The organism is Streptomyces sp. CRN 30, assembly GCF_034105845.1.
Genome location: NZ_JAVRHI010000004.1, coordinates 1 through 57,380, shown reverse-complemented (window position 1 = coordinate 57,380; position 57,380 = coordinate 1). Strand labels below are relative to the sequence as shown.

Annotated in this window: 43 protein-coding genes, 1 pseudogene and 1 riboswitch; of the genes and pseudogenes, 13 read left to right on the top strand and 31 right to left on the bottom strand. The window is 72.4% G+C overall.

The features are described from left to right. The 6 genes from UW392_RS00675 to UW392_RS00650 form a co-directional block, all read right to left on the bottom strand. The coding region (locus tag UW392_RS00675) for a flavodoxin-dependent (E)-4-hydroxy-3-methylbut-2-enyl-diphosphate synthase (RefSeq protein ID WP_320772826.1) at window positions 1-525 on the bottom strand (525 nt) is incomplete at its 3' end. Window positions 526-743: 218 nt separating this feature from the next. Beyond that, window positions 744-2,048 (bottom strand): site-2 protease family protein, encoded by a 1,305-nt coding sequence (locus tag UW392_RS00670; protein WP_320772825.1) that lies wholly within the window; start codon window positions 2,046-2,048, stop codon window positions 744-746. Further along, the gene (dxr, locus tag UW392_RS00665) at window positions 2,045-3,316 is read right to left on the bottom strand and encodes a 1-deoxy-D-xylulose-5-phosphate reductoisomerase (RefSeq protein ID WP_320772824.1); all 1,272 of its coding nucleotides are present in this window, start codon (window positions 3,314-3,316) and stop codon (window positions 2,045-2,047) included. The genes UW392_RS00670 and dxr overlap by 4 nt, the downstream gene beginning before the upstream one ends. Before the next feature lie 96 nt (window positions 3,317-3,412). Further along, window positions 3,413-6,118: a preprotein translocase subunit SecA gene (secA, locus tag UW392_RS00660; protein WP_320772823.1), complete on the bottom strand. Its 2,706-nt coding sequence runs from the start codon at window positions 6,116-6,118 to the stop codon at window positions 3,413-3,415. An 83-nt stretch (window positions 6,119-6,201) separates the two neighbouring features. Further along, window positions 6,202-6,702: a hypothetical protein gene (locus UW392_RS00655; protein ID WP_320772822.1), complete on the bottom strand. Its 501-nt coding sequence runs from the start codon at window positions 6,700-6,702 to the stop codon at window positions 6,202-6,204. Window positions 6,703-6,827: 125 nt separating this feature from the next. Beyond that, entirely contained in the window at window positions 6,828-8,765 is a 1,938-nt protein-coding gene (locus tag UW392_RS00650) for an acyl-CoA dehydrogenase family protein (protein WP_320772821.1), read from the bottom strand. Between the two features lie 331 nt (window positions 8,766-9,096). Between UW392_RS00650 and UW392_RS00645 the strand changes: the two genes are divergently transcribed. Further along, window positions 9,097-10,110 (top strand): LacI family DNA-binding transcriptional regulator, encoded by a 1,014-nt coding sequence (locus UW392_RS00645; RefSeq protein WP_320772820.1) that lies wholly within the window; start codon window positions 9,097-9,099, stop codon window positions 10,108-10,110. A gap of 26 nt (window positions 10,111-10,136) precedes the next feature. Here the strand turns inward: UW392_RS00645 and UW392_RS00640 are convergent, their stop codons facing one another. The 7 genes and pseudogenes from UW392_RS00640 to UW392_RS00610 all read right to left on the bottom strand — a co-directional run bounded on the left by UW392_RS00640 (window position 10,137) and on the right by UW392_RS00610 (window position 19,987). Further along, on the bottom strand, window positions 10,137-10,850 hold the full coding sequence (locus UW392_RS00640; protein ID WP_320772819.1) for a GH12 family glycosyl hydrolase domain-containing protein: 714 nt from the start codon (window positions 10,848-10,850) through the stop codon (window positions 10,137-10,139). Between the two features lie 46 nt (window positions 10,851-10,896). Beyond that, window positions 10,897-13,203, bottom strand: a complete 2,307-nt coding sequence (locus tag UW392_RS00635) for a glycosyl hydrolase family 95 catalytic domain-containing protein (RefSeq protein WP_320772818.1) — start codon at window positions 13,201-13,203, stop codon at window positions 10,897-10,899. Continuing rightward, window positions 13,200-15,200, bottom strand: coding sequence for a beta-galactosidase (locus UW392_RS00630; RefSeq protein ID WP_320772817.1), 2,001 nt, complete (start codon window positions 15,198-15,200; stop codon window positions 13,200-13,202). Before UW392_RS00630 ends, UW392_RS00635 begins: the two co-directional genes overlap by 4 nt. A 277-nt stretch (window positions 15,201-15,477) precedes the next feature. After that, window positions 15,478-16,084, bottom strand: a pseudogene (locus UW392_RS00625) (1,4-beta-glucanase); the annotation flags it as partial. Between the two features lie 176 nt (window positions 16,085-16,260). Further along, on the bottom strand, window positions 16,261-17,223 hold the full coding sequence (locus UW392_RS00620; RefSeq protein WP_414495342.1) for a carbohydrate ABC transporter permease: 963 nt from the start codon (window positions 17,221-17,223) through the stop codon (window positions 16,261-16,263). Continuing rightward, a complete protein-coding gene (locus tag UW392_RS00615; RefSeq protein ID WP_320772816.1) occupies window positions 17,220-18,266 on the bottom strand; it encodes an ABC transporter permease in 1,047 nt (348 codons plus the stop codon). The genes UW392_RS00620 and UW392_RS00615 overlap by 4 nt, the downstream gene beginning before the upstream one ends. Window positions 18,267-18,295: 29 nt before the next feature. Then, window positions 18,296-19,987: an extracellular solute-binding protein gene (locus tag UW392_RS00610; RefSeq protein ID WP_320772815.1), complete on the bottom strand. Its 1,692-nt coding sequence runs from the start codon at window positions 19,985-19,987 to the stop codon at window positions 18,296-18,298. Between the two features lie 399 nt (window positions 19,988-20,386). Between UW392_RS00610 and UW392_RS00605 the strand changes: the two genes are divergently transcribed. After that, the gene (locus UW392_RS00605) at window positions 20,387-23,251 is read left to right on the top strand and encodes a glycoside hydrolase family 3 C-terminal domain-containing protein (protein WP_320772814.1); all 2,865 of its coding nucleotides are present in this window, start codon (window positions 20,387-20,389) and stop codon (window positions 23,249-23,251) included. A gap of 77 nt (window positions 23,252-23,328) precedes the next feature. Here UW392_RS00605 and UW392_RS00600 read toward each other — a convergent pair whose 3' ends face one another. From UW392_RS00600 to UW392_RS00590, 3 genes are all read right to left on the bottom strand, one after another. Then, complete coding sequence (locus tag UW392_RS00600) at window positions 23,329-24,774, bottom strand: aldehyde dehydrogenase family protein (protein ID WP_320772813.1); 1,446 nt, start codon at window positions 24,772-24,774, stop codon at window positions 23,329-23,331. 129 nt (window positions 24,775-24,903) lie between these two features. Further along, window positions 24,904-26,517, bottom strand: coding sequence for a PucR family transcriptional regulator (locus tag UW392_RS00595; RefSeq protein WP_320772812.1), 1,614 nt, complete (start codon window positions 26,515-26,517; stop codon window positions 24,904-24,906). Window positions 26,518-26,617: 100 nt separating this feature from the next. Beyond that, window positions 26,618-29,026, bottom strand: a complete 2,409-nt coding sequence (locus tag UW392_RS00590) for an ATP/GTP-binding protein (protein ID WP_320772811.1) — start codon at window positions 29,024-29,026, stop codon at window positions 26,618-26,620. A 371-nt stretch (window positions 29,027-29,397) separates the two neighbouring features. Between UW392_RS00590 and gabT the strand changes: the two genes are divergently transcribed. Together gabT and UW392_RS00580 are read left to right on the top strand one after the other, a co-directional pair. Next, a complete protein-coding gene (gene gabT / locus UW392_RS00585; RefSeq protein ID WP_320772810.1) occupies window positions 29,398-30,732 on the top strand; it encodes a 4-aminobutyrate--2-oxoglutarate transaminase in 1,335 nt (444 codons plus the stop codon). Between the two features lie 419 nt (window positions 30,733-31,151). Further along, on the top strand, window positions 31,152-31,709 hold the full coding sequence (locus tag UW392_RS00580; protein ID WP_320772809.1) for a phosphatase PAP2 family protein: 558 nt from the start codon (window positions 31,152-31,154) through the stop codon (window positions 31,707-31,709). 5 nt (window positions 31,710-31,714) lie between these two features. Here UW392_RS00580 and UW392_RS00575 read toward each other — a convergent pair whose 3' ends face one another. The 6 genes from UW392_RS00575 to UW392_RS00550 form a co-directional block, all read right to left on the bottom strand. Next, window positions 31,715-32,170: a hypothetical protein gene (locus tag UW392_RS00575; RefSeq protein ID WP_320772808.1), complete on the bottom strand. Its 456-nt coding sequence runs from the start codon at window positions 32,168-32,170 to the stop codon at window positions 31,715-31,717. 186 nt (window positions 32,171-32,356) lie between these two features. Next, window positions 32,357-33,775 (bottom strand): FAD-dependent oxidoreductase, encoded by a 1,419-nt coding sequence (locus tag UW392_RS00570; RefSeq protein WP_320772807.1) that lies wholly within the window; start codon window positions 33,773-33,775, stop codon window positions 32,357-32,359. Between the two features lie 12 nt (window positions 33,776-33,787). After that, on the bottom strand, window positions 33,788-34,591 hold the full coding sequence (locus UW392_RS00565) for an ABC transporter permease (protein WP_320772806.1): 804 nt from the start codon (window positions 34,589-34,591) through the stop codon (window positions 33,788-33,790). Next, the gene (locus tag UW392_RS00560; RefSeq protein ID WP_320772805.1) at window positions 34,592-35,548 is read right to left on the bottom strand and encodes an ABC transporter permease; all 957 of its coding nucleotides are present in this window, start codon (window positions 35,546-35,548) and stop codon (window positions 34,592-34,594) included. Then, window positions 35,545-36,702: an ABC transporter ATP-binding protein gene (locus UW392_RS00555; RefSeq protein ID WP_320772804.1), complete on the bottom strand. Its 1,158-nt coding sequence runs from the start codon at window positions 36,700-36,702 to the stop codon at window positions 35,545-35,547. Before UW392_RS00555 ends, UW392_RS00560 begins: the two co-directional genes overlap by 4 nt. A 2-nt stretch (window positions 36,703-36,704) precedes the next feature. Further along, a complete protein-coding gene (locus UW392_RS00550) occupies window positions 36,705-37,952 on the bottom strand; it encodes a spermidine/putrescine ABC transporter substrate-binding protein (RefSeq protein ID WP_320772803.1) in 1,248 nt (415 codons plus the stop codon). Window positions 37,953-38,283: 331 nt separating this feature from the next. On the opposite strand from UW392_RS00550, the gene UW392_RS00545 reads away from it, so the two are divergent. Next, window positions 38,284-38,859 carry an NADAR family protein gene (locus UW392_RS00545; RefSeq protein ID WP_320772802.1) on the top strand — a complete coding sequence of 192 codons (576 nt, stop codon included), beginning with the start codon at window positions 38,284-38,286 and terminating at the stop codon, window positions 38,857-38,859. Window positions 38,860-38,886: 27 nt separating this feature from the next. Here UW392_RS00545 and UW392_RS00540 read toward each other — a convergent pair whose 3' ends face one another. Further along, on the bottom strand, window positions 38,887-39,825 hold the full coding sequence (locus UW392_RS00540; RefSeq protein WP_320772801.1) for a DUF4190 domain-containing protein: 939 nt from the start codon (window positions 39,823-39,825) through the stop codon (window positions 38,887-38,889). Window positions 39,826-39,975: 150 nt separating this feature from the next. On the opposite strand from UW392_RS00540, the gene UW392_RS00535 reads away from it, so the two are divergent. Together UW392_RS00535 and UW392_RS00530 are read left to right on the top strand one after the other, a co-directional pair. Further along, complete coding sequence (locus UW392_RS00535) at window positions 39,976-41,109, top strand: adenosine deaminase (protein ID WP_320772800.1); 1,134 nt, start codon at window positions 39,976-39,978, stop codon at window positions 41,107-41,109. Further along, window positions 41,094-41,801, top strand: a complete 708-nt coding sequence (locus tag UW392_RS00530) for a glycerophosphodiester phosphodiesterase (RefSeq protein ID WP_320772799.1) — start codon at window positions 41,094-41,096, stop codon at window positions 41,799-41,801. The genes UW392_RS00535 and UW392_RS00530 overlap by 16 nt, the downstream gene beginning before the upstream one ends. 210 nt (window positions 41,802-42,011) lie before the next feature. Here UW392_RS00530 and UW392_RS00525 read toward each other — a convergent pair whose 3' ends face one another. Beyond that, window positions 42,012-43,451 carry a gamma-aminobutyraldehyde dehydrogenase gene (locus tag UW392_RS00525; RefSeq protein ID WP_320772798.1) on the bottom strand — a complete coding sequence of 480 codons (1,440 nt, stop codon included), beginning with the start codon at window positions 43,449-43,451 and terminating at the stop codon, window positions 42,012-42,014. Window positions 43,452-43,641: 190 nt separating this feature from the next. Between UW392_RS00525 and UW392_RS00520 the strand changes: the two genes are divergently transcribed. The 6 genes from UW392_RS00520 (at window position 43,642) to UW392_RS00495 (ending at window position 49,382) form a co-directional block, all read left to right on the top strand. Continuing rightward, on the top strand, window positions 43,642-44,139 hold the full coding sequence (locus UW392_RS00520; RefSeq protein WP_320772827.1) for an Lrp/AsnC family transcriptional regulator: 498 nt from the start codon (window positions 43,642-43,644) through the stop codon (window positions 44,137-44,139). Between the two features lie 2 nt (window positions 44,140-44,141). After that, window positions 44,142-45,524 carry an aspartate aminotransferase family protein gene (locus UW392_RS00515; RefSeq protein ID WP_320772797.1) on the top strand — a complete coding sequence of 461 codons (1,383 nt, stop codon included), beginning with the start codon at window positions 44,142-44,144 and terminating at the stop codon, window positions 45,522-45,524. A gap of 228 nt (window positions 45,525-45,752) precedes the next feature. Continuing rightward, on the top strand, window positions 45,753-46,496 hold the full coding sequence (locus UW392_RS00510) for an ABC transporter ATP-binding protein (RefSeq protein WP_320772796.1): 744 nt from the start codon (window positions 45,753-45,755) through the stop codon (window positions 46,494-46,496). Beyond that, a complete protein-coding gene (locus tag UW392_RS00505) occupies window positions 46,478-47,911 on the top strand; it encodes a hypothetical protein (protein WP_320772795.1) in 1,434 nt (477 codons plus the stop codon). The genes UW392_RS00510 and UW392_RS00505 overlap by 19 nt, the downstream gene beginning before the upstream one ends. A 97-nt stretch (window positions 47,912-48,008) precedes the next feature. Then, window positions 48,009-48,416 carry a VOC family protein gene (locus UW392_RS00500; protein ID WP_320772794.1) on the top strand — a complete coding sequence of 136 codons (408 nt, stop codon included), beginning with the start codon at window positions 48,009-48,011 and terminating at the stop codon, window positions 48,414-48,416. Between the two features lie 276 nt (window positions 48,417-48,692). Beyond that, window positions 48,693-49,382 carry an LAETG motif-containing sortase-dependent surface protein gene (locus tag UW392_RS00495; RefSeq protein WP_320772793.1) on the top strand — a complete coding sequence of 230 codons (690 nt, stop codon included), beginning with the start codon at window positions 48,693-48,695 and terminating at the stop codon, window positions 49,380-49,382. 116 nt (window positions 49,383-49,498) lie between these two features. Here the strand turns inward: UW392_RS00495 and UW392_RS00490 are convergent, their stop codons facing one another. The 7 genes from UW392_RS00490 to frr all read right to left on the bottom strand — a co-directional run. Next, entirely contained in the window at window positions 49,499-50,299 is an 801-nt protein-coding gene (locus UW392_RS00490) for a maleylpyruvate isomerase family mycothiol-dependent enzyme (protein WP_414495336.1), read from the bottom strand. Between the two features lie 25 nt (window positions 50,300-50,324). Then, entirely contained in the window at window positions 50,325-51,350 is a 1,026-nt protein-coding gene (locus UW392_RS00485) for an ABC transporter ATP-binding protein (protein WP_320772791.1), read from the bottom strand. Then, a complete protein-coding gene (locus UW392_RS00480; RefSeq protein WP_414495334.1) occupies window positions 51,351-52,964 on the bottom strand; it encodes an ABC transporter permease in 1,614 nt (537 codons plus the stop codon). It lies immediately after the preceding gene. A 59-nt stretch (window positions 52,965-53,023) separates the two neighbouring features. Further along, window positions 53,024-54,127, bottom strand: a complete 1,104-nt coding sequence (locus UW392_RS00475; RefSeq protein ID WP_320772789.1) for a thiamine ABC transporter substrate-binding protein — start codon at window positions 54,125-54,127, stop codon at window positions 53,024-53,026. A gap of 79 nt (window positions 54,128-54,206) precedes the next feature. Next, a riboswitch (TPP riboswitch) is annotated at window positions 54,207-54,312 on the bottom strand. A 54-nt stretch (window positions 54,313-54,366) separates the two neighbouring features. Continuing rightward, window positions 54,367-55,473, bottom strand: a complete 1,107-nt coding sequence (gene rlmN / locus UW392_RS00470; protein WP_320772788.1) for a 23S rRNA (adenine(2503)-C(2))-methyltransferase RlmN — start codon at window positions 55,471-55,473, stop codon at window positions 54,367-54,369. Between the two features lie 263 nt (window positions 55,474-55,736). Continuing rightward, window positions 55,737-56,855: a phosphatidate cytidylyltransferase gene (locus UW392_RS00465; protein ID WP_320772787.1), complete on the bottom strand. Its 1,119-nt coding sequence runs from the start codon at window positions 56,853-56,855 to the stop codon at window positions 55,737-55,739. After that, on the bottom strand, window positions 56,855-57,380 hold a 526-nt coding region (gene frr, locus UW392_RS00460; protein ID WP_320772786.1), incomplete at its 5' end, for a ribosome recycling factor. The genes frr and UW392_RS00465, both read right to left, overlap by 1 nt.

Genomic DNA, 57,380 nt, shown 5'->3' with positions numbered 1-57,380 from the left:
CGCCTCCCACAGCGCGGACTCCACCAGCGCCTCGGGAGTGGCCTTGCCGTACTTCTGCAGCAGCCGCCGGTCCAGCGAGCCCGCGTTCACGCCGATGCGGATCGGCGTGCCGTGCTCCTTCGCCGCCTTCGCGATCTCCTTTACCTTGTCGTCGAACTGCTTGATGTTGCCCGGGTTCACCCGGACCGCCGCGCAACCCGCCTCGATCGCCGCGAACACGTACTTCGGCTGGAAGTGGATGTCCGCGATCACCGGGATCTGCGACTTCCGCGCGATGATCGGCAACGCGTCCGCGTCGTCCTGCGTCGGGCACGCCACCCGCACGATCTGGCAGCCCGAAGCCGTCAGCTCCGCGATCTGCTGCAGCGTCGCCCCGATGTCCGAGGTACGGGTCGTGGTCATCGACTGCACCGAGACGGGCGCGTCCCCGCCCACCGCCACGGAGCCGACCATGATCTGCCGGCTCTTCCGGCGCTCGGCGAGCTTGGTCGGAACGGACGGAATGCCGAGAGAAATCGCAGTCATCTGCTGTGCAACCCCAAGTTGTCAGGTCGGTCCCGGAGAACAGCGGGCTCCGGGCTCCGAGATTACGTCACCGGCCCGAACCCGAGCACATCCCGCCCGTTAAACCCACTCATGGGGCGACCGGAACGGGAGCCCGTGCCGTGTCCCCGGCCGGTCCCACGACGACGGCCGGGCACCCAGGGTGCCCGGCCGTCGTGAACCCGCGGTGACCGCGGTGACTACGAGATGCGTACGGGATTCACCACGTCCGCGATCAGCACCAGGACCGTGAAGCAGACGAAGACCCCGGCCACGACGTACGCGACGGGCATCAGCTTCGCCACGTCGAAGGGGCCCGGGTCCGGCCGGCGCAGCACCTTGGCCGCGTTGCGGCGGACCGACTCCCACAGCGCGCCCGCGATGTGCCCGCCGTCCAGCGGGAGCAGCGGGAGCATGTTGAACAGGAAGAGCGAGAGGTTGAAGCCCGCGACCAGCATCAGGAACGAGGCGAGCCGCTGGGTGGGCGGGATGTCCATGCTGGCGATCTCGCCGCCGACGCGGGCCGCGCCGACCACGCCCATGGGCGAGTCGGCCTCGCGCGGGCCGTCACCGAAGGCCGCGTCCCACAGGGCGGGGACCTTGCTGGGCAGGGCGACCAGCGACTCCACGCCGTTCTCGATCATGTCTCCCATGCGGTCCACGGACTGCGGGAGGGTCTGCGGGACGACGGCGCTGGCGGGACTGAAGCCGAGGAAGCCCGCGGTCACGTACTCGCCCTCGACGTAACCGCCGTCGCCGTCGGTCTTGGCCACCTGGTTCTCGATGAGGGTGGCGGTGAGGTCGAGCTCCTTGCCGTCGCGCTCGACGGTGAGACCGACCGTCTCGCCGCCGTGGGCGCGGATGTCGGCCTGGAGGGAGGACCAGTCCTTCACCGGGGCGCCGTCGAAGGCGACGATTCGGTCCTCGACCTTGAGGCCGGCGGCCTTGGCGGGGGCCGCCTGGTCGCCCTCCTCGCAGGTGGAGCGGTTCTCGCTGGCCTGGATGACGCAGTCGGAGATCGTGGCGACCTGGGTGGTCTGCGTGTTCGCGCCGAAGGTCATCATCACGCCGACGAAGACCACGACGGCCAGGACGAGGTTGGCGAAGGGGCCCGCGAACATCACGATCACGCGCTTCCACGGCTTGCGCGTGTAGAAGAGCCGCTTCTCGTCGCCGGGCTGCAGCTCCTCGAACGCGGCCGCGCGGGCGTCCTCGATCATGCCGCGGAAGGGGGAGGTCGAACGGGCCTCTATGCGGCCGTCGGGACCGGGCGGGAACATGCCGATCATGCGGATGTAGCCGCCGAGCGGGACCGCCTTGATCCCGTACTCGGTCTCGCCCTTCTTGCGCGACCAGATGGTGGGCCCGAAGCCCACCATGTACTGGGGCACGCGCACACCGAAGAGCTTGGCGAACGACAGGTGGCCGAGTTCGTGCCAGGCGATCGAGATCAGCAGCCCGAGTACGAAGACGACTATGCCGAGGATCGTCATCAGGGTCGTCATGCGCGCGCCTCCGCGGTGCTCCGCTCGGTCGGCTCGGCCGGCCTGGTCAGTTCCCGGGCCCGGGCGCGGGCCCAGGTCTCCGCTTCGAGGACGTCCGCCACGGTCAGGGAGGTTCCCGTGACGGGTGTGCCGTGCTCCTCGACGACCCGGGTCACGGTCTCCATGATCGAGTTGAACGGCAGGGCGCCGTTCAGGAACGCCTCCACACATTCCTCGTTGGCCGCATTGAACACCGCCGGGGCCGTGCCCGCGAGCCGTCCCACATGTCGGGCGAGTCCGACGGACGGGAACGCGTCGTCGTCCAGCGGGAAGAACTCCCAGGTGGACGCCTTGCTCCAGTCGAAGGCGGGGGCGGCGTCCGGGACCCGCTCCGGCCAGCCGAGGCCGATGGCGATGGGCCCGCGCATGTCCGGGGGCGTCGCCTGGGCCAGTGTCGATCCGTCCGTGAACTCAATCATCGAGTGGACATACGACTGCGGGTGCACGACGACCTCAATGCGGTCGAAGGAGATGTCGTACAGCAGGTGGGCCTCGATGACCTCCAGGCCCTTGTTGACGAGCGTGGCGGAGTTCACGGTGATCACCGGGCCCATGGCCCAGGTGGGGTGGGCGAGGGCGTCGGCGGGGGTGACGTCCGCCAGCTGCTCCTTCGTACGGCCCCGGAACGGGCCCCCGGAGGCGGTCACGACCAGCTTGCGCACATCGGCGCGGGTGCCGGCGGCGAGGGCCTGGAAGAGGGCGGCGTGCTCGGAGTCGACCGGGATGATCTGGCCGGGCTTGGCCACCGCCTTCACCAGCGGGCCGCCCACGATGAGCGACTCCTTGTTGGCGAGCGCGAGGGTGCGGCCCGCCTCCAGGGCGGCCAGGGTGGGGGCGAGTCCGATGGAGCCGGTGATGCCGTTGAGCACGGTGTGGCCCGGGGAGGCGGCGAGCTCCGTGGCGGCGTCCGGTCCGGCGAGTATCTCGGGGAGGGGCTCGCCCGGGCCGTACGCGGTACTCAGGGCCTCACGCAGCGCGGGAACGACGTCCTCGCGGGCGACGGCGACCGTCCTCACGCGCAGCCGGTGCGCCTGCTCGGCCAGCAGTCCCACCCTCCCCCCGGCGGCGGAGAGCCCGGTGACCCGGAAGCGGTCCGGGTGGCGCAGCACGAGGTCGATGGCCTGGGTGCCGATCGATCCGGTCGATCCGAGGATCACTACATCGCGGACCCCGGTGACGGGGTCGAACACGAGATGCGGATCTGCGAGGGGGGCAGGACTGTCGCTCATCCCCCCATTGTGTCCGTACGGCGGGCCCGGCAGGACAGGGACCCGGCAGGACGGTGACCCGGCCGGACAGGTCGGGCACAGGGTGCGCGCCCGCTCCTACCGCTTGCGGCGGCGCTTCGGCCGCGGCCGGCCGGGCGCGGGACCGGCCGCGGGGAAGTCGCCCTCGACGACGCCCTCCGCGGTGTCCATGGTCGGGGCGCTGAAGTGGAGGGGCTCGTCCTGGGGGGTGCTCGGGGCGAGGTCCTCGGACGTGAGGTCGAGGTTGAGGACGTAGCCCACGGTCTCCTCCTTGACGGCCTCCTCCATGGCGCGGAACATCGCGTGGCCCTCACGCTCGTACTCGATGATCGGTTCGCGGCCCAGGGTGAACCGCAGTCCGATGCCGTCGCGCAGGTAGTCCATCTCGTAGAGGTGTTCGCGCCACTTGCGGTCCATGACGGCTAGCACCACCCGGCGCTCCAGCGCGCGCAGGGTTTCCGCACCGAGTTCCGCCTCGCGTTCCGCGTAGCGGGCGTGGATGTCCTCGATCAGCGCTTCGGTCAGGTGTCCGGCGGTGAGGTCCGGTCGGCCGCCGGCCTCCTCGTCGAGGTCCTCGGGGTGGATGCGGACCGGGTAGAGCTGTTCCAGCGCGTGCCACAGGCGGTCCAGGTCCCATTCCTCGGGGAAGCCCTCGGCGGTCTCCTTGTCGACGTACGCCCCGACCGTGTCCTCCATGAAGTGCAGGACGCGCGGGCGCAGGTCCTCGCCCGCGAGGACGCGGCGGCGCTCGGCGTAGACGATGGTGCGCTGCCGGTTGAGGACCTCGTCGAACTTCAGCACGTCCTTGCGGGACTCGAAGTGCGTCCGCTCGATCTGGGCCTGGGCGGAGGCGACGGCGCGGGTGACGACCTTGTTCTCGATGGGGACGTCCTCGGGAAGGCTCGCCGCCGTCATCACGCGGTCCACCAGCTGGGCCTGGAAGAGCCGCATGAGGTCGTCCTGGAGCGAGAGGTAGAAACGGGACTCGCCGGGGTCGCCCTGGCGGCCGGAGCGGCCGCGCAGCTGGTTGTCGATGCGGCGGGCGTCGTGCCGTTCGGTGCCGAGGACGTAGAGGCCGCCGAGGGCGGTGACCTCCGCGCGTTCGGCCGTGACCCGCGCGGTGATCCGGTCCAGGAGCGCCCGGCGCTCCTCGTCGCCGGCGTCCTCGGGGAGGGCGGCCAGTGCGTCGCGGGCGAGGGCCTCGGGGTTGCCGCCGAGCATGATGTCGGTGCCGCGCCCGGCCATGTTGGTGGCCACGGTGACGGCGCCCCGGCGGCCGGCCTGGGCGACGACGATCGCCTCCCGCCCGTGGTTCTTGGCGTTGAGCACCTCGTGCCGGACGCGCCGCTCGCGCAGCAGCCCGGACAGGGCCTCGGACACCTCGACGGTGGTGGTGCCGACCAGGACGGGCTGGCCCTTGGCGTGCCGTTCCACGATGTCGTCGACGACGGCCGCGAACTTGGCGCCCCGGGTGCGGTAGATCAGGTCGGGCCGGTCGTCCCGGACCATCGGCCGGTTGGTCGGGATGGGCACGACACCGAGCCGGTAGATCTGGTGGAACTCGGCGGCCTCGGTCATCGCCGTGCCGGTCATGCCGGAGAGCCGTTGGTAGAGGCGGAAGAAGTTCTGCAGGGTGATGGTGGCGAGGGTCTGGTTCTCCGCCTGGACCCGGACGCCTTCCTTCGCCTCGATCGCCTGGTGCAGGCCCTCGTTGTAGCGGCGGCCCGGGAGGATGCGGCCGGTGTGCTCGTCGACGATCACGACCTCGCCGTCCACGACGACGTACTCCTGGTCCCGGTGGAACAGCTCCTTCGCCTTGAGGGCGTTGTTGAGGTGGCCGATCAGCGGGGTGTGGTCGGACTCGTAGAGGCTGTCGATGCCGAGCTGGTCCTGGACGTGCTCCACGCCGCGGTCGAGGACGGCCACCGTGCGCTTGCGCGGGTCGTACTCGTAGTCGTACCGCTCGCGCAGCGCCCACAGCCGTTCCTTCTCCAGCGGCCGGGTGAAGCGCTCCTCCTGGAGGAGCACGCCCTTCATGGGGCGCACCAGCCGGGCGAACGCCTCGTACCAGTGGGTGGCCCGGTCGGCGGGGCCGGAGATGATGAGCGGGGTGCGGGCCTCGTCGATGAGGATGGAGTCGGCCTCGTCGACGATCGCGAAGTGGTGGCCGCGCTGGACCAGTTCCTCCTTCGACCAGGCCATGTTGTCGCGCAGGTAGTCGAAACCGAACTCGGTGTTGGTGCCGTAGGTGATGTCGCAGGCGTACGCGGCGCGGCGCTCCTCTGCGGAGGCGCCGGTACGGACGACGCCGACGGTGAGGCCGAGGAACGTGTACGCCCGGCCCATCCACTCGGCGTCGCGGCCGGCGAGGTAGTCGTTGACCGTGACGAGGTGGACGCCCTTGCCGGTGAGGGCGTTGAGGTAGACGGGCAGGGTGGCGACCAGGGTCTTGCCCTCGCCGGTCTGCATCTCGGCGATGTTGCCGAGGTGGAGGGCGGCGCCGCCCATGACCTGGACGTCGAAGTGGCGCATGCCGAGGGTGCGGCGGGCGGCCTCGCGCATGGTGGCGAAGGCCTCCGGCAGCAGGTCGTCGAGGGTCTCCCCGCCGGCGTACCGCTGCCTGTACTCGTCGGTGAGGGCGCGGAGTCCGTCGTCGGTCAGGTCGCGGAACTCCTCCTCCAGGGACGCGACCTGCTCGGCGATGCGCTTCAGGCGGCGCAGGGTACGGCCCTCTCCGGCGCGCATGATTTTTCCGGTGACGGAGGTGAGACCGAGAGCGGGCATTTCGCGTACCCCCATGAGCCACGAGACGGGAACTGCACGACGTAGCACGACGAAATACGGAAGGGGAATGGGTATGCGCACTTCTAGGACGCCTCCTCCTCCGTATCCGTGAGATCCGTGAGAAGGCCGATCCATTTGTTGGCCCGCTGCAGAATGCGGACGCCCTGCTGATTGGCCAGGATCACTTCGCGCAGTACGGGGTCCGCGGCCGCGTCGAGCGCGCCGCGGAACAGCTGGTGGATCACCGGCCGCTCCCCCGGGCGTCCGGCGTCCAGCAGCGCGTCCACGTCGCGTGCGTCGAGCCTGCGCGCCCGGAGGGCGTCGAAGCCTCCCACGGACGGTCTGGGCTCCTCGTCGACCACGGCCAGCGCGCAGTCGTTGAGCAGGACGGCGAGGGGGTCGCGGTGCGGGTGGAAAAGGCCCGGGGAAATGAGGTGCAGTTCTCCGGCGAGCGGCAGCACTTCGTCGCGCACCGTCCGCAGCGCTTTCACCCGCTCCGCCCGCCGGAGATGGCGCCATGCCTTTCGGCGGGCGTGCGTGAGCCGCTCGGAAATGATGCGGCCGTCCCCGTTCTCCTGGCGCATTCGTCGCCCCCGTTCGCCTTCCGCTCATTGTTGACGCGCGACTTTCGGGCGGCAACCGGCAGGACGGTAACGGGGGCGACAGTGAAGGGCGGAGACGAAAAGGGAGAACTGAGGCGCCCGGAGTCTCAGCGAACGCGGCGGTGGACGTCCTCCCGCCTGCTCGGACCGGGCGTCGCGTCGGCGATCCAGGGCCCGTCGCCGGACGGGTCGATCACGCCGTCCTCCAGCCACTCGTACGTGCCGGACAGGACGCCCCTGACGACCTTGCCGTCGAGGTCGTCGGTGTTGGTCCACAGCCTGGCGAACAGCTCGTCGACGCGGATGCGGGCCTGCCGGCAGAAGACGTCGGCGAGCTGGTACGCCTCACGGCCGTGTTCCCCGCGGCCGCGCAGGTGCTCGGCGCGCACGCAGGCAGCGCTCATCGCGAACAGTTCGGCGCCGATGTCGACGATCCGGCCGAGGAAGCCCTGCTTGGTCTCCATCCGGCCCTGCCAGCGGGACATGGCGTAGAAGGTGGAGCGGGCGAGCCTGCGGGCGCTGCGCTCCACGTGACGCAGGTGACCGGAGAGGTCGACGTGGCCCTCCGGGTGGAAGTCGCCGTACGCGCGCGGGAGTTGTCCCGGGCCCGCGACCAGCTTGGGCAGCCACTTGGCGTAGAAGACACCGGCGTTCGCGCCCGCCTTCGCCTTGTCGGCCAGGCTCTTGTCCGGGTCGATGAGGTCCCCGGCCACGGAGAGGTGGGCGTCGACGGCCTCGCGGGCGATCAGCAGGTGCATGATCTCCGTGGAACCCTCGAAGATGCGGTTGATGCGCATGTCGCGCAGCATCTGCTCGGTGGGGACCGCGCGTTCGCCGCGGGCCGCCAGCGACTCGGCGGTCTCGTAGCCGCGGCCGCCGCGGATCTGGACCAGTTCGTCGGTCATCAGCCAGGCCATCTCGGAGCCGTACAGCTTGGCGAGGGCGGCCTCGATCCGGATGTCGTTGCGGTCCTCGTCGGCCATCTGCGAGGACAGGTCCACGACCGCCTCCAGTGCGAAGGTGGTGGCCGCGATGAAGGAGATCTTCGCGCCGACCGCCTCGTGCAGCCCGACCGGCCTGCCCCACTGCTCGCGCGCCCCCGACCACTCGCGGGCGATCTTCAGGCACCACTTGCCCGCGCCCGCGCACATGGCGGGCAGCGAGAGGCGGCCGGTGTTGAGCGTCGTCAGGGCGATCTTCAGGCCGGCTCCCTCCGGGCCGATGCGGTTCGCCGCCGGAACACGGACCCGGTGGAGGCGGGTCACGCCGTTCTCGATGCCGCGCAGGCCCATGAAGGCGTTGCGGTTCTCCACGGTGATGCCCTCGGCGGACGCCTCGACGACGAAGGCGGTGATGCCGCCCCGGTGGCCCTCGGACTTCGGCACCCGCGCCATGACCACGAGCAGGTCGGCGACGACGCCATTGGTGGTCCACAGCTTCACCCCGTCGAGGACGTAGTCGTCCCCGTCGGGCACGGCGGTGGTGGCCAGCCGTGCCGGGTCGGAGCCCACGTCCGGCTCGGTGAGCAGGAAGGCGGTGATGTCGGTGCGGGCGCAGCGCGGCAGGAAGGCGTCCTTCTGCTCCTGGGTGCCGAACATCTTGAGCGGCTGCGGTACGCCGATCGACTGGTGCGCGGAGAGCAGGGCGCCGATCGCGGGGCTGGCGGAGCCGGCCAGGGCGAGGGCCTTGTTGTAGTACACCTGGGTGAGGCCGAGGCCGCCGTACTTGAGGTCGATCTTCATGCCGAGGGCGCCGAGCTCCTTGAGCCCGTCGATCACCTCGTCGGGGATGCGCGCCTCGCGCTCGATGCGGGCCGAGTCGACCTTCGTCTCACAGAAGTCGCGCAGCTTGGCGAGGAACTGCTCGCCGCGCTGGGCGTCCTCGGCGGCGGGCATCGGGTGCGGGTGGATCAGATCGAGCCGGAAACGGCCGAGGAAGAGCTCCTTGGCGAAGCTCGGCCTGCGCCAGTCCTGCTCCCGGGCGGCCTCCGCCACCTGTCGTGCCTCGCGTTCGGTGACACGAGGCTGGGTTGGGCTTGCGGACATGAGGCTCACCTCGCCGCGAATAGGGATCTTGGGACCGTACGTTACTCACCGGTGCTACCCGATCGTATTTACCCGATTCCGGGCACGCCCACCAGTCCTCGCGCAGCGATCGGACCGGCAGAGGCCGGTGGTGCGGCACCTGTCGCCCTCTGATAGGCATGGGACCCCTCGGCCGGACCGGGCAGCCGCGCCACCACGAAAACTGCCGTCGAAGCGCTTCGACAATCTATGGACACCCCTCTACCATCGAGCTACTGTCGATCCACCCTCATATGCCCCCGCACACGAGGCGCGTCCGTCGAAGCGCTTCACCTACCGCTTGGAGAGCCGGATGGTCACTCTCGCCGAGGTCGCCCAGCACGCAGGAGTCTCGGCGAGCACGGTGAGCTACGTCCTCAGCGGCAAGCGGTCCATCTCCACCGGCACCCGGCAGCGGGTCGAACGGAGCATCCAGGAGCTCGGCTACCACCCGAACGCGGGGGCCCGGGCCCTGGCCAGCAGCAGGTCCAACATCATCGCGCTGATGGTCCCGCTCCGCACCGACATGTACGTGCCCGTGATGATGGAGATCGCCATCGCGGTGGCCACCACGGCCCGCGCCCACGGATACGACGTCCTGCTGCTCACCGGCGAGGAGGGCCCCGACGCGGTGCGCCGCATCACGGGCAGCGGCCTCGCCGACGCGATGATCGTGATGGACATCGAGCTCGACGACGAGCGGCTGCCGCTGCTCCGGAGCACCGACCGGCCCTCGGTACTCATCGGCCTGCCCGCCGACACCACCGGGCTGACCTGCGTCGATCTCGACTTCGCCGCGACGGGCGCGCTGTGCGTCGAGCACCTGGCGGCGCTCGGGCACCGCGACGTCGCCGTCATCGGCGAGGCACCCGCCGTCTACGAGCGGCACACCGGGTTCGCCGAGCGCACGCTGGAGGGGCTGCGGGCGCGCTCCCGGGAGCTGGGGCTGCGCGTGCTGCACCGGCCCTGCGAGGGCGGGTACGACGCGATGGCCCTCACCCTCGCCCGGATCTTCGACGAACGCCCCGGCACCACGGGCTTCGTGGTGCAGAACGAGAACGCGGTGGAGCCGCTGCTCGCCCTGCTGCGCCAGCAGGGGCGCGCCGTGCCCGAGGACGTCTCCGTGATCGCCGTCTGCCCGGACCAGGTCGCGACCCAGGCCTCGGTGCGGCTCACCGCGGTCACCATCCCCGCGCAGGAGATGGGCCGGCGCGCGGTGGAGCACCTGGTGGCCAAGCTGGACGGGCGCGCCGAGGACGAGGTCGTCCTGCTGGCGCCTGAGTTGACGGTGCGGGCGAGCACGGGGCCGGCACCGGGCGGTGCCTGACCCCGTTCCCGCCGCCGCGTCGGCGGTCAGCTGGAGGACACCGTCAGGTTGTTGGTGGAGAAGTCCAGACCGCCGTTGGACGAGGTGATCTCGTAGCCGAACTGCACGTCGCCGATGGTCTCGTTGCCGATCCAGCCCTTGGTGTCCTTGATCCACTTCAGGATCGGCAGGATGTTGACGGTGCCGGAGCTGGAGTCGGACGTCCGCAGGAACGAGTAGACCTGGTTGGCGCCGTTGTCGCCCTTGTAGACGTTCCAGGTGTGGCCGCCGAGGGTGACGGTGCCCTGCGAGGTGCCGAGCGGGCCGACGGCGCCGTTGTGGTTGACCCAGAGCATGATCTCGTGGTCGTAGTCGGTGTCCCAGATGTCGTACGAGGTGTTGTACGCGCCGGACGACGGGACGGTGACGTTGTAGCTGCTGGTGAGCGACGAGATCGAGGTGATCGGCTTGTTGATCACCTTCTTGGAGTTGGGGTACGACTTGATGCCGCCGGTGTTGGGGTGGTTCGCCCAGACGCCCCAGTTGGTACCGGAGTTGGCCCAGGTGCACTGGCTGCCGGCGCCGGAGCCCCAGATGTTGTTGTAGAGGATGTAGCCGTTCAGCGTGGTGTTGCCCCACTGGTCGCAGGTGTTCCAGACGGCGGCCTGCGCGGGCGCGGAGGCGAGGCCGACGGTGGCGCCGAGTGCGAGTGCGGGGGCGAGCAGGGCCTTGGTGACCTTGCCGAGGGTGCGGGTTGCCATGGTGTTCCTTCCATGGGTGGGGGGATCGCGGGGGCGTGGTGCGGGTTCACTGCGGCCCCGGATCGAGGACGCAGTCCTCCCCGGCACGCAGGTCGAGCGGGCGCGCGCCGGAGGGAGTCCGGAGTTCGATGCGGCAGGTGCGGGTGGGACGGAGGGTGACCCGGAGGCCGCGGTCCGGCCCCCAAGCCAGGTCGGCCACGGCGCCGAACCGCGTCCGTACGCCGCTCAGCCGGCCCTCGGGATACGCGTCGGGCAGTGCGGGCAGCAGCACCAGCCGGCCGGGGGTGGAGTGGATCAGCATCTCGATGAGTACGGCGGGCAGGGCGTGGGCGGCGTCCGCGTTGTAGACGTCGCGGTGCGGGTAGTGCGCGCTCATCAGCGAGGCGTGGAAGTAGTCGCCGGTCAGGACGTGGGCGAGGGCGGCACCGACCCGTGCCCCGTCGCCGAGCCGGGCGGCGACCAGGGCGTGGTGCAGATGGCCGTGCGCGGAGTCGTTCTCGGCACCGCGCAGTTCGAGCGCCCGGTGCGCGGCCGCGGCGAGCTCGGGTGTGTCGTACGGGGTGATCTCGTCCAGCGGCCAGACGCCGTAGAGGTGGCTCAGGTGCCGGTGGTCGTAGGTGTCTTCGAGGCCGGGCCAGGCCCATTCGGCGAGGGCGCCGTCGGCGTTGACCCGGTGGGGCGGGAGCCGGTCGGCCAGGGCGCGCCAGCGGTCGGCGTCGTCGGTGCCCGGGTGGTAGTCGGCCGCGGTGCGCAGGGCGTGGCGGGCTGCGGAGAGGTCCATGGCGGCGTTGACGGCGCCCCAGCTCCCGCCCGCGGGCCGGTTCTCCGGGGAGTAGGAGGGGACGACGACGGGCCGGCCGTCCGCGTCGGTGCGGGTGAGGAAGTCCTCGTAGAACACGGCGACCTCGGCGAGGACCGCGCCCGTCCGCGGATCACGTGCGCCGCGTGTCTCGTCGTGGTCGACGAGCGGCTTGAGCAGCCAGTCGGCGCCCGCGGTCCACAGGTGGAGCGGGTACTCGCGGCTGAAGTGGTAGGTGTGTCCGCTCTCGCCGTCGGTGTGGGAGGGGGCGACGACACCCCGGGCGCCGAAGATCTCGCGGGCGTTGTCGCGCCAGTCGGGCAGCTGCCCGTGGACGAGCCGCGCGTGCGCCTGAGTGACCTCGGGGAGCGCCGCCGCTGCCGCCGACGCGGTCTGCAGGTTGAGGTTGGCGTTGGTGGTGAAGGCGCCGGACCAGGCCGTGTTCCAGTCGCCGGTCCACAGGCCCGTCAGCCGGGGCGGCAGCAGCCCTGAGGAGGAGAGCAGGTGGTAGCGGCCGGCCGCGTGCAGCCGTTCCGGCAGGGCGCGGCTGTCCGGCCGCGCGAGCAACACGCTGCCGGGGAGCGCGCGTTCGGCGGGGTCGGCGGCCAGGTCCAGGGTGACGCGCTCGTACGCGGTGCGGTGGAGGGCGGTGTGGCGGGCGAGGAGACGGGCGTACGGGTGCGGATCCGGGTACGGATGCGGGTCCGGCTCCGTACCCGGGTGCGCCGCGCCCGTGTCCGGCAGCAGCTCGCGCAGGGCCCGGCCGTGGGCCGTCACGTCCAGCTCGCCGGTGTGCCGGACGACGCGGGTGAGCAGCAGCACCGACCGGGCGCCCTCGATCCGTACGCCCGGCGGGGTGAGGGTGGTGCGCCCGCCGGTGACGGCGACGAGGGTCACCCCCGTGTACGCGCGGTCGCTGTCCGGGTAGCGGGCGCGCAGGCTGAGCAGCGCGCTCTCGGGGGTGAGGACGGCGCCGTGGCCCACGGCCAGCCCCGGCGGGCTGCCCGGCAGCCGGTGGTCCAGGGCGATGTCGAGGTCCGGGGCCGTGATGTGCTGGACGATCGCGTCGTCGGCCCGGGACACGAAGACCTCGCTGCTCCAGCCCTCGCAGACCGCCGCCGCGACGCCCGTGGCGAAGTCGACGGAGCGGCGGTAGTGACGGTGGGGGCGCGCGTCGGTGGACTGCGGACGGCGCAGCCGTACCTGGAAGGCGGGGTGGAACGGCTGCACCCACTGCAGTCCGCGCCCGTCCGTGAAGCCCTCGGCGGCGGCCCGCTCCCCGGCGAGCAGCCGGTCCTGGAGGTCGGGGAGCCGGTCCGCGAGCCGCGGCGGCCCGGCGGTCCCGCCGCCACCCGGCCGGACCAGCGTGTGATGCGTGACGACGACCCGGTCGTCGTCCGGGTCACCGAACACCAGGGCACCGTGGCGGCCGTTGCCGCTCAGGAAGGCGTCCTCCCAGCACTCCGCGGGGCGCGGCTCCCATGTGCCGTGGACCGGTGAGGCGGTGCCGGGGTGGCCGCTCCGGGACGCGCTCGACGCGCTCGACGCGCTCATGACGTCAGCACCGCGACGCCGTACCGGCCGAGGACGAGCGAGCCGCTGACCGGAGTGTCGGTCAGCAGGTCGCGGTGGTCGCCCGGCATCTCGACGGTCACCGGCTCGCGTCCGTGGTTGAGCAGGAACAGCAGGTCACCGCGGCGTACCGCCTCCACGCCCGCCGGCACCCGGTCGAGCACCGGACGCACCCCCGCGTCGGCGGCGATGCCCGCGAGCAGGCCGCGCAGGGCCTCGGGTTCCGGGAGCGTGGAGACGTACCAGGCGCGGCCCTTGCCGAGCACCGCGGGCAGCCCGTCGAGTTCGCCGCCCTTGTACAGGACGGTCTCGTCGGCGGTGCCGTCGGCCTCCAGCTCCTCCGACCACAGGGTGCCGCGGAAGCCGTCGCACTCGACGGTCCCCCCCGTCGGCAGCGGCCACCACTCGTGCAGGGTACGGATGCCGAACAGCTCGCGCAGCCGGGCGTCCATGCCGCCGGGCCGCACCCGGTCGTCCTCGTCGGCGGTGCCGGTGAGGAAGCCGCAGACCAGGGTGCCGCCCCCGCGGACGTAGGCCAGGAGGTTGTCGATCGCGGCGTCGGTGAGCAGGTAGAGCTGCGGGACGACCACCAGCCGGTAGCGGGAGAGGTCGTGCCCGGGGTGGGCGAAGTCGGTGGTGAGGTGCGCCTGCCAGAGGGCGCGGTGCCAGGCGCGCAGGACGACGGGCAGGTCCGCTTGGGCGAAGGGGCGGGCCTCCTGGGTGCCGGCCCACCAGGAGTGCCAGTCGTGCAGGACGGCGACGTGGGCCTCGTTCCGGGTGCCGGACACGTGGGGGGCGAGTGTGGCCAGGTCGGCGCCGAGCCGCTTGACCTCCTGGAAGGCACGGCCGTGCTCGCCCGCGTGGCCGACCATCGCGGAGTGGAACTTCTCCGCGCCCTGCCGGGACTGGCGCCACTGGAAGTAACAGACGGCGTCGGCGCCGCGGGCGACGGCCTGCAGCGACCACAGGCGGTTGAGGCCGCGCGGTTTCGGCTGGTCCACGTCCCGCCAGCCGACCGCGCCCGTCGCCTGCTCCATGACCATCCACGGGCCGCCGCGCGCCTGCGACCGGGTCAGGTCCTGGATCAGGGCGCCCTCCTGCCCGCCGTACGGGTCCCGCGGGTCCGGGTAGAGGTCGACCGAGACGACGTCCTCCTCCTCCGCCCAGCGCCATGCGTCCTGCCCGAACCACAGCGGCATGAAGTTGGTGGTGACCGGGGTGTGCGGGGTGTGCCGGCGGACGATGTCGCGCTCGGCGGTGTAGCACTCCAGCAGCATGTCGGAGGTGAAGCGCCGGAAGTCCAGCACCTGGGCGGGGTTCTTGAGGTAGTGGGTGCGGCGGGGCGGCAGCACCTCCTCCCAGTCTCCGTAACCCTGGCTCCAGAAGGCTGTCCCCCACGCGGTGTTGAGGGCGTCGAGCGTGCCGTAGCGGTTCCGCAGCCAGTCGCGGAAGCGGGCGGCGGCCTCGTCGCCGTGGTCGTAGGTGCAGTACTCGTTGTTGATGTGCCAGAGGGTGAGGGCGGGGTGGCCGCCGTAGCGGGCGGCCAGGGCCTCGGTGATGGCGGCGGCGTGGCGGCGGTAGACGGCGCTGGAGTGCGAGAAGTGCTGGCGGCCGCCCCACCACTCGGTCCGGCCGTCCTCGTCGACGGGCAGGGTCTCCGGGTGGAGCCGACCCAGCCACGGCGGGGGCGACGCGGTGGGCGTGGCGAGGACGACGCCGATGCCGTGCTCGTGCAGCAGGTCCATCACCCGGTCCAGCCAGCCGAAGTCCCGTTCCCCCGGACGGGGTTCGAGCCGGGCCCAGGAGAAGACGCCGACGGTGGCGGAGTTGACGCCCGCGGCCTTCATCAGGCGGACGTCCTCCTGCCAGGTCTCCTCGGGCCACTGCTCGGGGTTGTAGTCACCGCCGAGGAGGAGACGGCCGCGGGTGACGTCGGCGAGGGCGGGCCCGCGGTTCTCGTGCTCGTGCGTCGGGTCCATCAGACCGGCTCCCCGTACTGGATGCCGCGCCCGTTGGTGGCGAGGTACACCCGGCCGTACACGCGCGGGTCACCGACGATGACCTCGCCGGTCCAGCCCCACTGGTGGGCGTCGTCGTTGATCCGCACCCAGGTCCGCGCCTCGTCGTCGGAGCGGTGGACGGCGGTGATGGACCCGGTGGAACCCACCCGGTAGATCGCCGGGTAGCCGGCACCGCGGGCGGCTCTGCCGAAGCCCACGGTGTACGAGGCCCAGCAGCTGTCGACCTTCGTGAAGCTCACGCCGCCGTCGTGGCGGGTGCCCAGCCACAGGGTGTCGCTGTCGCGCGGGTCGACGAGCAGCCGCTCGCCCGTGCCCCGGCCGTCCTCGTTGGCGCCGAGCTTCACGTCCAGGTCGCTGCGGGTCCAGGTGGCGCCGCGGTCCTCGGAGCGCAGGACCGCGCCGTTGCTCGCGTAGGGCTGGGTGTAGGTGCCGAGGGCCAGGTACAGCCGGTTCGGGTGGGCGGGGTCGACCGCCATGGCCTCCACGCCGAGGAGGTTCCAGTCGTCCCAGCCGATGTGGTCGGTCAGCGGGGTCCAGCGGGCGGCGCGGTCGTCCCAGCGGTAGGCGCCGCCGATGTCGGTCCTGACGTAGGCGAGGCCGCGCACGGACGGGTGGAACAGCACGCCGGTGATGAAGCCGGTGCCGCCGATGACGACGTTCCGCCAGCGGTAGGCCGTGCCCCGGGCCGCGCTCCCGGCCCCTGCCTCCGCCCGGCCCTCGACCGTGGCACCGGCGGCGTGGGCCCGGGCGCCGAGCGCGGGGACCGCGGTGAGAACGGCGGCCGCCGCGCTCACCGCGGTCCCGGCGAGAACGGCGCGTCTGCCTGGCTGGGGCGTGGGCATGGCTTACCTCGTTCTGGGAGGGAGGGAGGTGGCGGGAGGGGAAAGGAGGTGGGGAGGGAGGGGGCGAGGAGGGAAAGGGGCGGGGAGGGTATGTCCGGCGGGAAGCTGGTCCCGCCGTGGCCGGCCGGGGACAGGCACGGCCGGCCACGGCGGAGCGCGTGGGGCGCGGCGGGGCGTCAGCCCTTGACCGCGCCGGTGAGCATGCCCTTCTTGAAGTGCTTCTGGACGAAGGGCGACAGGACGGCCACCGGCAGCAGCGCCATGACCATCACGGCCATCTGCACCGCGAGGCCGGAGAGTTCGCCGGTCTTGATGGCCTGGCCGAGGCCGACCGGGGCCTCCTGCTTCTGCACGAGCTGGATCATGACGTTCTGCAGCGGCATCATGTCCTGGTCGTTGAGGTACAGGGAGGCGTTGAACCAGGCGCTCCAGTAGCCGACGGCGTAGAACAGGGTGATCACCGCGAGGACCGCGCGGGACAGCGGCATGATGATCTGCCACAGGATGCGGAAGTCCCCGGCGCCGTCGATGCGGGCACTGTCGACGAGCTCCTGCGAGATGCCCATGAAGAAGCCGCGCAGCACCAGGATGTTGAAGACGCTGATCGCGCTCGGCAGGATCAGCGCGAGGTAGGTGTCCGTCAGGCCGATCGACTGCACCAGCAGGTACGTCGGGATGAGGCCGGCGCTGAAGAACATGGTGGCCAGCAGGGTCATCAGGATCCAGCGGTGGCCCAGCGAGTCGGGGCGGGACAGGCCGTACGCGCAGCCCACCGACACCATCATCGAGAACACCGTGCCGACCAGGGTGATCACGACACTGATGACCGCGGCGCGGGTGACCTGGCCGCCGCTGAGCAGTTCCTGGTAGGCGATGAAGGTGATGTCCTGGGGGATCATCACCAGGCCGCCGGCCTCGTCGATGGTCTTGCGCGAGGACAGGCTGGTGACGATCACTATCCACAGCGGGAAGAGGATCGCCAGGCAGGCCAGGGCGAGGACGAGGCCCTTGCCCGCGATCCCGGCCGTGCTGGGTCTCTCCTCCCACACCGGCCGGGGCGGTGCCGCCCAGCGGCTCGGCCTGCGCACGGGCGGCTGCCGGTCGGCCTGCCGGACGTCCTCGTCGATCACGGCGCTCACTTCTTGTACACCCCCTGCTCGCCCATCAGATGGGCCACCTTGTTCGCGGCGAGGACCAGGCCCAGGCTGACGACGCCCTTGACGAGTCCGGCGGCGGCCGCGTAGCCGAAGTCCTGGTTGCGCACGCCGTTCCACCACACGAAGGTGTCGAGGACCTCCGCCGCGCCGGGTCCGACGGCGTCCCGTTGCAGCAGGATCTGTTCGAATCCGACGGTGAGCGCGTCACCGACCCGGAGGACCAGCAGCAGGGCGATCACCGGGCGCAGCGCGGGCAGGGTGACGTGCCACATCCGGCGCCAGCGGCCCGCGCCGTCCATCGCGGCGGCCTCGTACAGGTCGGGGTTGACCGAGGCCAGCGCGGCGAGGAAGACGATGATCCCCCAGCCGGCGTCCTTCCACACGCTCTGCGCGGTGATCAGGAAGGCGAAGGTGTCCGGGTCGGTCATGATGTTGAGGCCGTCGTAGCCGTTCTCCCGCAGCAGCTGGGAGAGGAGGCCGGCGCCGCCGAAGAGCTGCTGGAAGACGGCGATGACCAGCACCCACGAGAAGAAGTGCGGCAGGTACAGGACGGCCTGCGAGATCGCCCGCACCCGGGGCCGGATCACGCTGTTGATGAGCAGCGCGAGCAGGATCGGGATGGGGAAGTAGAGGACGAGCTGGAGGAAGAAGAGGACCAGCGTATTGCGGACGGCGTTCCAGAACGCGGAGTCCTCGAAGATCCGCTGGAAGTTCTCCAGCCCGACCCAGGGGCTGTTCAGGATGGAGACGATCCCGTTGTCGCTGATGTAGGGGTCGTACTCCTGGAAGGCGACGACGTTGCCGAGGATCGGCACGTAGTTGAAGAGCAGGACCAGCAACACGGCCGGCAGCGTCATCAGCAGCAGGACGCGGTCGCGTCTGAGGCGCAGCCGGAGGCTGAGCTTTCCGGTGGGAGGTCTCCGCCCCGTTCTCCTCCGGGGACCGGTGGCGCCGCCGGACGCCACCGGGGTCTTTTCCTTCGTATCGGCCTCGGCCCTGCTCCGAGGCACCGTGCTGTGGGACACGGCCGTTCTCCTCGCCTCGCCCGGGCCGGTCAGCTCGCCGCCGTGCCGTTCTCGTCGAGCAGCTTCCTGTACCAGTCGCGCAGCTCGTCGCCGCCCTTGCTGCGCCAGTCGGAGACGGCCTGCTGCACGTCGCCGATCTTCTTGCGGCCGCGGATGAAGTCGTCCTCGAGCTGCTCGAAGTCGTTGGAGAGGTTGGTCCAGCGGGCGGGCTCGGTGATCTGCATACCGTAGAAGGAGGACTTCTTCGTGAAGGCGCCCATCCGCTGCTGCCACTCGACCTGGCCCTTGGCGACCTCGGGGAAGTCGGGGTGGGCGATGGTCGCGCCGGGGCTCGCGATCATCTCGAAGGTGTTCATCACGTCGATGTTGCCCTGGTCGGTCTTGGTGGGGACGCCGTCCTCGACCGTGTAGTGGGTGCCCTCGACCCCGTATCTCGTGGCCATGTACTCACTGGTGCCGTACGGCGCGGCGGTGACGTTGGCGACGGCCAGCACGTCACGGATGACGGACTCCTTCGCCTTCTTGTTGATGAAGGCGAAGATGCTCGCCGGGTTCTTGGCCCACAGGGTGGGGTCGCCGCCGTCGTGGCCGAAGATGTCCATGCCCCAGATCTTGAAGTCGGGGTTCTGCACGGCCTGTTCGGCGGTGCGGCTCCACCACTGCGACATGTCCTGGTTGTAGATGAGGAACTCGCCCGCGGCGAACTTGGGCCCGGGGTCGGTGGCGTTGGACTTGCCCAGTTCGGCGTCCGGGTGGACGACGCCGGCGGCGAACAGCTTGCGCGTCCACTCCAGCGCCTCGAGGTATTCGTCGGTCTCGATGCGGTAGACCAGCTTGCCGTCGACCTCGTTCCAGCCGAGCGACTTCTCGTCGCCGGGGAGCACGCCGAAGGCGTTGAACGCGGTCCACTTCATGTCCAGGCACCCCCACCGCTTGGCCCTGGCGTTGGTGGCGTCCTTGGCCAGCGCCAGGAACTCCTCGCAGGAGGTGGGGACTTCGTAGCCCTCGGCCTCGAAGATGTCCTGCCGGTACAGGGGGACGATGTTGGCGACGTACGAGGACGGCATCGGCAGGCCGCGCAGCTTGCCGCCGAAGATGGAGCGCTGCCAGGCGTCGGTGGGGATGGCCGCGAGGTTGGGGTAGTCCTTGACCGCGTCCCCGGAGAGGTAGGGGCCGAGGTCGGCGAACTTGCCGATGATGGCGCTGGGGATCTTGCCGGTCATGTTCCAGCCGGGGACGACCACCACGTCGGGGACGTCGCTCGAGGCGAGGACCGCGCCGAGCTTCTGGTCGTAGGTGTTGCCGTCCTGGTTCTGCCAGACCACGTCGACGCCGATGAGCTCGTTCATCGCCCGGTAGTAGGCGTTGCCGTCCTTGGGCGGGGAGCCCCAGAACGGCGACATGACGGTGACCTTGCCGCCCTTGCCCAGCTTCTTCGGCACGGAGGTCTTCAGGCCCGCCAGGTCGAGCTCGCTGGTGAAACCGACCGCGGACCCGTGTCTGCTCGGGATGTCGGGGTTGACGACGTTGCTGGCCACGTACGCCGGCAGCAGCTTCTTGGCGTCCTTGCCCGAGGTGGTGCCGTCGCGCGAGCCGCCGCTGTCCGATCCACCGCAGGCGGTGAGCAGGGGCATCCCGCCCGCCACCGCTGCGGCGGCGAGAGCCGAGGAGGCGAGGAAGCTTCTCCGGCTGGGAGCGGAGGTGGCGGAGTTCGGCGTCATTGCGTCAACCCTTCATGCCTTCATGGCGCACACCAGGACACCCGGCGGAAGAGCCGTCGGCTGCGGTGTCTTGAGAGGAACTGGCTGTGCTGAAGCCGCGGACATCGGAGGGCTGTGAGCACGCGGAGCATGCCCTACCGAGTCGAAGCGCTTCGATGTTGCTGCGAGGTTAAGTGAACCGCTGGGGGTGCACAAGAGTCGATCCCACAATTCCTCGGAGGTGTGCGGGGGGTGTCCGGGAGCGGGACGAACCCTTCCCGCAACGCCCTGCGTCACCTGATATGACGAGGGGGATACGAATTCGTTGCACCTTGGTCTCTTGACACCCACCCTGCGGCCGAATGAGCATCGAAGCGCTTCGAAAGAGCCTCGCCGCTCCACCGCTAGGGGATCTCCACAGTGACCGCACAGACGCCACCCATCCCGCCTTTCCGTGACCCGCGGCTGCCGCTCGCGCGGCGCGTCGACGATCTCCTGGGGCGGCTGACGCTCGACGAACGCATCGCGCTGCTGCACCAGTTCGCCCCCGCCGTCGAGCGCCTCGGTGTCGGCGCGTTCCGCACCGGCCAGGAGGCCCTGCACGGAGTGGCGTGGATGGGCCCGGCCACGGTCTTCCCGCAGGCGGTCGGCCTGGGCGCGACCTGGAACGAGGACCTGGTCCGGCGGGTCGGCGAGGCGGTGTCCACCGAGGTCCGCGCCATGCGCGCCCGCGACGACCGCGTGGGCCTCAACGTCTGGGCCCCCACGGTGAACCTGCTGCGCCACCCCCTGTGGGGCCGCAACGAGGAGGGCTACTCCGAGGACCCGAAACTGACGTCCGCCATCGCGACCGCGTACACCCGCGGCCTGCGCGGCAGTCATCCGACGTACTGGCGCACGGCCCCGGTCCTCAAGCACTGGCTGGCCCACAACAACGAGACCGAGCGTGACCTGACCTCGTCCTCGGTCCGCCCGCGCGTCCTGCACGAGTACGACCTGCGCGCCTTCCGCGAGACGGTCGAGGCGGGCGCGGTGGCGGGTGTGATGCCCGCGTACAGCCTGGTCAACGGCCGCCCGAACCACGTCTCCCCCTATCTGGAGGAGCACCTGCGCACCTGGACCGACGAGGAGCTCCTCGTCTGCTCGGACGCGGGCGCGCCCTCCAACCTCGTCGACTCCGAGCACTACTTCGACACCCACGAGGAGGCCACGGCGGCCGCGCTGCGGGCCGGCGTCGACAGTTTCACCGACCACGGCACGGACGGCTCGAAGATCGTCGGCCGGGTGCGGGGTGCCCTCGCCGAGGGCCTGCTGGGCGAGGACGACATCGACCGGGCCGTCCGCCGCCAGCTCTCGGTCCGCTTCCGCCTCGGCGAGTTCGACCCCGGCGCGGACCCGTACGCGGACGCCCGGGACTTCGACACCCCCGCCCACCGGGCGCTCGCCCGGGAAGCGGCCGAACAGGCGGTCGTCCTGCTGAAGAACGACCCGCTCGACGACGGCACCGGCCTGCTGCCCCTCGCCGCGGGCACCCGCGTCGCCGTCGTCGGACTCCTCGCCGACGAGTGCAAGCTCGACTGGTACAGCGGCACCCTGATCCATCGCTCGACCCCGCTGGAGGGCCTGTACGAGCGGTTCGGCGCCGACCACGTCACCTTCGCGGAGGGCGTGGACCGGGTCCGGCTGCGGACCTCCGCGGGCAGGTTCCTCTCCGTCCCGGTGGCCACCGGCGCCGGGGACGAGGCGCGCGGTGCGGAGGGCGCCCTCGACCCGGCGCTGCTCGCCGGCCGCACCGACCTGCCCCCGCTGACCGCCGACACGGAGGGCACCGAGCTGGCGATGGCCGACTGGGGTGACGGTGTCCTCACCTTCCGCGCGCCGGACGGCCGCTACCTCTCGGTCGCCGAGGACGGCCGGGTGCGCGCCTCCGCGGACCAGCCGGGCGGCTGGGTCATCCAGGAGACGTTCCGCCTGGAACCACATGACAACGGTCACCTCCTCAAGCACATGGGAACGGGCCGGTACGTCTCTGTCGCCGCCGACGAGGTGAAGGTTGCCGCCGAGGGCGAGGGAGATCCGGAGATCTTCGAACTCGTCGTCACCGAGCGCGGGGAGACGGCCGTCACCCGGGCCGCGGCCGGAGCCGACGCCGTCGTGGTCGTCGCGGGCAACGACCCGCACATCAACGGACGTGAGACCGAGGACCGCACCACCCTGCGCCTGCCGGAGCACCAGGAGCGCCTGCTGCGCGCCGCGCGCGCCGCGAACCCGCGCACGGCCCTGGTGCTGACCTCGGCGTACCCGTACGCGGTGGACCACGCGGGGCTGCCCGCGGTGGTGTGGACCGCGCACGGCGGCCAGGCCGCGGGCACCGCCCTGGCGCGCGTCCTGGCCGGCGACGTCTCCCCCGCGGGCCGCCTCCCGCAGACCTGGTACGCCGCCGACGCGGACCTGCCCGGCCTGCTCGACTACGACGTGATCGGCAGCCGTCAGACGTACCTGTACTTCGAGGGCACACCACTGTTCCCGTTCGGGCACGGGCTGTCGTACGCCGGCTTCCACTACGACGGCCTGAGCTGCCGTACGGGTGACGACGGGGTCACGGTGACGTTCACCGTCACCAACACCGGTGACCGGACGGCCGACGAGGTGGCCCAGCTGTACGTCCGGGCCGTGGACCCGTCCGTGCCGCGCCCGCGCCGCGAGCTGGCCGCCCACCGCCGCGTCACCCTGGCGCCCGGCGCCGCCACCGAGCTGGCCTTCCGCCTCCCCGAAGCGGCCTTCGCCTTCTGGGACGTGGCGCAGGGCAGGCACCGCGTGGAACCGGGCGCGCACGACATCCTCGTCGGCGCGTCCAGCGCGGACGTGCGCCTGACCGCCACGGTCGACCTGAAGGGCGAGCCCGCCACGCCCCGCCCCGTGCGGGTGCGCGGCCTGGGCGCCGCCGACTTCGACGACCAGCGCGGCACGGAGATCGTCGACCGCGCGAGGACCTCGGGCGACGCGGTCGCCCCCGTCGGGTCCGGCACGGGCGAACTGCTCTTCCACGACTGCGACTTCGGCGACGGCGTCGCGCGGGTCACGGTGCAGGCGGCGGGCGAGGGCGAGATCGAGTTCTCCCTCAACGGCGGCCCGGTCCTCGCGGTGCTGCCCCTCACCCCCGGCACCTCGGGCCCGTACGACTACACCGCGCTGAGCGCCGCCGTCGAGGCCACCGGTGTGCACGACGTCCACCTCAGGCTGCGCGGCCCACTGCGGCTCGCGCACGTCGGCTTCTCCGGTTGACGGCCGTGTCATGACAGGAGGCCCGGCACCGCTGGTGGTTCAGCGGTGCCGGGCCCCTGGGCCCGTCGGGGGGTGGCTCAGAGGTCGACGCCCGTGAGCACCAGCACCCGCTCGTAGGTGTAGTCCTCCATCGCGAACCGCACGCCCTCGCGCCCGACGCCGGACTGCTTGACCCCGCCGTACGGCATCTGGTCGGCCCGGTAGGAGGGGACGTCGCCGATGACGACACCGCCGACCTCCAGCGCGCGGTGCGCCCGGAAGGCGGTCCGCAGGTCGTGGGTGAAGACGCCGGCCTGGAGGCCGTACTTGGAGTCGTTGACGGCGGCGAACGCCTCCGCCTCCCCGTCCACCTTCCGCACGCTGAGCACCGGCCCGAAGACCTCCTCGCTCGCGAGCGTCACCCCGTCGGGCAGGTCGGCGAGCACCGTCGGGGCGTAGGCGGCGCCGTCCCGCTCGCCGCCGGTCAGCAGCTTCGCGCCCGCGGCGACGGCCTCGTCCACCCAGGACGCCACCCGCTTCGCGGCGTCCTCGCCGACCAGCGGCCCGACGTCGGTGGCGTCGTCCGCCGGGTCGCCGGTGACCTGCGCCTCGACGGCGGCGACGATACGGGGCAGCAGCCGGTCGTACACCGCGGCGTCGGCGATCACCCGCTGCACGGAGATGCAGGACTGGCCGCCCTGGTAGTTGGAGAAGGTGGCGATGCGCGCGGCGGCCAGGTCGAGGTCGGCGTCGCTCGCCCAGTCGGCGAGGACGACGGCCGCGCCGTTGCCGCCGAGCTCCAGGGTGCAGTGCTTGCGCGGCACCGAGTCCATGATCGCGTAGCCGACCTGCTCGGAGCCGGTGAAGGAGATGACCGGCAGCCGCTCGTCCTGCACCAGGGCGGGCATGCGGTCGTTGGAGACCGGCAGGACGCTCCAGGAGCCGGCGGGCAGCTCGGTCTCGGCGAGCAGTTCGCCGATGACCAGCGCGGACAGCGGGGTGGCCGGGGCGGGCTTGAGGATGATCGGCGCACCGGCCGCGATCGCCGGGGCGACCTTGTGGGCGCACAGGTTGAGCGGGAAGTTGAAGGGCGCGATGCCCAGCACGACGCCCTTGGGGAAGCGGCGGGTGAGCGCGAGCCGGCCCTGGCCGCCCGCGTCGGTGTCGAGCCGCTGGGCCTCGCCGCCGTTGAACCGCCGCGCCTCCTCGGCCGCGAACCGGAACACCGACACCGCGCGCCCGACCTCGCCGCGGGCCCACTTGACCGGCTTGCCGTTCTCGGCGGAGATCAGCTTCGTTATCTCCTCGGTCCGCTCCGCGAGGCGCCGTGAGACGTGGTCGAGGGCGGCGGCGCGCACGTGCGCGGGGGTGGCCGCGAACGCGTCCCGTACGGCGTACGCGGCGGCCACCGCCTCCTCGACCTGCGCCTCGGTGGGCACGGCGACCGTGCCGACGAGTCGCCCGTCCCACGGGGAGGTGACATCGAAGCTGGTCTCACCGGTGGCCTGCCGGCCGGCGAGCCAGAAGGCGTGGGTGACAGTCATGGTCCCGGCCCTTCCGCGCTTGGTTCCGTTGCGTTCCGTACTTCCGGGCACCACGGTAGGACGCCCGGCGGCGGGGGTCGTTTGTCCACGGTGTAGCACTCCCGGGTGCGGACGCGCCGATCCGGCGTCCTACTCCCCCGCCCCCGGTGTGGCCTTCAGCGCCAGCCACAGCTCCATCCGTACGTCCGGATCGTCCAGCGACCGCCCGAGGATCTCCTCGACCCGCCGCATCCGGTAGCGCAGCGTGTGCCGGTGCACCCCGAGGTCGGCCGCCGCCGCGTCCCACTGCCCGTGCCGCGACAGCCAGGCCCGCAGCGAGGCCACCAGGTTGCCGCGCCCGGTCGCGTCGTGCTCGCGCAGCGCCCGCAGCAGCCCCTCCGCGAAGGCCCGCACCGCGTCGTCGGCGAGCAGCGGCAGCACCGAGCCGGCCGCCACCTCCTCGTGCTCCACCAGCGCCCGGCCCCGCCGCCGGGCCACCGACAGGGCCTGCTCGGCCTGCCGGTACGCGGTCGCCACGCCGGCCGGTCCGGTGGGCGCGGACAGCCCGAGGACCAGTTCGTCCCGCTCCGGCGGCGCCCCGTTGCGGTGCGCTCCCGCTCCCGGGCCGGTCCGCGCCGGCTGTGCCTGCAGCGCGTACTCGGTGCAGGCCGCCGCCGCCACGCCTCCGTCCGCGGCCAGTATCAGCAGCCGCTCGCCCTCGGGCACGGCCAGCACCGGCTCCCCCGCCCGGGCCGCCGCGGACTCCACCGCCTCCGTCAGCCGGCCCAGCGGCTCCGCGGCCGGCCCGGCGGTCACCGTCTCGGCGGCGACCAGCCGGAGCGGCGCGTCCAGCAGGCCCCCGTACAGGTCGCCCGCCACGGCGCGTGCGTGGTCCGGCTGCCCGGCGAGCAGCATGCGCAGCACCGCCGTCCCGATCCGCTGCTCGGCCGCGTGCAGCGAGCGCGACCGCTCCGTGGTCAGCGTCAGCAGGGCGACGGCCGAGTGGACGGCGTACCGTTCGGCGGTGCCGGGCGCCGTGGCCGTGCCCACCGCCAGCGCGGCCCGGGCGCGCCGCCCGGTGCCCAGGGAGTGCAGCTCGATCCGGTCGTCGCCGCCGTCCGGGCCCCCGCCGCCGACCACCGCGCTGGCCGGCGCCGGTCTCTCCCGCAGCCGTTCGACGTGCCCGGTGAGGCGCCCGGCCCGCCGCGCCGCCCACTCGGGGGCCGCCGCCACCACCGCGCCGGAGGCGTCGTACAGCGCGGCCCACCCGTCCACCTGCGCCGCGAGCGCGGTGAGCAGCCCCTCGGGTCCGTCGCCGAGGGCCTGCCGGGTGAGCTCGCGCTGCGCCGCGAACCCCGCGGTCACGGCGCGGTACTGCTCGGCGGCGATGGCGGCGGAGACGGCCTTGCTGATGGCGAGGAACGGGGTGCGCCGGGGCACCTCCAGCAGCGGCAGCCCCTCGGCGGCCGCGGCGTCGACCAGTGCCCGCGGTACCGCCTCGTAGTTCACCCCGACGGCGAACCCGAGCCCGACGACCCCGGCGCCGGCCAGCCGCTTCACGTACCGCCGCATCGCCTCCGGATCCTCCGCGTCCAGCTGGAGCGCGGTGATCAGCAGCAGTTCCCCGCCTTCCATGTACGGCACGGGGTCGGCGAGTTCGCTCACGTGCGCCCAGCGGACGGGGACGTCCAGCCGGTCGGCGCCGGCGCGGACGGTCAGCTTGAGCGCGGAGTGGTGGACGAGGGAGGCGAGCGTGGGCGGCATGGGACTTCGCGATCTCTGGGCCGGAACGTGCCGACAGCCTATGCCGGGTCCGCCCGCCCGCACCGCCGCCCCGGCCCCACGGCCGCCGCCCGGCTGCCGCTCAGCCCCGCAGGTCCACCAGCAGCGGGGGCGCGTGCTCGCCCCGCACGCTGGTGAGCGACAGCACCGCGTGGCCCGGGGGCAGGTCGTGGGCCAGCTCGGACGCGGACCACCGCTCCCGCTCGACCTGGCGCACGGTGACCGCCTTCGTGGTGACCTCCTTGCCGGTGACCATCTTGCGCAGGGCGTGCAGGGCCCGGGTCATCGGCTGGTCGGCGAAGACGGTGTGCTGGGCCACGTCCTCGGTCTCCACCCACTCCGTGCCCCAGGCGTCGGCGAACCGGCCGCCGTCCCAGGTGGTGACGCCGGAGCAGGCCATGCGGCAGCCGACCGCCCCGTAGAGCGGGCCGTGCAGTGCCTCCGGCACCTCCGCGATCGAGCGGAGCGCGAGCACGACGCCCGCGTCGCGGGTGCGCAGCCGCTGGATCCGCCGGACGGAGTCCTCGGTGACCGCGCCCGCGGCGTCGTCGAGGAGGAGGCAGGCGAAGTGCGCCCGGCCGTCCCCGGCCTGCGCCACCGCGGTGAACTGGGCCAGGACGAGCCGTGTGATCAGCCGGGCGGCCTCCTCGTGCCCCTGTCCTGGCAGGTCGATGCGGACGCGCAGGGGGTGGTGGGCCACGGCGCGCAGGGAGAACGGCCGGGTGGTGCCGTCGCCCGCGCCGAAGAAGTCGGCGAAGACCGGCCGGTCCAGCGAGGCGAGCCGGTCGGCGAGCTCCGGGCCCGGGTCGCCCGGGGTGTCCGCCTGACGGAGGCGGGCGTCCAGCTCACGGCGCATCACGGCGCCCCGTTCGTCCGCCAGCGCCTCGCGCAGGGCCGTCAGCACCGGGGGTTCCCCCAGCAGCAGCTCACGCAGGACGGGCAGCGTGGGGAAGGTCCCGTACGCGGCCCGGTAGGGGCCGAGCAGCTGGGCGAGCGCGGTGACGGCCCGTCGCCGGGTGCCGGCCGCGTCGAGGTCGCCGACCAGGGCCTCGGCGAGGAACGCGGCCGCCTCGTCGGGGTCGTCGGCCTCGGCGTAAGGGTCCAGGTCGTGGACGGAGGACGGGTCGCCGACGCGGATCACGACGTCGAAGGCGGCGTCCGGACCGAGTGGTGTCCCGGCCGCGCACACGGCGACGACGGCACAGCTGCCGGTCAGCGCCTGCAGGGCCAGCGACTCGGCCAGCGGGGCGATCACCCGCCGGGTCTTCCCGGCGCCCGACGGTCCCACGACGAGGAGCGAGGTGCCGAGCGTGTCGGGCCCGAGTGCGGCGCCCGCGTCCGCGTAGGCGGGCGGTGTGCGCTTCTCCTTGACCCACTGCCCGATGCGGACCTGCCCGGTGAGCAGGTCGTGCCGGGCGGTACGGCCGGGCAGGTCGCGGGCGCCGGAGGGGTGGACGGCCGTGGCGGCGCCGTGCCGCAGGACGGCGTCGGTGAAGGCCGCGGGCCGTCCCCCGGTCCGGGCCGCCGTCCAGGCGTGCGTCACCCGGGCCACGTCGACGTCGTTCATGCGGCCGGCCGCGACCTCGGCGCCGAGGACGTCCGCCGCCTGGTGCTGTCCGGCCTCCCGCAGCGCGGGCCAGCGGCTGGGCGGCTGTTCGGCGGGGGGCTGCGGGCCGGTCTCCTCGGCGGTGCCCGTGCGGGCCGCCAGCCAGGTGCGCGCCAGCGGCCACCAGCCGCCGAGCCTGGCGAAGGGCCACAGGACGAGCAGGGTGATGACGGTGTAGGCGGTGTTCACCTTCCACGCCGAGAAGAAGAAGTCGTTGCTGCCGGTGATCAGCACGATGAGCGAGAACAGCGGGCTCACGACGGGCAGCGGGTCCCAGAAGACGCCGGGGAAGGCCGAGGGGAAGACGAAGGTCAGCGTGAGCAGGGCGGCCAGTGCCGCCAGTCCCGCGCGCGCGGGCTGCTCGCGGCGCGCGAAGAAGTGCCGGACGACGCCGGGCCAGCTCCCCAGGTTGCTCATGACGAGGACGAGCAGGGCGAAGAAGACACCGTCGTAGACCACCCTGGCATGGGCCCCTTCGGACCCCACGGGCGTGGAGGGGGCGAGCGTCTCCCACCAGTCGTCCGGGGTGAAGAACCTGAGCGGGGCCCACCAGTAGGGGACGGCGCCCCGCAGCCAGAGGGACCACAGGACCAGCGCCAGTGCCAGCGGGATGAGCATGCCGACGACGGTGATCGGTCGGATGCGCTCCGCGGTCCGCACGGTTTCCGCCGGTCGGTGGCCGAAGCGCCAGATGCCGGTGCGGGCGGCCGGGCGGGGCTGGTCGAGCCAGTCGGCCACCGCGGACGGGGCCGCTCGGCCCGCCGGTGGCGGCTCCGGGGGGCGCACCGGCTTCGGCGGCACCGCGGGCGGCTCCGGCGGCGTCGCCGGACGCGGCACGGGATGCGCGTGCGTGCTCCAGGCGTCCTGCGTGCCGTCGCTGTTCATCGCCCTGCCCCCTGAGCAGCCGTGCCGTCCACCGTCAGCGAGCCAATCTAACTCCCCCGCATGGGGAGTTCACCGTGCACGCGCCAGGTCGGGGCCGGAGCACGCGCGGCCGACCGCCGGAACACCCTGGTGGGGGCTGTCCGGACACCGCCGGACGGAGCCACCGGTCCAACACGGCCAAGGCGCACGCCCGCACTGTCCGAAGCGGACAATACGACTGTCCGACAACGCCCACATGGAGCATGCCCAGCGCTCCTCCTCGGCCCTAGCCTGCGAAAAAAGGGCGAGCAGCGGGGAGAAGCAGGCAGACAGCCGCCCCGCCACCGGCCCCGCCGGCCCCCGCACGCACCCACGATCACCAGGGAGCTCTCATGACCGCACTTCCGCAGGAGCGCCGCGTCGTCACCGCCATTCCCGGCCCGAAGTCGCAGGAGCTGCAGGCCCGCCGTACGGCCGCGGTCGCGCGGGGCGTGAGCTCCACGCTGCCGGTCTACGTCACGCGCGCGGGTGGCGGGATCGTCGAGGACGTCGACGGCAACCGGCTGATCGACTTCGGCAGCGGCATCGCGGTCACGACCGTCGGCGCCTCCGCCGAGGCCGTCGTCCGCCGGGCCGCAGCCCAGCTCCAGGACTTCACGCACACCTGTTTCATGATCACGCCGTACGAGGGGTACGTCGCCGTCGCCGAGGCGCTGGCCGAGCTGACGCCGGGCGACCACGCCAAGAAGTCCGCCCTGTTCAACTCGGGCGCCGAGGCCGTCGAGAACGCCGTCAAGATCGCCCGTGCGCACACCGGCCGGCAGGCGGTCGTCGTGTTCGACCACGGCTACCACGGGCGGACCAACCTCACGATGGCGCTGACCGCCAAGAACATGCCGTACAAGCACGGCTTCGGCCCGTTCGCGCCCGAGGTCTACCGCGTGCCGGTGGCGTACGGCTACCGCTGGCCGACCGGCGCCGGGAACGCGGGCCCGGAGGCCGCCGCGCAGGCCATCGACGAGATCACCAAGCAGGTCGGCGCGGAGAACGTGGCCGCGATCGTCATCGAGCCGGTGCTCGGCGAGGGCGGCTTCATCGAGCCCGCGAAGGGCTTCCTGCCCGCGCTCCGCCAGTTCGCGACGGACCACGGCATCGTCTTCGTCGCCGACGAGATCCAGTCCGGCTTCTGCCGCACCGGCCAGTGGTTCGCCTGCGAGGACGAGGGCGTCGTCCCGGACCTGATCACCACGGCCAAGGGCATCGCGGGCGGACTGCCGCTCGCCGCCGTGACGGGCCGCGCCGAGATCATGGACGCCGCGCACGCGGGCGGCCTCGGCGGCACGTACGGCGGCAACCCGGTGGCCTGCGCGGGCGCGCTCGGCGCGATCGAGACGATGAAGGAGCTGGACCTCAACGCGAGGGCCAGGCGGATCGAGGAGGTCATGAAGGGCCGCCTGTCCGCCATGGCCGAGAAGTACGAGGTCATCGGCGACGTCCGGGGCCGGGGCGCCATGATCGCCGTCGAACTGGTCAAGGACCGCACCACCAAGGAACCGGCCCCGGAGGCCACCGCCGCGCTCGCCAGGGCCTGTCACCAGGAGGGCCTGCTGGTCCTGACCTGTGGCACCTACGGCAACGTGCTCCGCTTCCTGCCCCCGCTCGTCATCGGCGAGGACCTGCTCGACGAGGGCCTCGACATCATCGAGCAGGCGTTCACCCGCATCTGAGCGGGCGTCCCGGAGGCAGGAGGGCGTTCGGCGGACGGCGTGAAGAAGGTGTGCAAGGTGCATGTCGGGACCCGGAACCGTCTGTCGTCGCCGCGCCCCCTGTCGTAGGTTCTAGCCAGATGAGAGATGCACCCCGCCCGCGGGGAACCGCGGACGACACCGGGTCGGGGCCTCCCCAGCTCCACCCCGGTCGTGCCGTCGCGCACACACCCGGAGCTTCCGGCTCCGGATCTCCTCACCGATCGGACGGCCGCCCGCCCCAGACCCCCCGGGACGCGCGGCACACCGGTCCGGCCGGCCGCTCCGGAGCAATCCCCCCTGATCCGGAGCGGCCGGCCCCTCCCTCCGGCCGCCGGGCCCGGTTCCCGATCGTCGCGTCGCCCGCCCTGCTGCTGGTCCTGGCCCTGACCACCTGGCAGGTGGCCGTCCACGGTGCCCTCGCCCGCGCCGACGAGCACCTCGGTGACCTCCTGATACGTCCCGACGGGGTCTCCCGGTTCCTCGCCGACCTCGGCGCCGTCCCGGTCGCCGTCCCCGTGCTCGCGGCCGCGCTGGCCGTCGCGGCGCTGCTCGCCCGCCGGGCCGGCGCCCCCCGCTGGTGGCTCCCGTCCCTGCTCACGGCCCTGCTGATGGCGGCCGTACCGCTCGTGGTCGTACCGCTGAAAGAGCTGATCGACCGCCCCGGGCCACCGGTGATGGCCCCGGACACGGGGTTCTACCCGTCCGGCCACACGGCGACCGCGGCCGTCGCGTACGGCGGAGCGGCCCTCGTGCTGTGGCCCTGGCTACGGGGCGCGTGGGCGCGGGCCTGCGCCCTGGCGCTGTGCGTGGCGCTGAACGCCGGAACCGGATTCGGGCTGGTCCGCCACGGCTACCACTGGCCGCTGGACGTGGTGGGCAGCTGGTGCCTGTGCGCTCTGCTGCTCATCGGCCTCGCGGTACTCCTCGCCCGGTGGCGATCGCGTCCACAGGACTGAAGCTCTCAGACCGGCGGGCCCGCCACCGCCTCGTGCATGGCCAGTTCCAGTCGGGCCGGGTCGGTGAGGGTGCCGGTGCCGTCCGGAAGGACCAGCCAGCGCACGCCGCCCGTCCGCCGCCCGGGGTTCCGCCGCCCGGGGTACGGCACCACGATCCACGTACCGCTCCCCGCCGTCCGCACGCCCGTGCCGAGCCAGCGGCCCGCCGTGCCCGGGGGCACGAAGAACCCCAGCCGCCGCCCGCCGCAGCCGGCGAGCACCGGTCCGGGCCGGCCGGTCCGGCGGGTGAGCACGTCGAGCGCGGGACGGCCGAGCCCGCCGGGCAGGATCAGCACGTCCCAGGCCCTGCCCGCCGGGAGCAGCGCCACCCCGAGGGGGTCGCGCCGCCACGCGAAGTGACAGGCCTCGGGGTCGGGAGCGACGGATGCCAGCCACTCGGCCGCCGTCCTGGCACCGGTCATGGCGGCCACTTCCTCTCCCGGGGTCGACGCCGTGGGCACCTCGCGCGCCAGGAGCTGAGAGGCGGCTCCGCGGCCGGCGTTACGCGGGTCCGGGCACCGTGCCGCGGGTGCACCGGGGCACGGGGAGCGAGCCCGGCACACGCCCGTCGGGCGGGGTCACGTCCGTACGCCCCCGTTCCGTCCGGTTCAGCTGTCGAAGCCCAGCCCCAGCCGGTCCATCGTGCGCAGCCACAGGTTGCGCCGCCCACCGCGGGTGTCGGCCCGTGCCAGCGACCACTTGGTGAGCGCGATCCCGGTCCACGCGAACGGCTCGGGCGGGAACGGCAGCGGCTTCCGGCGGACCATCTCCAGCTCGGTGCGCTCCGTGCGCTCCCCCGCCAGGAGGTCGAGCATCACGTTCGCCCCGAACCGCGTGGCGCCCACGCCCAGGCCCGTGTACCCCGCCGCGTACGCGACCCGGCCCCGGTGCGCCGTGCCGAAGAAGGCGGCGAAGCGCGAGCAGGTGTCGATGGCGCCGCCCCACGCGTGGGTGAAGCGGACTCCCTCCAACTGCGGGAAGCAGGTGAAGAAGTGCCCGGCGAGCTTGGCGTACGTCCGCGGGCGGTCGTCGTACTCGGCACGCACCCGGCCGCCGTACGGGTAGACCGCGTCGTAGCCGCCCCACAGGACGCGGTTGCCGGCGGTGAGGCGGAAGTAGTGGAACCGGTTGGCGCTGTCGGCGAGCCCCTGCCGGCGGCGCCAGCCGACCGACGCCAGTTGGTCCGCGGTCAGCGGTTCGGTCATCAGCGCGTAGTCGTAGACGGGGACGGTGTACGGCCGCACGCGCCGGACCAGGCTGGGAAAAACGTTTGTGCCGAGGGCCGTGCTGCGGGCCCGGACCGAGCCGTACGGGGTGCGGACGACCATGCCGGCGCCGTACGGCCGGAGGGTCAGCGCGGGCGTGTGCTCGTACATCCGCACGCCCAGGCGCAGACAGGCACGCTTGAGGCCCCAGGCGAGCCGGGCCGGGTCCAGCAGGGCCACACCCCGGCGGTCGTGCAGACCGGCCAGGAACGTCGGCGAGTCGACCTGCTCCCGCACCGCCCGCGCGTCCAGGAACTCGAGGCCGTCCGCGAGGCCACGGCGGTCCATCCCCTCGTACACCGCGCGGAGCTCGGCGGCCTGGTGCGGCGCCGTGGCGACGGTGATCTCGCCGGTGCGCTCGAAGTCGCAGTCGAGCGCGTGGGCGTCGACGGCCCGCTCGAACTCGTCGAGGTTGCGGGCGCCGAGCTCGTGCAGGCGGGGGAACTCGTCCGGCCAGCGGGTGAGGCCGTTGGCCGGGCCGTGGGTGAGGGAGGCGGCGCAGAACCCCCCGTTGCGGCCGGAGGCGGCCCAGCCCGCCTCGCGCGCCTCGACGAGCACGACGTCCCGCCGCGGGTCGCGCTCCTTGGCCAGGAGCGCGGTCCACAGCCCGCTGTAGCCGCCGCCGACGACCAGCAGGTCGCAGCTCTCGGCCGCGGTGAGCGCGGGCCGCGGGCGGGGCCGGCCGGGGTCGTCCAGCCAGTAGGCGACCGGTTGTGCGTCGGAGAGGGATCCCGTCCAGCGGCTCATGGCGCTCGGGGCCATGGTCTCAACTCCCTACCTCTTCCGGCGGCCGGCGACGACCGCTCCTCCCAGGACGACGAGCACGGCCAGGGCGAACAGGGCCGTGCCGATGACATTGATCTGGACGGGCGTGCCGCGCTGCGCCGAACCCCACACGAACATGGGGAAGGTGACGGTCGCGCCCGCGGTGAAATTGGTGATCACGAAGTCGTCGAAGGAGAGCGCGAAGGCGAGCAGCGCGCCCGCGGCGATCCCCGGGGCCGCGATCGGCAGGGTGACCCGCCGGAAGGTCTCCAGCGGGCCCGCGTACAGGTCCCGCGCGGCCTCCTCCAGCCGCGGATCCATCGACATCACGCGTGCCTTGACGGCCACGACGACGAAACTGAGGCAGAACATGATGTGGGCGATCAGGATCGTCCACGGCCCGAGCTCCGCCCCCAGGTTGAGGAACAGGGTCAGCAGGGAGGCCGCCAGGACGACCTCGGGCATCGCCATCGGCAGGAAGACCAGCGCGTTGACCGCCCCGCGCGCGCGGAAGCGGTACCGCGCCAGCGCGAAGGCGGTCATCGTGCCGAGGACCGTGGCGCCGACCGTGGCCCAGAGGGCGATCCGCAGGCTGGTGCCGAGCGACTCGCACAGCCCGGGGACGCCGCACGGGTCCCGCCAGGCGTCGGCGGAGAAGCCCTGCCACGTGTAGTTGAAGCGGCCCTTCGGATCGTTGAAGGAGAACACGGTCACGACGGCGTTCGGCAGCAGCAGGTAGCCGAGGGTCAGCAGGCCCGCGAGGACGACGAGCCGGCGCCGGAACCAGCCCGCGAGGGCGGTGAGGAGAGCCATTCAGACCAGGTCCTCCGTCCCGGACCGGCGGATGTAGAAGGTCACCATGAGGAGGATGGCGGCCATCAGGAGGAAGGACAGGGCCGCCGCCGTCGGATAGTCCAGGACGCGCAGGAACTGCGTCTGGATCACGTTGCCGATCATGCGGGTGTCCGTGGAGCCGAGCAGGTCGGCGTTGACGTAGTCCCCGCAGGCCGGGATGAAGGTCAGCAGCGTGCCGGAGACGACACCCGGCATCGACAGCGGGAGGGTGACCCGGCGGAAGGTCGCGAACGGCGTCGCGTACAGATCGCCCGCCGCCTCGTGCAGCCGCCCGTCGATCCGCTCCAGCGAGGCGTAGAGCGGCAGGACCATGAACGGCAGGAAGTTGTACGTGAGGCCGCAGACCACCGCGAGCGGCGTGGCGAGCACGCGCTCCCCCGCGGTGATGCCGAGCCAACCGGTCACGTCCAGGACGTGCAGGGCGTTCAGGGCGCCGACGACCGGACCGCCGTCCGCGAGGATCGTCTTCCAGGCGAGCGTGCGGATCAGGAAGCTGGTGAAGAAGGGCGCGATCACCAGGACGAGGAGCAGCCCTCGCCAGCGGCCCGCGCGGAACGCGATCAGGTACGCCAGCGGATAGCCCAGCAGCAGGCACAGCACGGTCGCCGAGCCCGCGTACAGCACCGAGCGCGCGAACTGCGGCCAGTACGCGGACAGCGCCTCCCCGTAGGTCGCGAAGCGCCAGGTGACCTCGTAGCCCTCCTCCAGGGAGCCGGTCTGCACGGACGTGGAGGCCTGGTAGACCATCGGCAGCAGGAAGAAGACCAGCAGCCACAGGATGCCGGGCAGGAGCAGCCAGTACGGCGTGCGGCGGCCTCCCGCGCGCGGGCGCCCCTTCTCCACCTCCGGGTTCGCCGCCGTGGCCGGTGGCGGAGGGGGCGGTGGGGGCGGGGGCGCGTCGGTGAGCGTCGTCATGCGGGGACCTCCGCCGCAGCCGCGGCGCCCGCGCCGGTGTCCTGGGCCGCGTCGAGGCCGAAGCCGTGCGCCGGGTCCCAGTGGACGACGACCTCGGCGCCGGGGACGAGCCGGGGATCGCGGTCGATGTTCTGCGCGTACACCTCGAACTCGGGGCAGACCGCGGTGTCGACGACGTACTGCGTGGCGACGCCGGTGAAGCTCGCGGCGGCGATCCGCCCGGTGAGGCGGTTGCGGGCCGCCGGTATCCGGCCGGAGTCGTCCACGTGGGTGAGGGCGGTCTTCTCCGGGCGTATGCCGACGAGGACCGTGGAGCCGGCCGTGGCGGGCGCGGGACACCGTGCCCGGGGCAGGGCGAGCCTGCCGCCGCCCGCCCCGAGGACCACGTCGTCGCCGCTCGTGTACTCGACCGAGGCCGCGATGAGGTTGGAGCTGCCCAGGAAGTCGGCCACGAACGTGGTCCGCGGGTTCTCGTAGAGGTCGGCGGGCGCGCCGGACTGTTCGACGCGGCCCGCGTTCATCACGGCGACCGTGTCGGCCATCGTCATGGCCTCCTCCTGGTCGTGCGTGACGTGGATGAAGGTGATGCCGACCTCCCGCTGGATGCGCCCGAGCTCCCGCTGCATGCGGCGGCGCAGCGTGAGGTCGAGGGCGCCGAGGGGCTCGTCGAGGAGCAGCACCTCCGGATGGTTGATCAGCGCGCGGGCGACCGCGACGCGCTGCTGCTGCCCGCCGGACAGCCGGTGCGGCCTGCGCCGGGCCTGCTCGCCGAGCTGGACGAGCTCCAGCATCTCCTCGACCTGCTTCTTCACCGATCTGATGCCGCGCCGGCGCAGTCCGAAGGCGACGTTCTCGAAGACGTCGAGGTGCGGGAAGAGCGCGTACGACTGGAAGACCGTGTTCACCGGCCGCTTGTGCGGCGGCAGGCGCGTCACGTCCCGGTCCCCCAGGAACACGGTGCCCGCGGTGGGCTCCTCCAGGCCGGCGATCATGCGCAGGGTGGTGGTCTTGCCGCAGCCCGAGGCCCCGAGGAGGGCGAAGAACGAGCCCCGGGGGACGGTCAGGTCCAGGGGGTGCACGGCGGTGAGGGAGCCGTAGGCCTTGCTGATGCCCGCCAGGCGGACGTCGCCGCCGCGGTCTGTCGTCGTCTTCATCGTCACGCCCCTGTGAGCTTCGCGAACTTCTCTTCGTAGGCCGTCTCCTCGTCACTCGTCAGCGAGCGGAAGGCGGAGGACCTCGCGGCCATGTCCCGGTCGGGAACGATCAGCGGGTTCTCCGCCGCGGCCGGGTCGATCTTCTCCAGCTCGGCCTTCACCCCGTCCACGGGGCACACGTAGTTGATGTAGGCGGCGAGTTCGGCGGCCGGCCGGGGCTCGTAGTAGTAGTCGATGAGCCGCTCGGCGTTCGTCTTGTGGCGCGCCCTGTTGGGGATCAGCAGGTTGTCGGTCGACGTCAGGTAACCGCTGTCCGGGATGACGAAGTCGACGTCCGGGCTGTCCGCCTTGAGCTGGACGACGTCCCCGGCCCAGGCGATGCAGGCGGCGAAGTCGCCACTGGTGAGGTCGGAGGTGTAGTCGTTGCCGGTGAAGCGGCGGATCTGGCCCCGGTCCACGGCTCCTTGCAGGCGGGCGACGGCCGCGTCGTAGTCGTCGTCGGTGAACCGCTCCGGGTCCTTGCCCATGTCCAGCAGGACCATGCCGACGGTGTCGCGCATCTCCGCGAGGAGGCCGACCCGGCCCTTGAGCTTCGGATGGTCGAGCAGGTCGGAGACGGTCCGCACCTCGATGCCGTCGAGGGCCTTCCGGTTGTACGCGATGACGGTCGAGATGGCCTGCCAGGGGTACGAGTAGGCGCGCCCGGGATCCCAGTCGGGGTCGCGGAACTGGGCGGACAGGTTCGTGTAGGCGTGCGGCAGGTGGGAGGCGTCCAGCCGCTGCACCCACCCGAGGCGGATGAGCCGGCCGGCCAGCCAGTCGGTGAGCACGACGATGTCCCGGCCGGTGTCCTGACCCGCGGCGAGCTGCGGTCTGACCTTGCCGAAGAACTCGTTGTTGTCGTTGATGTCCTCGGTGTACTCGACCCCGATGCCGGTGCGCCGGGTGAACTCCTCGAGCGTCGGGTGCCGTCGGCCGCTGTCGTCGACGTCCATGTACTCGGTCCAGTTGGAGAAGGAGACGGTCCTCTCCTGTGCCGAGTGGTCCTCCGCGGACTCCCCGCCCTGACCGCGGCCCGCGGGGGGTATCCCACAGGCACTCAGCACGCCGGTGCCGCCGAGCGCGAACGCGCCGCCCGCACCGGCGCGCAGCAGGGACCGGCGGGTCAGTGCGGCCCTGCCGTTCCTGAGGCTGCGCCGCAGGGCGGCCGCGCGGGCCGGGGACGGACGGTCGGGCTGGTGCTGCTCCATGCGCGGGGTGCCCTTTCGGGGAGTGCGGCCGCGGTCGGCGGTCCATGGTCGGCGGTTGTCCGGGCGACCGCCGTATTGTCCGGCATGACGTACTCGGTGACGCGCTTGACCTGCGGGTGCTTCGCGCACGGGAGCGGGGCACGGTCCTGCCGGGAGGCGGCAGCCCGTGGTGGACGTCGATATGGGCGCCGATCCTGGCAGAGCACGGACACCTCAACAAGGGATTCCGTTGTTGCCTTTCGGTTACGCGACGGAATCTGTCGGCGGCGGGAGGAGGAGTGCTCGAAAAACAGGGGGCGGGGTGTCAGTGGCGCGTGCCAGACTCGCCGCCATGACGGGGATCACGGGGAGGATCGACTCCCGGGCCGCCCTGACCAGGGAGATCGGCGCCGGGGCGAGCGTGGAGTACCTGCGTTTCTGGGGGCACCGGCCCCGGCCGGACGGCCGGGTCGGCGCGAGCTGTCTGAGCCAGTGGTGGCCCTCGCCGTTCACGGTGGACGGTGTGGAGTACGCGACGGCGGAGCACTGGATGATGGCGGCCAAGGCCCGGCTGTTCGGGGACGCGGAGGCGGAGCGGCAGGCGCTGGCCGCGGGGCATCCGGCCGCGGCGAAGAAGGCGGGGCGGCTGGTCCGCGGCTTCGACGGCGCCGTGTGGGAGCGGGAGCGGTTCAGAATCGTGGTCGAGGGCAGCGTCCACAAGTTCGCCGCCCACGCCGGCCTGCGGGAGTACCTGCTCGCTACGGGGCAGCGCGTGCTCGTCGAGGCCAGCCCGCTGGACCGGGTGTGGGGCATCGGACTGACCGCGGACGACGAGCGCGCCGCGGATCCCGAGCGCTGGCGCGGCCTCAACCTGCTGGGCTTCGCCCTGATGGAGGCGCGGGAACGGCTGCGGGCGGACGGCGCCTAGCCGACGGGGGGCGTCTCGCGGGACGCATCAGAACCGGTGAGGCTCTTGGGGCTCGTGAGGCCCGTCGGACAGGACCAGGGACGTCGAGTAGCTGTCGCCGTAGGGGTCGTCCGGATAGTCGAGGCTGTCGGGCAGCACCAGGAACAGCACGAGCATGCCCACGCCCAGGACGATCCCGGCCGCTCCGCAGATGATCCCGGCCAGCGCCTGCCCCGGGTTGGACGCCTCCCCGCGGCGGGCCTTGCCGCGCCCGATCACCCCGAAGACGATGGCGAGCACGCCCAGCACGATGGAGAGCGGCCACAGGCAGAAGACCACGGCCGCGACGATCCCGATCGTCATGGCGGCGATCCCCATGCCGTTGCTCGGCCCGTACGGCGTTCCCGGCCAGCCGTAGCCGGCCGCACCGGGGTACGGGGCGAACGGGCCGCCGTGCCCCGGGTGGCCCGGGTGGCCCATGGGGCTGGAGGGTCCCAGGTGACCCGGGTGACCCACAGGGCCCGAGTGGCCCGGGTGCTGCGGATAGCCGTAGCCGTAGCCGTACTCCGGCTGCCCCGGGCCGTCGGGGGCGATCGGCGGCGGCGGGACGGGCTCGCCGGGTGCGGGCCCGGGACCGGACGCATGGCCCGCACCCGCACCCGGCAGATAGGGGGTGCCCATGGGCTGCGGGCCGCCCGAGGGGGGATACGGGCCGGCCCACGGCGGGGCGGGCGACGGCGGGGTCGTCGGAGCGGCGGCGCCCGCCCCCGGTATCGAGGTGACCGTCCGCTGGTCGTGCGGGGAGGGCGGCCGGGGCGTGTCCGCGGGGGGCGCCCAGGGGTCCGGAGCGGGGGCGGAGGGCTCGTCCGGGGCCGACTTGCCCGGGCCCGGCTTGTCCAGGTGGATCTTGGGAGCGTCCTGCGGAACGCCGCCCGGATACGGGACCGGGCTGTCCGGCGTCGTGGGCGTCTGAGCCTCGTCGGACATGCACACGTCCCCTCTGTCGTACGTTCCGTCATGTTACGGCCCATGCTTCACACGCACGGGCCGCCGCCTACGATGATCCCTGAAGGACCGATCAGCCGATCACCGCGTCCCCCGGCCTCGCCGCCGGGGACCCCGTTCCGGGGAGGAACCATGACCGACCACCACGCAGCGCCCGACGGCACCACCGCCTCGACCGGGCTCACCGCGCCCGGCACCCCGGCCGGTCCCACCGGGGCGGACGCCGCCGCCCGCCCCGGCCTGCACTCGTTCATCGCCGGACTGCCCAAGGCCGAACTGCACGTGCACCACGTCGGCTCCGCCTCCCCCCGCATCGTCGCGGAGCTCGCCGCCCGGCACCCCGACTCCAAGGTGCCCACCGACCCCGAGGCCCTGGTCGACTACTTCACGTTCACGGACTTCGCCCACTTCATCGAGGTGTACCTGTCCGTCGTCGACCTCATCCGCACCCCCGAGGACGTCCGGCTGCTGACCTACGAGGTGGCGCGGGACCTGGCCCGGCAGCAGGTCCGCTACGCCGAGCTGACCATCACCCCGTACTCCTCCACCCGCCGCGGCATCGACGAGCGCGCCTTCATGGACGCCGTCGAGGACGCCCGCAAGGCGGCCGAGGCCGAGTTCGGCACCGTACTGCGCTGGTGCTTCGACATTCCCGGCGAGGAGGGGAACGGCGCCGCCGCGGAGGAGACCGTCCGCCTCGCCACCGACGACCGGCTGCGCCCGGAGGGCCTGGTCTCCTTCGGGCTCGGCGGGCCGGAGATCGGCGTACCGCGCCCGCAGTTCAAGCCGTACTTCGACCGGGCGATCGCGGCCGGGCTGCACTCCGTGCCGCACGCGGGCGAGACCACCGGGCCACAGACGGTATGGGACGCGCTGACCGAGCTGCGCGCCGAGCGCATCGGCCACGGCACCAGCTCCGCACGGGACCCGAGGCTCCTCGCCCACCTCGCCGAGCACCGCATCCCGCTGGAGGTCTGCCCGACCTCGAACATCGCCACCCGCGCGGTCGCGACCCTCGACGAGCACCCCATCAAGGAGTTCGCCCGCGCCGGGGTCCTCGTCACCGTCAACTCCGACGACCCGCCGATGTTCGGCACCGACCTCAACAACGAGTACGGGGTCGCCGCCCGCCTCCTCGACCTCGACGAGCAGGGCGTGGCCGCCCTCGCCAGGAACGCGGTGGAGGCGTCCTTCCTGGACCCGGCGGGCAAGGCCCGCATCCTGGACGAGATCGACTCGTACACCTCCGCGTGGCTCGCGAACTGACGGCGGGCGCGGTGCGCCCCGTGACGGCCGTGGCGCACCGCGGCGACCCGTACCGCCACCGGGAGAACACCCTGGCCTCCCTGCGCTCGGCCCTCGCGCGCGGCGCGGACGCCGTGGAGGTCGACGTCCGTCTCACCCGGGACGGCGTGCCGGTGCTCCTCCACGACGCGACGCTGCGGCGCCTGTGGGGCCACGACCGCCCGGTCGCCTCCCTCACCCACGAGGAGCTGGGCGGGCTGACGGGCGGTCTCGTCCCCACCCTCCGCGACGCGCTGGCCGCCGCCGGGGACCACCGCCTGATGGTCGACCTGCCCGGCGCGTCCGAGCGGTCGGTACGCACCGTGACGGGCGCCGTCGCCGACTGCGGCGCCCGTGACCGGGTGTACTACTGCGCCGGTCCCGCCGCCATGCTGTGGGTGCGCGCCGCCGACCCGGCCGCCGAGATCGCCCTGACCTGGACGACGCTCGCCCCGCCCCGCCCGGTCCTGCTCGACGCGGTGCGGCCCCGCTGGCTCAACTACGGGTTCGGGCTGGTCACTGAGCAGCTCGCCGACCACGTCCACCGGGGCGGCCACCTGCTGTCGGTGTGGACGCCCGACACCCGGCGGTCGATGCGGCGGCTGATCGCCGCGGGCGTCGACTCGATCACCACCAACCGCGTCGACATTCTGTGCGCGGTGCGCGGGGCGTGAGCCCCGCACACCTGTTCAGCCGGCGCCCGCGACGGCCGGGGGCGCGGTGACCGGATTCCGGTAGCGCACGCCCGCACGCGAACACGTTGAAGAACGGGTGGGGAGAGCGCACGTGCGTGGCCCCGGGCGGATCGACTCCCGCCCGGGGCCTCGCACTTCCCCGTACCGTGAGCGCGCGACGGACGCCGTACGCCCGCGCGCGCCGCAACGCTACCCGTCCAGCGACGTCATCACGTGCTTGATCCGCGTGTAGTCGTCGAACCCGTACGCCGAGAGGTCCTTGCCGTATCCGGACTTCTTGAAGCCGCCGTGGGGCATCTCCGCCACCAGCGGGATGTGGGTGTTGATCCACACGCAGCCGAAGTCCAGCGCCCTGGACATGCGCATCGCGCGCGCGTGGTCCTTCGTCCAGACCGAGGAGGCGAGCGCGTACTCGACGCCGTTGGCCCACTCGACGGCCTGCGCCTCGTCGGTGAAGGACTGGACGGTGATGACCGGTCCGAAGACCTCGTTCTGGACGATCTCGTCGTCCTGCTCCAGCCCGGAGACGACGGTCGGGGCGTAGAAGTACCCCTGCTCGCCCACCCGGTGGCCGCCGGCCTCGACCTTGGCGTGGGCGGGCAGCCGCTCGATGAAGCCGGAGACCTGCTGGAGCTGGTTCGGGTTGTTGAGCGGGCCGAACGCGACGTCCTCGTCGTCCGGCCGCCCCGTCTTCGTCTCGGCGGCGGCCTTGGCGAGCGCGGCCACGAACTCGTCGTGCACCGACTCCTGGACGAGGACGCGGGTGGCGGCCGTACAGTCCTGTCCCGCGTTGAAGTAGCCGGCCTCCGCGATGCCCTCGACGGCCTTGGCGAGGTCGACGTCGTCGAAGACCACGACCGGGGCCTTGCCGCCGAGCTCCAGGTGGACGCGCTTGAGGTCCTTGGAAGCGGACTCGGCGACCTGCATGCCGGCCCGTACGGAACCGGTGATGGACGCCATCGCCGGCACGGGGTGCTCCACCATCAGGCGGCCGGTCTCGCGGTCGCCGGTGATGACGTTGAAGACGCCCTTCGGCAGGACCGAGCCCACGATCTCGGCGATCAGGACCGTCGACGCCGGGGTGGTGTCCGACGGCTTCAGCACGACCGTGTTGCCCGCCGCGATCGCCGGGGCGAACTTCCACACGGCCATCATCATCGGGTAGTTCCACGGCGCGACCTGGGCGCAGACGCCCACCGGCTCGCGGCGGACGATCGAGGTCAGGCCCTCCATGTACTCGCCGGCCGAGCGACCCTCCAGCATGCGGGCGGCGCCCGCGAAGAAGCGGATCTGGTCGACCATGGGCGGGACTTCCTCGGTACGGGTGAGCCCCACGGGCTTGCCCGTGTTCTCCACCTCGGCCGCGATGAGCTCCTCGGCCCGCTCCTCGAAGGCGTCGGCGATCTTCAGGAGGGCCTTCTGACGCTCCGCGGGGGTCGTGTCGCGCCAGCCCGGGAAGGCCCGCGCGGCGGCCTCCATGGCGGCGTCGACGTCCGCCCGGCCGGACAGCGGCGCCGTGGCGTACGCCTCGCCGGTCACGGGGTTGACCACCTCGGTGGTCCGTCCGTCGGCGGCGTCACGGAATTCGCCGTCGATGTGGTTGCGCAGACGACGCAGCTCAACGCTCACTGCCGGCCCTCCTGGCCCTCGGTGTCCCGGGTGTCCCCGTGGCGGGTGTCCACAGGCTGAGACACCCACCCTAATGAACCAGCCCGCGTTTCCAACACCCCCGGCACCTCACCCACTGCGGAATCCGCATCAGAGGTGCTTGAGAACAACGAATTCCAATGGTCGATCCTTGCGAAACCGACGACTCCTCGTGTACAGTGAGCCGGTGGCCAGTCGAAGCGCAGATCCCCGGAGCGGCACGCCCCACCTGGACGCCGTCTCCCTCGCCATCATCGAGCAGCTCCAGGAGGACGGCCGGCGCCCGTACGCCGCGATCGGCAAGGCCGTCGGCCTGTCCGAGGCGGCCGTCCGCCAGCGCGTGCAGAAGCTGCTCGACCAGGGCGTGATGCAGATCGTCGCCGTCACCGACCCGCTCACCGTGGGCTTCCGGCGCCAGGCGATGGTCGGCGTCCACGTCGAGGGCGACGTGGAGGCGGTGGCCGACGCGCTGACCGGCATGGACGAGTGCGAGTACGTGGTCATGACGGCCGGCTCCTTCGACCTGATGGTAGAGATCGTCTGCGAGGACGACGACCACCTGCTTGAGGTCATCAACGGGCGTATCCGCGCCGTCCCCGGAGTGCGCTCCACCGAGAGCTTCGTCTACCTGAAGCTCAAGAAGCAGACCTACATGTGGGGGACCCGATAGCCATGAGCACCGCCGGACGGAACGAGCGGCAGGACCTCGGCCGCACCGCGTACGACCACCTGTGGATGCACTTCACCCGCATGTCCTCGTACGAGAACGCCCCCGTCCCCACCATCGTGCGGGGCGAGGGCACCCACATCTACGACGACCGGGGCAAGCGCTACCTGGACGGTCTCGCCGGGCTGTTCGTGGTGCAGGCGGGCCACGGGCGCGCCGAGCTGGCGGAGACGGCGGCCCGGCAGGCTCGGGAGCTGGCCTTCTTCCCCATCTGGTCCTACGCCCACCCGAGCGCCGTCGAGCTGGCCGAGCGCCTCGCGCACCACGCGCCCGGCGACCTGGACAAGGTCTTCTTCACCACCGGCGGCGGCGAGGCCGTGGAGACCGCCTGGAAGCTCGCCAAGCAGTACTTCAAGCTCACGGGCAAGCCGGGCAAGCACAAGGTCATATCCCGGGCCATCGCCTACCACGGCACCCCGCACGGCGCCCTGTCCCTCACCGGACTGCCCGCGCTGAAGGCCCCGTTCGAGCCGCTGGTCCCCGGCGCGCACAAGGTTCCGAACACCAACATCTACCGCGCCCCGATCCACGGCGACGACCCCGAGGCGTTCGGCCGCTGGGCCGCCGACCAGATCGAACAGCAGATCCTCTTCGAGGGCCCGGACACGGTCGCGGCCGTCTTCCTGGAGCCGGTGCAGAACGCCGGTGGCTGCTTCCCGCCCCCGCCCGGCTACTTCCAGCGGGTGCGCGAGATCTGCGACCGGCACGACGTGCTGCTCGTCTCCGACGAGGTGATCTGCGCGTTCGGGCGGCTCGGCACGATGTTCGCCTGCGACAGGTTCGGCTACGTCCCGGACATGATCACCTGCGCCAAGGGCATGACCTCGGGCTACTCCCCGATCGGCGCGTGCCTCGTCTCCGACCGGATCGCCGAGCCGTTCTACCGGGGCGGCAACACCTTCCCGCACGGGTACACCTTCGGCGGCCACCCGGTCTCCGCGGCCGTCGCCCTCGCCAACCTCGACCTGTTCGAACGCGAGGGCCTCAACCGGCACGTCCTCGACCACGAGGCAGCCTTCCGCTCCACCCTGGAGAGGCTCCACGACCTGCCGATCGTCGGCGACGTCCGCGGCGACGGCTTCTTCTACGGGATCGAGCTGGTCAAGGACAAGGCCACCAAGGAGACCTTCGACGCGGAGGAGACCGAGCGGATCCTGTACGGCTTCCTCTCCACGGCGCTCTTCGACAACGGCCTGTACTGCCGCGCGGACGACCGCGGCGACCCCGTCGTCCAGCTCGCGCCGCCGCTCATCTCCGACCAGGGGACCTTCGACGAGATCGAGCAGATCCTGCGCGCGACGCTGACGGAGGCGTGGACGAAGCTGTGAGCGCGGAATGCCGATCTTCCGCCTTGATGCCTTGATGCCTTGATGCCTTGATGATCAATAACGGCCCCGGTGCCCTCCGTTCGAGTGAGAAACGGCGGCCCGGGGCCGCGTACTGTCCGGCCCGGCTCCGACCGCTGCCTAGCGTGCCTGTAACCGATCGGCCCCGCCTTCGTTCCCCCGTACGGGGGACTCCCCACGGCATCCTGATCCGAACCGAGGTGTACGCCCATGGTGGCCCAGCCGGACAGCGACGTGCTCTGGGCACGCGCCCTCACCCACGCGCACAACGGCTCCCCCGCGCTGCGCGGCGTATCGATCGGGGTCCGCGAGGGCGAGATCCTCGCCGTCAGCGGCCCGCGCGGCAGCGGCAAGACCACGCTGCTGCGCTGTCTGTCGGGCCAGTTCCGCCCGCAGGAGGGCGAGGTGTGGTTCAACAGCACACCGGTGCACACGATGGCCGCGTTCGCCCGCGAGCGGCTGCGCCGCGACCGGTTCGGCTGGATCGACCCCGAGCCGGTCCTCGTGCCCGAGCTGACCGCCTGGGAGAACGCGGCCCTGCCGCTGATGCTGCGCGGTACCGGGCACCGCGCCGCCAAGAAGGCCGCCCTGGAGTGGCTGGAGCGCCTGGACATCGGCGGCTGCGCCCGCAAGCGGCCGTACGCCCTGCTGCACTCCGAGCGCCAGCGCGTGGTCGTCGCCCGCGCCCTGGCCGGCACCCCCACCGTCCTGTTCGCCGACGAGCCCACCGCACCGCTGCACCGCGCCGAACGCGCCCACGTCCTGCGCACCCTCACCACGGCGGCCCGCTCGCACGGCATCACGGTCGTCCTCGCCACGCACGACGCGGACACCGCCGAGCTCGCCGACCGCACGGTGACCCTGCTGGACGGACGGCAGGTGACCACCCTCCACCTCCCCCACCTTCCCGGGGCCGAGGCGGAAGGCCGGACCGCGTGCTCGCTCTCCGTCTAGCCCGCGGCGCGCTGCCCGCCGTCCAGCTGCGCCGCCTCCTGGTCACCGCGGCGTCCTGCGGCATGGGCTTCCTGCTGCTGTGCGTCCTGGGCCACGCCATCACCCACCCGGAGGCCCCCACCCAGTCCGCGCTCAGGCTCGCCTGGTGCGCGGTGCCCCTCGCGGCCACGGTGTACTTCGCGGTGACGGTCGCCCGTGCCGATCCGGGCACCCGGCCCCGCACGGGGCTGTCGGCGATCGGGCTCGGCCCGGGCCGCCTGATGGCCGTCTCGGCGATGACGACGACCCTGTGCAGCGTCCTCGGTTCGCTGCTGGCCCTGGTGCTCTTCCTGTACCTGCGCGGCGGACCGGCGAGGGCACCCTTCGAGGGCGACGCCGCGCGCGCCCTGGCCCCCGGTGCGCCCCTGCCGCTGCCGGCCGCGCTGACGCTGCTGTCGCTGGTACCGGTCACCATGTCCTTGACGGTCGCGCTGGCGCTGCTCCCCGGCGGCCCGGGAGCGTGGCGGGCGCTGCTGACGGGCAGCCGGGGAACGCGCGGCACGCGACGAGCCGGCGGCAGCGGCGCACGGACCGCGCGGACCGCGCAGGCCATTGCCGACGGGCGCCGCACGGAGACGAACCGGCACGGCGGACGCAGGCGCGCCCGGGCCGGTGCCCGGCGCGGCGGCAACGGCTCGCACGCCCTCTCCGCGGTACTGGACGCCTTCGCTCCGGCGCCCGCTCCCACCGACGCTCCCACTGAAGCCCCCACGGACGCCCCGGCGCGGGAACGGGACCCGTACGCCTCCACCGCGCCCCGGACCGCCCCCGGCGGGCTGCCCTGGGGCGTCGCCGTCCTCGCGATCGGCCTCACGATCGAGGCGTACGCGAGTCGTACGGCATCGGCCGCCGACGCCCCCGGCATCGTGATCCCCGGCGGCTTCGCGGACAGTTCCGCCGGAGTGCTCGTCGGCTGGCTGCTCACCGCCCTCGGGCTGATCCTCGCCGGACCGGCGCTGACCCATCTGTGCGGGTGGCTGCTGCAGGCCGTGCGGCCGGGGGCGCTGCGGCTGCTCGCCGGGCGCGTGCTGCAGGAGGAGGCGCGGCGGCTCGGTCGCCCGCTCGGCGTGCTGTGCGCGGTGGCCTCCGGCGCCTTCACCCTGGCGACCGCGTACTCCGGCACGCGCCTGGCCGTCGGCCCGTTCACCGTCCTGGGAGGTGTGCTGGTGGTCGGCTGCACCGTCCTGACGCTGGTGATTGTCACGGTCGAGACGCGGGACGCCCGGGTGCGCACCACCGCGGCCCTGGTACGGCTCGGGGCGCCCGCCACGATGCTGCGCAGCGCCGCCCTGCTCCGCGCGGGCGCCCTGTTCACTCTCTTCACCCCGCTGACCTGGGCGGTCGCCGCGCTGGCGGCAGCACCGCTGAGCCCGTGAACGGCGTACGAGAACAAGTTCGCGTCGACCGATGAGTTCCGCGCGGTGCTCCCGTCTACCCCTGCGAACGGATCACCACCGACGGGAGAGACCGCGCATGTACCAGCAGATGATCTTCGTGAACCTGGCCGTCAGCGACCTCGACGCCTCGAAGAAGTTCTTCACGGAGCTCGGCTACACGATCAACCCGCAGTTCAGCGACGACAACTGCGCCAGTGTCGTCATCAGCGACACGATCGTCGCGATGCTCCTCACCAGGCAGCGCTACGCCGAGTTCACGAAGAAGGAGCTCGTGGACGCCACGAAGACCAGCGAGGTGCTGCTGTGTCTGAGCGCCGAGAGCCGCGAGAAGGTCGACGAGCTCTGCGACAAGGCGATCGCCGCGGGCGGCACGTCGGCCGGCGACCCCCAGGACTACGGCACCATGTACGGCCGCTCCTTCGACGACCTGGACGGCCACACCTGGGAGGTCATGTGGATGGACCCGGCGGCCGTCCAGGGCTGAGCAGGCGGACGGGGTGCGGCGCGCCCGGGCGGCCGGGGTCGGGACACGCCTCGGCACCGCCCGGGCGACCGGCTTCCAACGCCCCCAAACCACGCGGCAGTTAATAAGAGGGCAAAGGTGTGTGCGGGACACCTCTGTCGGATTGACAGTACTTATGGCGCGCTTATAAACCTGTGAGCCACATGGGGCGTCACCGCCACCGGCGGGGCCCCCGCCTCACCCCCCGCATTCCCGTGAAGGGCAAACGTGTCCATATCTCCGCGCATCGCACGACCCGTGCGATTCCTGGGTGTTGTCTCCGCCTCCGCCGCGCTCGTGCTCGGCGTCGCGGGCAACGCCATGGCCTGCAGCATCCGTGACTTCTCGGCCGTGGCCGAGTGCGACGCCGCCGGCAAGGGCGTCATCAGCGTCACCGACGTCGACCCGTCGGGCGTCACCGCCGAGGTCACCGTCTACCTGGAGAACAACGGGGCGGACGAGCGGCTGGTCGGTACGCAGACGATCGAGAACGCGACCGCCGCGGGCGTCACCGTCACGTTCTCCGAGGACTGGCAGCCGAACGCCGAGTACCGCATCCACGTCAAGGCCGAGGGCTACGTCGACGAGGACATCAAGCCGAACCTGACCACGCCCGCCGAGGCGTGCGCCTCCTCGGACGAGCAGCCGCCGGCCGAGGAGCCCGAGCAGCCGGAGCAGCCGTCGGACGAGCCCTCCCCCGAGACCTCCGCGCCCGCCGAGGACCCGGCGCCGTCGGCGTCCGGGAGCACCGCGCCCGCGGCCCCCGGTGACGACGTCGAGACGCCGCAGGGCGCCAACGCCCCCGCGCCCGCCGGGCAGTCGAACCTCGCCGAGACCGGCGCCGGTTCCAACACCCCGGTGATCGTCGGCATCGCGGCCGCCTTCGTCGTGGCCGGCGGCGGCGCCGTGTACTTCGGCATGCGCCGCCGCGGAGCCTCGTCCCGCTGACGCGACCCGCACGTCACCGGCCGTGCGCCGTACGACCAGGCCCGCCTCCCACACCGGGAGGCGGGCCCTCGCGTGTCCCTCGGCACCCAGGGCGCCGGGCACCGGTCGCAACAGGCTCAGCCGAAGGTGGCCCGCTCCAGCCAGAACTCCAGCAACTCGCGCTCCCCCAGCACCTCCAGCCGCCCGCTGTCCGGCGTGACGCGACGGTAGAAGGCGAGCAGCACCTCGGTGAGCGGCCCCCGCAGCGCGACGTCCGCCTTCTCGTGGCCGCGGCGCCAGACGACGCCCTCCTCGGTGAGCTCGACGACCCACTCCGCGTCCAGTCCGGCGGGCGCGTCGGTCGCGTGCAGGTGGAGGGTGCGGCCCGGTCCGCGCAGCTCACGCGCCGCGTCGTCCGGCTGTGTGCGCTGCACGTACTCGACGATCTGCAGCCATTCGTCGATCGCGTCGGCGGCGACGTCCGGCGCCACCTCGTACGGCAGGCCCGCGGCGAGCGTCGCGTCCGCGCGGTGGATCGTCAGCTCGTGGGTCACCCGCCGGGCCCAGAAGCCCGTGTTCCGCTCCCACGCCCAGGTCCACACCGGCGTGTCGGGCCCCGCCTCGCGCAGCGCCCCGACGACCAGTTGTCCGGCCTCCGCGAGCCACGCGTCCAGCGCCGCCGCGTCACCCCGTTCCACCGGACCCCCGTAGCCCGGGACCTCCGGCTCGGGCACCTCCCGCGGCGCCCGCAGGCGCACCATGTGGTCCACCCAGCGCAGGGCGCCGCCGGTGTGGCGCACCAGCTCCTCCAGGGACCAGTCGGGGCAGGTCGGCACCCTCGCGGCGAGGTCGGCGCCGGAGGTGACGACAACCCTCAGCTGCCGTACCTGCCGCTCGATCTCCTCGACATGGCGATCATGACGCTCTTGCCTGCTCATTGTCATGATCCGCACCTTAAGCGGCTCAAGTGCCTTGGAGTACGACAATTTCGGGTCCGTCGAAGACCACGCCGACCTCGTCCCCGGGCTCCGGCGCATCCCGTAGCGCGCACGCCGCCTCCAGCCGGGGCGCGCCCCGCGGATCCAGGTGGACGGCCACATGGGTGCCCCGGAACGTCCGGGCCGCCACGGTGCAGCGCAGCCCCTCCCCGGCACCGACGATCCGTACGCCCGCCGGTCGCACCAGCAGCGCGCCAGGGCCCTGCGGGGAGTCCTCGGGCACCGGGACCTTGCCCCAGGGGGTGTCGGCGACCTGCCCGCCGACGGTCGCCGCGACCACGTTGTCGAAGCCGAGGAAGCGCGCCACGAACGCGTCCACGGGCCGTTGCCACACCTCGAGCGGCGTACCGGACTGGGCGATCCGTCCGTCCCGCATCACCACCACCCGGTCGGCGAGCGCGAAGGCCTCGCCCTGGTCGTGCGTGACCGCCAGCACGGTCGTGCCGAGCCGTCCGAACAGCTCCCGCAGCTCCACGACCAGCCGCTCACGGAGCGAGCGGTCGAGCTGGCCGAGCGGCTCGTCCAGCATCAGCAGCCGGGGCCGGGGGGCGAGCGCCCGGGCCAGCGCCACCCTCTGCTGTTCGCCCCCGGACAGGGTGGCCACCCCCCGCCGCGCGGCGCCCGGCAGCCCCACGATCTCCAGCAACTCCCGTACCCGGACGTCCTGTTCGCCGCGCGGTGAGCCGTGCATCCGCAGCCCGAACGCCACGTTGCCGCCCACGTCCCGCTGCGGGAACAGCTGGTGGTCCTGGAACATCAGACCGACCCCGCGCCGGTGCGCCGGCACGCGCGCCTGGTCGCGCCCGTCGAGCGACACGCTCCCCGAGTCCAGCTGCTGCAGTCCGGCCACCGCCCGCAGCAGCGTCGACTTGCCGCTGCCGCTGGGGCCGAGCACGCACACGGTCTCGCCCTCGGCGACGTCCAGGCCGACATCATCGAGCACGGGCCGCCCGTCGAACCGCACGGTCGCTCCCTCGATGCGCAGCAACATTCAGAACCCTCCCGTCGCACCCGCACGGGACGGAACCCGCAACCGCTCCAGCACCAGCAGCGCCACCGCACACACCACCATCAGAATCGTCGACAGGGCCATCGCCTGCCCGTAGTTGAGGTCACCGGGCCGCCCGAGCAACCGCGCCACGGCCACCGGCAGCGTCGGGTTGTCGGGCCGCGCGATGAACACGGTCGCCCCGAACTCGCCCAGGGACACCGCGAACGCGAACCCGGCCGCGACCAGCAGCGCCCGCCGCACCAGCGGCAGGTCGACCTCCCGCCACACCCGCCACGGCGAGGCCCCGAGCACGGCCGCCGCCTCCCGCAGCCGCGTGTCCACGGCCCGCAGCACCGGCAGCATGGTCCGTACCACGAAGGGGACGCCGACCAGCGCCTGCGCCAGCGGCACCAGGATCCAGGAGCTCCGCAGATCCAGCGGCGGCTCGTCCAACGCGATCAGGAACCCGAAGCCGACGGTCACGGCGGACACGCCGAGCGGCAGCATGAGCAGCGCGTCGAACCCGCGGACGAACCGGCCCGCGTCCCGGCGCGCGAGGGCCGCGGCGGCGAGCCCCCCGATGACGACGGCGATGACGGTGGCGGCGAGCGCGTACTGCAGCGAGTTCACGACCGCCTCGATCGGCGCCACCAGGAAGACGCCACCGTCGTCGCTGGTCAGAGCCTTGTAGTAGGCGAATTCCGGCGCGCCGAGGGAGCGCTGGACGAGGACGGCGAGCGGCAGGACGAGCAGCAGGACGACGGTGGCCAGGACGCCGCCGAGCAGCGCCCACTGTCCCGCGCCGCGCGGCCGGTGCGCGGTCTCCGAGGCGTCCACCAGCCGCAGCGCGGTCTCCCGCCGCCGTACCGTCGCCGCGTGCACGGCGAGGATCACACCGACCGCCGCGAACTGCACGAGCGTCAGCACGGCGGCCGTGGACAGGTCGAAGATCTGCGAGGTCTGCCGGTAGATCTCCACCTCCAGCGTGGCGAACGTCGGCCCGCCCAGGATCTGCACCACCCCGAACGAGGTGAAGGTGAAGAGGAAGACCATGAGCGCGGCCGCCGCCACCGCCGGGCCGAGCGCGGGCAGCGTCACCTTCCGCCAGGCCGTGAGGCGGGACGCACCGAGCATCCGCGCGGCCTCCTCCTGGCGCGGATCGAGCTGGGACCAGAGCCCGCCGACCGTGCGCACGACGACCGCGTAGTTGAAGAAGACGTGGGCGAGCAGGATGGCCCAGACCGTGGTGTCGAGCCGTACGCCCCACAGCTCGTCGAGCAGCCCGCCGCGCCCCAGCAGGGCCAGGAAGGCGGTTCCGACGACGACGGTGGGCAGCACGAACGGCACGGTGACGACCGCGCGCAGGACCTGCTTGCCCCTGAACTCGAAGCGCGCGAAGACGTACGCGCCGGGGAGTGCGATCAGCAGGGTGAGCGCCGTGGAGGCGAGCGCCTGCCAGGTGGTGAACCACAGCACGTGCCGGATCCCGGAGTCCGCCAGCACGTCCCCGATGCGCCCGAACTTCCAGTTCCCGTCGATCCTCAGCCCGCGCGCGACGATCGCGGCGACGGGACGGGCGAAGAAGAGCGCGAAGAACGCGACCGGCAGGGCCATCAGCCCCAGCCGGACCGCGCTCGGACGCAGGAGCCTTCTCCCTCTGCCCCGGGACGACCTCACTTCAGTACGAGCGACGTCCACGCCTTGACCCACTCGTCACGGTTCTCGGCGATCGTCTCCGGCGCCATGGTCTCCGGTTCGTCGACCTCGACGGCGTACTTGCGGTACTCCTCCGGCAGTTGCGCACCCTCCCGTACGGGATCGACGAACATGTTCAGCGGCATGTCGTCCTGGAAGGTCTTGCCGATCATGAAGTCCAGGAGCGCCTTGCCGCCCTCGGGGTTCCCGGCGTTGCTCAGCAGCCCCGCGTACTCCACCTGCCGGAAGCAGGTGCCCGTCGCGACACCGGTCGGCGCGGTCTCCGGCTGCGGGTCGGCGAAGATCGCCTCGGCGGGCGGCGAGGAGGCGTACGAGACGACCAGCGGCCGCTCGCCCCCGGCCTTCTTCCCGCCGGCGGACCCGGAGAACTCCTCGTTGTATGCCTGCTCCCAGCCGTCGACGACCTTGACGCCGTTGGCCTCGAGCTTCTTCCAGTAGTCCTGCCACTGGTCGTCCCCGTACGCGGCGGCGGTGCCGAGGAGGAAACCGAGACCCGGGGAGGAGGTGGCGGCGTTGGAGGTGACGAGGAGGTCCTTGTACGCGGGCTCGGCCAGGTCGTCGAAGGAGGCCGGCGGATCGAGCTCGTGCTCCGCGAAGTACGCCTTGTCGTAGTTGACGCAGACGTCACCCGTGTCGACTGCCGTCACCCGGTGCCCGTCCTGGTCGGCCCGGTACTCCGGCAGGACGGCGTCGGACTCCTTCGCCTCGTACGGCTGGAACAGCCCGTTGTCGAGGGCCCGGGACAGCAGGGTGTTGTCGACGCCGAAGAGGACGTCGCCCTGCGGGTTGTCCTTGGTCAGGATCGCCTTGTTGACGGCCTGCCCGGCGTCCCCGTCCTTCAGCACCCTGACCTGGTAACCGGACTCCTCCTCGAACGCCTCCAGTACGTCCTCGGAGGCGGCGAAGGAGTCGTGGCTGACGAGCGTGACGGTCTTCGGGTCGCCGTCGTCCCCGCTGCCGCCGCCGGAGTCGGACGACCCGCACGCGGCGAGCGTGAGGACCCCCAGGCCGATGACGACGGCAGCGCACTTCCTGGTGGTGCCGGTGGTGCTGGTGCTCACTGATTTTCCTCCTGGGATGACCAGGAAGAGACGCGGCCCTGCCCGGGACCCTCGCGGGTTCCCGGGCAGGGCGCAACAGCTCGAGTGGTGACCGATCTCCCTACCCAGAATGACCTGGGCCAGGTTCGGAGGGTCTGCGGATGCTCCCGCACTCTCAGCGCTGTGGCGCTCCCCTGTCGGAATATGAAGATGTGTGTACGCCGGTCAGCGTACCCCGCGGCCGGACGACGGCCCGCTGCCTACCGCTCGGTGGCCGCCAGCTGGCCGCACGCCCCGTCGATCTCCTGACCGCGGGTGTCCCGGACGGTGACCGGCACCCCGTGGGCCGCGATCGCCTCCACGAACGCCTTCTCGTCCTCGGGCCGCGAGGCGGTCCACTTGGAGCCGGGCGTCGGGTTGAGCGGGATCAGGTTCACGTGCACGGGCCTGCCCTTGAGCAGCCGCCCGAGGCGGTCGCCGCGCCACGCCTGGTCGTTGATGTCCCGGATGAGCGCGTACTCGATGGACAGCCGCCGCCCGGACCTGGCCGCGTACTCGAACCCGGCGTCCAGCACCTCGCGCACCTTCCACCGCGTGTTCACGGGGACGAGGGTGTCGCGCAGCTCGTCGTCCGGGGCGTGCAGCGAGATGGCGAGCCGGCACTTGAAGCCCTCGTCGGCGAACCGGTTGATGGCCGGGACCAGTCCGACGGTGGACACGGTGATCCCCCGCTGCGACAGCCCCAGCCCGTCCGGCTCCGGGTCGGTCAGCGCCCGGATGGCGCCCACGACCCGCTTGTAGTTGGCGAGCGGCTCCCCCATGCCCATGAAGACGATGTTGCTGAGCCGCGCCGGACCACCGGGGATCTCCCCGTCCCGGAGCGCCCGCATCCCGTCCACGATCTGGTGCACGATCTCGGCGGTGGACAGGTTCCGGTCGAGTCCGGCCTGGCCGGTGGCGCAGAACGGGCAGTTCATCCCGCAGCCGGCCTGCGAGCTGATGCACATGGTCACCCGGTCCGGGTAACGCATCAGCACGGACTCGACGAGCGTGCCGTCGAAGAGCCGCCACAGGGTCTTGCGGGTGGTTTCCTGGTCGGTCGACAGATGCCGCACGACCGTCATCAGCTCGGGAAGCAGTGCCTCCTGGAGCTTGGCGCGGGAGGAGGCGGGGATGTCGGTCCACTGCTCCGGGTCGTGCGCGTACCGCGCGAAGTAGTGCTGGGACAGCTGCTTCGCACGGAACGGCTTCTCGCCGACCGCGGCAACCGCCTCCTTGCGCTCGGCGGGCGTGAGGTCGGCGAGATGCCGCGGCGGCTTCTTGGCTCCGCGCGGCGCGACGAAAGTGAGTTCTCCGGGCTTAGGCATGGCTGGTCCAGTGTCGCAGATCAACTCCGGCAGCCCGGGCCGGAGCGGGGGTGGGGGTGGTCACCCCCGGGTGCCGGCTGTCGGCGCCGGCCGTCCCCGGACGGCCCAAGGACGGCCCGGGGACGGCCCGGGGGCTCGGCTACGCGAGCAGGCACACGGCCACTTCGTCCGGGAGCCGCTCCGCGGCGCGCGAAAGGGCCCGCCGTCGACAGGACGGAGGGCCCCTCACGTACGAGCAGCGCCGGCCGGGCGCCCGGGTCGGGTCAGCCCGTTCCCACGAACGCGACCATCAGCAGCCACACGACCGGAGCCGTGGGGAGCAGTGAGTCCAGGCGGTCCATGATCCCGCCGTGGCCCGGCAACAGGGTGCCCATGTCCTTGATGCCCAGGTCACGCTTGATCATGGACTCGCCGAGGTCACCGAGCGTGGCGCTGCCGGCAACGGCGAGGCCCATGAGCAGTCCCTGCCACCAGGTGCCGCCGTCGATGAGGAACTGCATGGACAGCGCGCCCACGACCATGGCGAAGGCGATCGCACCGAACAGTCCCTCGCGGGTCTTGCCGGGGCTGATGCGCGGGGCCAGCTTGCGCTTGCCGAAGCGCCAGCCGACGGCGTACGCGCCCGTGTCACTGACCACCGTCAGCAGCAGGAACACCAGGACCCGCCACGGGCCGTCGTCCGCGGTGAGCATCAGGGCGACGAAGGTGGCCAGGAACGGTACGTAGAAGGCCGCGAAGAGTCCCGCCGTGACGTCCTTGAGGTAGCCCTCGGGGGCTTCCGTCATCCGCCAGACCAGGACCGCGAGCGCGGTGAGCGCCATCGCCACCCACGCGCCGCCCGGACCCCGCACGTACCCGGCGACGACCATCGCCGCGCCACCGACCGCGAGCGGCACGAGGGGCGCCTTGATGGACTTGCGCTCCTGCAGGCGCGTCGTGAGCTCCCACAGACCCACCACCACGGCGACCGCTATGACACCGATGAACACGGCCTTGACGATGAACAGCGACGCCACGATCACCACGCCGAGTCCGACGCCGACCCCTATCGCGGCGGTCAGGTCACGGCCCGCGCTCTTCTTCTGCGGTGCGGGCTGCGGGGCGTCGGGCATGGGCTCCGGTTCCTGCGGCGCCGCCCTGCGGGACCGCGCCGGCGGCATCTCGTCGCGGACCGGGGGGCCGCCCGGCCGGGCGGCCCCCCGGTCGTCATCCTGGTTCCCGCCATGCGCGGGGACGTCGGGCACGATGGGCATGGGCCGAGTCTGCTGCGCTTGATGCGCATCGTACGCGGGACCCGCCGGGGCGGCCCCCTGGACAGGTCCTCGGTCGGACGGCCCCCAGTACCCGGCTTGTGGCGGCGCTCCCCAGGAAGAGTCGTTCATCAGACCTCGAGCAGCTCGGCTTCCTTGTGCTTGAGGAGCTCGTCCACCTGGGCGACGTACTTCGCGGTGGTGTCGTCGAGTTCCTTCTCCGCGCGGCGGCCCTCGTCCTCGCCGACCTCGCCGTCCTTGACCAGCTTGTCGATGGCGTCCTTGGCCTTGCGGCGGACCGAGCGGATGGACACCTTGGAGTCCTCCGCCTTGCCCTTGGCGACCTTGATGTAGTCGCGGCGGCGCTCCTCGGTGAGCTCGGGGAACACCACCCGGATGATGTTGCCGTCATTGCTCGGGTTGACGCCGAGGTCCGAGTCGCGGATGGCCTGCTCGATGTTGCGCAGCGCGCTCTTGTCGAACGGCGTCACGACGGCCATGCGCGGCTCCGGCACCGAGAACGAGGCCAGCTGGTTGATCGGCGTCGGCGCGCCGTAGTAGTCGGCCACGATCTTGTTGAACATCGCCGGGTGCGCACGGCCGGTGCGGATCGCGGCGAAGTCCTCCTTGGCGACCACGACGGCCTTCTCCATCTTC

Coding starts and splice junctions, on each gene's coding strand:
- UW392_RS00490 (WP_414495336.1), bottom strand. CDS start 50,299: ATGAGCAGGCAAGAGCGTCATGATCGCCATGTCGAGGAGATCGAGCGG.
- secA (WP_320772823.1), bottom strand. CDS start 6,118: ATGCCCGCTCTCGGTCTCACCTCCGTCACCGGAAAAATCATGCGCGCC.
- rlmN (WP_320772788.1), bottom strand. CDS start 55,473: ATGCCTAAGCCCGGAGAACTCACTTTCGTCGCGCCGCGCGGAGCCAAG.
- UW392_RS00480 (WP_414495334.1), bottom strand. CDS start 52,964: ATGGCCCTGCCGGTCGCGTTCTTCGCGCTCTTCTTCGCCCGTCCCGTC.
- UW392_RS00515 (WP_320772797.1), top strand. CDS start 44,142: ATGAGCACCGCCGGACGGAACGAGCGGCAGGACCTCGGCCGCACCGCG.
- UW392_RS00655 (WP_320772822.1), bottom strand. CDS start 6,702: ATGCGCCAGGAGAACGGGGACGGCCGCATCATTTCCGAGCGGCTCACG.
- UW392_RS00590 (WP_320772811.1), bottom strand. CDS start 29,026: ATGAACAGCGACGGCACGCAGGACGCCTGGAGCACGCACGCGCATCCC.
- UW392_RS00550 (WP_320772803.1), bottom strand. CDS start 37,952: ATGGAGCAGCACCAGCCCGACCGTCCGTCCCCGGCCCGCGCGGCCGCC.
- UW392_RS00645 (WP_320772820.1), top strand. CDS start 9,097: ATGGTCACTCTCGCCGAGGTCGCCCAGCACGCAGGAGTCTCGGCGAGC.
- UW392_RS00565 (WP_320772806.1), bottom strand. CDS start 34,591: ATGGCTCTCCTCACCGCCCTCGCGGGCTGGTTCCGGCGCCGGCTCGTC.
- UW392_RS00510 (WP_320772796.1), top strand. CDS start 45,753: ATGGTGGCCCAGCCGGACAGCGACGTGCTCTGGGCACGCGCCCTCACC.
- UW392_RS00575 (WP_320772808.1), bottom strand. CDS start 32,170: ATGACCGGTGCCAGGACGGCGGCCGAGTGGCTGGCATCCGTCGCTCCC.
- UW392_RS00465 (WP_320772787.1), bottom strand. CDS start 56,855: ATGAACGACTCTTCCTGGGGAGCGCCGCCACAAGCCGGGTACTGGGGG.
- UW392_RS00570 (WP_320772807.1), bottom strand. CDS start 33,775: ATGGCCCCGAGCGCCATGAGCCGCTGGACGGGATCCCTCTCCGACGCA.
- UW392_RS00555 (WP_320772804.1), bottom strand. CDS start 36,702: ATGAAGACGACGACAGACCGCGGCGGCGACGTCCGCCTGGCGGGCATC.
- UW392_RS00600 (WP_320772813.1), bottom strand. CDS start 24,774: ATGACTGTCACCCACGCCTTCTGGCTCGCCGGCCGGCAGGCCACCGGT.
- UW392_RS00540 (WP_320772801.1), bottom strand. CDS start 39,825: ATGTCCGACGAGGCTCAGACGCCCACGACGCCGGACAGCCCGGTCCCG.
- UW392_RS00630 (WP_320772817.1), bottom strand. CDS start 15,200: ATGGACCCGACGCACGAGCACGAGAACCGCGGGCCCGCCCTCGCCGAC.
- UW392_RS00610 (WP_320772815.1), bottom strand. CDS start 19,987: ATGACGCCGAACTCCGCCACCTCCGCTCCCAGCCGGAGAAGCTTCCTC.
- UW392_RS00545 (WP_320772802.1), top strand. CDS start 38,284: ATGACGGGGATCACGGGGAGGATCGACTCCCGGGCCGCCCTGACCAGG.
- UW392_RS00560 (WP_320772805.1), bottom strand. CDS start 35,548: ATGACGACGCTCACCGACGCGCCCCCGCCCCCACCGCCCCCTCCGCCA.
- UW392_RS00635 (WP_320772818.1), bottom strand. CDS start 13,203: ATGAGCGCGTCGAGCGCGTCGAGCGCGTCCCGGAGCGGCCACCCCGGC.
- UW392_RS00650 (WP_320772821.1), bottom strand. CDS start 8,765: ATGTCCGCAAGCCCAACCCAGCCTCGTGTCACCGAACGCGAGGCACGA.
- dxr (WP_320772824.1), bottom strand. CDS start 3,316: ATGAGCGACAGTCCTGCCCCCCTCGCAGATCCGCATCTCGTGTTCGAC.
- UW392_RS00640 (WP_320772819.1), bottom strand. CDS start 10,850: ATGGCAACCCGCACCCTCGGCAAGGTCACCAAGGCCCTGCTCGCCCCC.
- UW392_RS00500 (WP_320772794.1), top strand. CDS start 48,009: ATGTACCAGCAGATGATCTTCGTGAACCTGGCCGTCAGCGACCTCGAC.
- gabT (WP_320772810.1), top strand. CDS start 29,398: ATGACCGCACTTCCGCAGGAGCGCCGCGTCGTCACCGCCATTCCCGGC.
- UW392_RS00535 (WP_320772800.1), top strand. CDS start 39,976: ATGACCGACCACCACGCAGCGCCCGACGGCACCACCGCCTCGACCGGG.
- UW392_RS00670 (WP_320772825.1), bottom strand. CDS start 2,048: ATGACGACCCTGATGACGATCCTCGGCATAGTCGTCTTCGTACTCGGG.
- UW392_RS00595 (WP_320772812.1), bottom strand. CDS start 26,517: ATGCCGCCCACGCTCGCCTCCCTCGTCCACCACTCCGCGCTCAAGCTG.
- UW392_RS00485 (WP_320772791.1), bottom strand. CDS start 51,350: ATGTTGCTGCGCATCGAGGGAGCGACCGTGCGGTTCGACGGGCGGCCC.